Raw genomic sequence first — 55409 nt, forward strand, 5'->3', positions numbered from 1 at the left:
CGGGTCGCCGGGGGGGGGCCGCGGGGGGGGGGGGGGGGGGGGTGGGTGGGGGGGGGGGGGGGGGGGGGGGCGCGCCCGGGGGGCGGGGCAGGCGGAGCCTGCCCCTATCACCTGCCCAGGGGCCGCAGAGGCTCCAAAGTCAAGGGTCAATGCCACTTAGTTTAGGCTGCGAGGGAAATCTGTCCACATATCCACAGGCGGGCTTGTGGATGAGTTCGTCGTTATGGATTCCGATGGACGCGCGACAGTTGCGGATCTATGGTGCAGCCCATGGGTGAGGGTGCCGCTAGTGGGCCGGGTTCTTCTGCTGCGTTGGTGGAGCAGATCGGTATCGGGGTGTTGACGCGTCTGGTTTCGCGGGAACTGGTGGATGAGACGGTCGCTGCAGCGGGGCGCCGTGAACAGCGTGTGCGGCTGCTGCCCGCCAGGGTGGTCGTCTACTTCGTCATGGCGATGGCGTTGTTTCCCGGGGACGCCTATGAAGAGGTGATACGCAAACTCGTCCACGGCCTGCGGGGTCTGCGGATCTGGCGGAACGAGTGGACGGTGCCGACCTCGGGCGCGGTGACCCAGGCGCGCCGGCGGCTGGGCGCCCAGGTGATGCGGGATCTGTTTGTTCGGGTCGCGGTTCCGTGCGCCCGGCGCTCGACGCCGGGGGCGTGGCTGGGCCGGTGGCGGCTGATGGCCATCGACGGCTTCGAGGTCGAGATGCCCGACAGCCCGTCCAACGCCGAACGCTACGGATACTCCGGCAAGAAGAACAACGACAAAGGCGTCTTTCCCAAGATGCTGGTGACCGCGCTGGCCGAATGCGGAACCCACGCCGTCGTCGCCGCCGAACTCGGGGCCTGGCGCGACACCGAGAGGGCTCTGGCGACGCGGGTGCTGTCCTCGGGTGTGGTGGCCGCCGACATGCTGGTGATCGGTGACCGGGGCATGTACAGCAACCGGCATCTGCACCTGATCCAAGACGCCGGCGCCCAGGCGCTGTTGCGGGCGCCGGTCAACGTGCTGCTTCCGGTACTGCGCTGGTTCGATGACGGGTCGTACCTGTCGTATTCCACCGACCCGAACGTCCGCACTCCGGCGGCGTCGCGGCGGTTGGCCGCCGGGACCATGAAGGTGACCGAGCTGCCCGGGGTGTACATCCGGGTCATCGAATACGAGATACCGAACCGCGGCGACGATGAACTGTTCACTTTGGTCACCACGATCTGTGATCCCTTGGACGCGCCGGCCGTCGAACTCGCCGCGGCCTATCACCAGCGGTGGGAGATCGAAACGGCCATCGGTGAGTTGAAAACGCATCAAAAGGGCGCCGGTGTCCTGCTGCGGTCGAAGTCCCCGGAGATGGTGGAGCAGGAACTATGGGGCATGCTGCTGACCCACTACGCGATCCGGGAGTTGATGGCCGAGGCCGCCGATCAAGCCGACCTCGACCCGGACCGATTGTCGTTCATCCGCTCACTGCGCATCGTCCGCCGCCACGTAGGAGGGTCGGCGGATTTTTCCCCCTGACCACCTCGACCAGGCGGTCGCCGACTCCATCACCGAAATCCTCGAACGACCCAACCCGCCGCGCCGCTTGAGAAGCTACCCGCGCGTCATCAAACGACAGCGATACACCTCCTATCGCATCAAACGCAACACAGACTCCCTCACCCGCCATACCGAAGAACCCGCCATCCAGATCATCTACCCAGCAGCCTAACTAAGTGGCATTGAGTCAAGGGTGGACGAAGTCCATCGCGAAGCGACGCCGAAGGCGCCCTTGACTTTGGAGGGGCGGCCCCGTACGCAAGCGCCACCCCACCACACGAACACCCCTCTTGCCAATCAAGCAACACCCTCTTGAAGGGCACCCTGACACTTGTGAGTGGCTAGGAAATTCGTATGAGTCCTCAGCGGACTGCCCTTTGCAACAGGGCTGCGCCGCTCCATGCGGCAGTCGAGCCGAGCTACTTATGCATGCCTCCATGTACACCCGTTATTACAGGAAAGACCGGTCGAGCGACGCCCGGTCGAGCGACGCCCGGAGCGGTCATGGCCGCCATGTGGTGGGGCGGCGTGCTGCTGCGTGCACTTCGGCGACTTGTTCGGGGCTCAGGACCTTTCCGCAGTGGCGCAGCCAGCGGCGGAACGCCCGTACGTCCCGGAGGACGGCGACGTCGCGCGGGCCGCCGTTGCGGACGGTGAAGCCCTTCGCGCCGACGAAGACGACGGCCGCCTGCACGGGAACATGGCGTCCGCAGGCGTCGGCGAGGAGTCTGCGGGCGCGCTGGGCCTCGTGCCGGGAGTTGCGCAGGTAGTCGACCTTCGTGCCGCCGACCATCAGGCCGTTGTCGGCCACCCAGACCTTGCCGCGCGTGCTCTTGGTGTTGACGGTGACGACGCCGAACGGGCCGATCAGGACATGGTCGATGTCGGCGCCGCGGCGTCCGACGGGGACGGCGTGCAGGACGTGCCAGCCGTGCTTGCGCGCCCATTTGTCGAGCTTGCCGCCGATGACGCGTTCGGCCTTCGCGCCCACCGCGAAGTCGCGGGCCTGGGTGCGGGCGCCGAAGAAGGCGGCGAGCCGGGTGCGCCAGTCGCGGAGTTCGTCGGCGCGGGCCTGTGCGGCGGCGCCGGGGCGGTTGAGGGCGAGGTCGATGTCCCGTTCGGCTGCGGCCGGCGCGAGTTCACCGTCTGCCGTCGAGGGCCGTCCTGCGTCTGTCGCCGGCGGGTGGCCGTTGCGCGCGGGCGGCCGGCGTCGGACGGGCGTGGCCGGTGGTCGCGGGGCGGCCTCGGCGGCAGTGCGGTCGTTCGGGGTGGTCGGCCGGTCGCTGCGGGGAGGGCGGGCGGCCGGTCGTGTGCGGGGCTCGGGTTCGCCTAGGGTGCGGCATTCGGCGCGGACGGTGTCCCAGAACGGGACCGCCAGGTCGGGGACGGTGAGCTCGTGGCGGCCCGTCCGGACGTCGTACCAGCCGATCCCGTCGTCGCCGCGCGAGACATAGATGCGCAAGTGGCCGTAGCGGCGCCAGACCTTCGCTTCTAGACCGTCCACAACCGACCCTTACGCGATCGTTGACCGACCCTGGCACCTTATGTCACGGCGGTGTCGCGGTGAAGGGGCGTTGTGTCAGCGGCGGGCGGTGATGCGGGTGGGGAGGGAGGCGAAGCCGCGGTCGTTGGAGGAGTGGACGCGCTCCGCGCCCGTCTCGTCGATCTCGTAGTCGGCGACGACGGCGGTGACCTCCTCCAGCGCGATGCGCGCCTCGAGGCGGCCGAGGTTCGCGCCGAGGCAGTGGTGGCGGCCGTTGCCGAAGGCGAGGGACGCGCCGGTGTCGCGGTCGAGGTCGAAGCGGTTCGGGTCCGGGAAGACGGACGGGTCGCGGTTCGCGGCGCCGGTCAGGAGGAGCACCTTCGACTCGGCGGGGATGGTGACGCCGTGCAGGGTGATGTCCTCGGTGGCGGTGCGGGCGAGGACCTGGGACGTCGGCTCCCAGCGGAGCGTCTCCTCGATCCAGTCGTCGATGCGGCCGCCGAGGGCGCGGGCCCGCTCGGCGGGGTGCAGCCAGGCGGCGTGCCAGGCGTTGCCGAGGGTCAGCATCGTGGTCTCGATGCCGGCGCCGACGAGCAGGATCAGCACGCCGACGATCTCCTCGGGGGTGAGGCGGTCGTCGCCGTCGGCGGCGTCCAGCAGCCCGGACAGCAGGTCGCCGCGGCGCTCCTTGGACCGCTCGATCGTCAGGTCGGTGTAGTAGCCGACGAGGGCGCCGATGGCCTGCAGCGCCTCGGGCGGCAGGTCGTCGCCCTCCTCGCCGCGGTACATGATCGCCATGCCGAGGTCGCGGACCAGGCCGCGGTCGGCCTCCGGGACGCCGACGAGCTCGGAGATGACGTCGGTGGGGAAGCGGCCGGCGAAGTCGGCCATCAGGTCGAAGGTGTCGCCGTCGAGGTGCGGCCGGACGCAGTCGCGGGCGATCTCGCGGATGCGGGGCTCCAGTTCCTGGACGCGGCGCTGGGTGAAGGCGCGCGACACCAGGCCGCGCATGCGGGTGTGCTTGGGCGGGTCCATGGCGACGAACGAAAAGAACTTCTCCGCTTCGGGGCCCCAGAAGGCGGGTTCTATGCGCAGGCCGTTGCGGCTGGAGAAACGCGCGGAGTCGCGGAGCGCGGACAGAACGTCGGCGTGCCGGGACAGCGCCCAGAAGTCGTCCGTTTCATTGCGGTAGACCGGTGACTTTTCGCGCAGTTCCGCGTACACCGGGTAGGGGTTCTCCTGAATCGCGAAGTCGAACGGGCTGTAGAAGGGGTCCACCGTGTGCCTTCCCGGGTAGCCGATGCGCTGGACCGATCCTGCCACGCATAATGGTGTCCTGCCATTTCACTTCCGTCGCGGTTTCGCGGCGGGCGACGAAGCGAGGGCGCCGTGGACGCTGAGCGGGTTCCGCCGGGGATCGACCCGACGAAGGCGCATCCTTCCCGCCGGTACAACTACTGGCTGGGCGGCAAGGACAATTTCGCGGTCGACCGGGAATCGGCGGAGATGGTGGCGTCGGCGTTTCCCACGGTAGGCCTCGCGGCCCGGGAGAACCGCGCGTTCATGCGCCGGGTGGTCGGATACCTGGCGGGCGAGGCGGGGATCGGGCAGTTCCTCGACATCGGCACCGGGCTGCCGTCGGCCGGGAACGTGCACGAGATCGCGCAGGGCATCGACCCGTCGGCGCGGATCGTCTATGTCGACAACGACCCGATCGTGCTGGTGCACGCCCGCGCGCTGCTGACGAGCGAGCCCCGGGGGCGGACCGCCTACATCGAGGCGGACCTGCGCGATCCGGAGAAGATCCTCGCCGACGCGGACCTGCGGCGGACGCTTGACCTGTCCCGGCCGGTGGCGCTGATGCTGGTCGCGACGATGCACTTCGTCACCGACGACCACGACCCGTACGGGATCGTCCGGACGCTGCTCGGCGCGCTGCCGTCCGGCAGCCATCTGGTGATGACGCATGCGACCGGCGACTACCTGACGCCGGAGGAGTACGCGGTGAGCGTGGAGGCGAACGAGCGGAGCGGGGTGCCGTTCCGGCTGCGCGGCCGTGAGGAGTTCGCGCGGTTCTTCGACGGGCTGGAGGTGCTGCCGCCGGGTGTCGGGTCGGTGGTGGAGTGGCGTCCGGAGGAGCCGGCGGAGGACCGTCCAGCGGTCGAGGACGTGTCGATGCTGTGCGCGGTCGCCCGCGTCCCCTGATCAGGCCTCGAGGACGGACCGGATCGTGTACCGCGCGTTGGCGGAGATGATCGGGTTCGTGGAGCGGTAGTACGGCAGCTGGATGACGGCCATGGACAGGGCTCGGCCGCGTCCGCGCAGCCAGGTCGCGGCGTCGGCGTCGAGCGCGTCGCGGAACGCGGACCGGGCGCCGGGCGGCAGGAGGTTCCAGGCGGGGATCAGGTCGCAGGCGGGGTCGCCGATGCCGCAGGTGGCGAAGTCGAGGACGCCGGTGAGGCGGCCGGCGGCGTCGACCAGCAGGTTGCTCGGCATGAGGTCGGCGTGCAGCCGGCATGGCGGGCCGATCCAGGCGGGGGCGCGGAGCGACTCGTCCCAGGACGCCAGGATCGCGTCGGCGTCGAAGGGCTCGTCGGTGCGGCGCAGTTCGTCGACCGCCGCCCGTGTGGCCGCGTCGAGGGTGGCCAGTGGGCCGCCGCGGTAGGCGGGCGGGCCGCCGGGCGCGCCGGTCTTGCGGAGGGCCAGGACGAAGCCGGCGAGGTCGCGGGCGAGGCCGGCGCCGGCCTCGCCTTCGGTCGGCGGCGACCCGTCGAGCCACCGGTGCACGGCCCACGGCCACGGGAAGCCTTCGGCGGGCTCGCCCGTCCCGGCGACGGACGGGATCGCGACGGGCAGGCCCGGTGCGAGTTCCGGCAGCCACCGCGTCTCGTGCTCCAGCGCGCGCACTCCGCCCGCCGTCAGCGGCAGCCGGACGGACAGCGCGGAGCCGAGCCGGTAGACGGCGTTGACGGTCCCGCCGGACGCGACCCGTTCGACGGGCAGCCCCGCCCATTGCGGGAACTGCCCGCGCACGAGCCGGCGGACGAGGTCCGCGTCCGTGTCGGCCTCGCCGGCGTGCATCTTCGGCATCTCGCCAAGCAGACCCGATGCCCGACTGGAAGGTCAATCGGATTACGTCAGGGGCAGGACGCGGCGGGCCTCGGCGTGGGCGTGGTCGTGGATCTCCAGGGCGGCGGCGAGCGCGCCGTCCAGCTCTTCGAGGGTGCGTTCGACGAGGTCGAGGGCGTCGCGGGCGCGCTGCAGGCCGGACGACTTGACGAGGGAGCCGCGGGCGAGGCCGTCGAGCAGGGCGCGGTCGGCGTCGCGGTAGCGGGTGAGCGCGGGCATGAGCCGTTCGGCGTCGGCCTGGAGGCCGGTGAAGCCGTCGGCGAGGGCGGCGAGCTCGGCGGTGCGGGACTCGACGGCGGCGCGCTCGTCGGCGAGCCGGCGCCGCGCCGCGGCGAGTTCCTCGACCGCGCCGGCCGCGCTCTCGACGGCCTCCCTGACCTGCTCGTTCAGCCGGTCGAGTTGCGCGGTGGTGAGGCGGAGCAGCGCGGTGGCGGACGCGTCGAGGCCGTCCTCGGCGTCGCGGGCGGCGTTCAGCTCCGGCATGCGGGCCTCGAACGCGTCGCGCTGGGCGCGCAGCGCGTCGAGGTCGGTGCGCAGGGCGTCGAGGCGGCGGAGTTCGGCGAGCTCGGCGCGGACGGCGGCGTGCTCGGCGGCGGTCTCCTTCATCGCGTCCAGCGCGGGGCGCAGCCCGTCGAGGCGGCGGCGGTCGGCGGCGAGGTCGGCGCGCATCCGGTTGAGCTCGGCGGTGGTCTCCTCGAAGTGCGCGACGAGGTCGCGCCCGAGGTCGCCGCCGCGGGCGAGGGCGGGCAGCGTCTCCAGCAGCGCCGGCAGGTCGTGCAGCGCCTCGTCCAGCCCGGACACGAACCGGAACGCGGCGAGGTCGTCGCCCGGCGGGACGGCGCGGGCCTCGGCGAGCGCGGCGGCGAGCGCGGCCTGCAGGGCGGCGAAGGCGCCGGCGGGCGCGTCGGTCATCGGGCGGGCCTCTCCAGGGGGACGGGCACCGGGTCGGCGTCCGGCGCGACGGGGAACAGGGCGACGACGGGGCCGCGGGTCGCGGCGCGCAGCCCGAGCCGGTACGCGCCGGGCGGCAGCCCGGCGGCGCGGCAGGGCGCGGGCCGGCCGTCGACCTCGACCGGCAGCGTGCCGGCGTCGTCGAGCAGCAGCGACGGGGCGCCGAGCGGCGGCTCGCGGCGGTGGCACAGCAGCAGGTCGCGGCCGGTGAGGGCGGCGAACCGGCCGGGCCGCCCGGGGACGTCGATCTCGGCCTCGACGGGCAGCCCGTGGCGGATCCGGTGAATCGGCAGCCGGACGTCGGGCAGCGGCGCCTCCCGGAACACCTCGCCGGCGAACAGGGCGGCGCCCTCGACGGCGGCGTGCGGGCCGAGCGGCGCGGCGTCCGGCAGCACCTCGGCGACCAGCGGGAACGCGGCGAATCCGCCGGTCAGCACCGTTCGCGCGGACGCGCCGGACCAGCGGCCGGCGAGGGCGGCGAGCCGCGCGCCGAACGGCTCGAACGCCTCCAGCAGCACGCCCGCGGTGATCTCCAGGTCGCCGGCGCGGACCGCGAGCGCGTTGCGGAACAGCGCCTTCTCCCGGGCGGTCGCGAGGACGGTGGCGAGCCGCTCGGCGTTCTGCGCGGCGGAGGCCGCGAACTCCCGGCCGTGCCCGGGCGCGACGGCCTCGGCGAACGCGTCGCCGCCCGCGCCCGCGTCGAAGACGGCGTCGACGAGCCGGACCGACTCGCCGGACACCTCGCACAGCCCGAACCCGGTGCCGGACGCGCCCGCGTCGCAGACCAGGTAGCGGCCGGGGCCGGTCCGGGAGGCGGCGTGCGCGGCGACGGCGGCGAACCGGCCGATGAGCGTCGCGGGCCCGACCGGCAGGACGGTCGCATGCAGCAGTTCCTGCCGGGCGAGCCCCGGGCCGTGGTCGCGCCAGTGGTCGGGCACCACACAGGTGACGGGGCGGTCCGTCCCGGCGGCGCGGGTGAGGACCGCGGCGATCGCGCCGGGCGGCGGCGTCGCGAGGACGGTGAGGCCCGCGGCGGTCCGGATCCGGGTGGTGGCCGTCCCGATGTCGACGGCCATCACGACCGGCCGCCGCCCCGTCCCCACCGGGCGGGCTTGGACGCCTTGGCCAGGGACTGCGCCCGGTCCGCGGCGCGCTTCAGCCCGTCGCGGGTCTCCTCGGAGATCAGCAGCTCGCCGTTCTGGTCGGCGGCGGTGATCTCGAGGACCCGGTGCCAGAAGTCGATCTCGACGAGCGCGACCGCCGCGGCCTGGGTGCGCAGCCCCGATCCGACGCCCGGGTACCGGGCGATCGCCCGGGCCAGGTCGAGGGCGCGGTTCGCGGCCTCGGGGTCTTCCAGCTCGGCGAGCGCGAACCGGACCTCGCCGATCAGCTCCACGACGGTGCCGGCGGTGATGTTCGGCAGCCCGTTCAGCAGCGTGTCGGCGATCTGCGCGGCCGGCACGCCCCGGGTCATCTCCTGCGCGCACAGGGTCGCGATGTGCCCGGCGCTCGCGTTCTGCGGAAGGTTCGTCAGCACGGTCATGAAGGGGTCCTTCGCCAGTTCGGGGAAGAGCTGCTCGGCCTCGTGCCGGCAGACCTGGTATTCCGCGACGGTGCCGAGCGCCGGGACGTTCGCGCGGGCGGCGAGCATCGCCTTGGCGACGGGCCGCGCCTCCTCGTGCGGCCCGTTGATCAGTTCGCGGGCGAGCAGCAGGACGGGCCCGGCGCCGCCGCCCGCGGCCCAGCCGCCCGCCCGCAGCCAGGAGGTCAGCGTCTCGCGCCGCCGGTCCGCGCGGCCCTGCGGCATGGGCCGCGTCCACACCGACCGGAACCCGTCGTAGTAGGCGTGGTGGTCGGCGGTGGCGGTGCCGGTGACGTGGTGCGGGGGAGCGGCGAGCCACAGCAGCAGCCCGTCGAGCATGCCGAGGGACGCCGGGTCGGGCGCGGAGGCCCGCGCCAGCCGCCCCTTCAGCACCAGCGCGTCGCCCGCCGGGATCCGGTCCAGTGAGGTCAGCCAGTCCGCCAGCCCGTCGAGGACGAGGTGGAGCCGGCGCGCCTCGGCGGCGAGGGCGAGGACGTCGCCGACGCAGGCGGGGTCGTGCCCGGCGAGCGCGGCGAGCTGGTCGCCGCCGACCGGCGTCAGCGGCGAGAACATCAGGTTGCGGAACAGGCCGAGCAGCGACACCGGCAGGTGGTGGGTGAGGCACTCGTACCAGGCCTGGAGCGGCGCCGGCTCGCCGCCGCGCCCGACCGCGGTCATCAGCGCGCACACCACCCGCGGGGACCGGGCCAGCTCGCCGAGCGTCAGCGGCCACCGCGGGCCGGTCGGGACGACCGCCGCGGGGCCGATCGCCTCCAGGACGACGCGCGCGGCGGCCTCCGCGCCGACCTCGTCCACGTCGCGTTTCGGCGCGGTCACCACGGCGGCGAGCAGATCGTCGGCGCGGCCGAGGTCGTGGGCGAGCTGGAAGTACGGCAGCGCGTGCGCCGCGCGCGCGCCGGACGGAACGTCCTCGCCGTGCCAGACCAGCCCGCGGACCGCCCCGCACAGCTCCCGGAACGGCGTCACGGTCGTGCCCGCGATCTCCGTCCAGCGCTCGCGCAGCAGCGGCACGTCCTCGGGGGCCTGCTCCCGGATCAGCGCGTACAGCAGCTTCCGGGCGCCGGCGTCGCCGAGTTCGCGGTGCCGCCCGGCGGCGAGCAGGTCCCGGACGTCGGCGGGGTCGTACGTCCCGCGCTCCACTGCCTGCAGCACGGTGGAGGGCCAGTCCAGGCCGGCGAGGACGCGCACGACCGCGCCGGGCTCGGCGTCGGCGAGCGGCGCGGTGGCCTGCGTGAGGTGCGCGACGACCTCGGCGGTCGTCCGCCCCCGCTCCCCGAACAGGTCGGCGAGCGTCTCCGCGTACGCGCGGCCCGGGGTGTCGCGCTCCGGCAGCCGCGGCGCCCGCCAGTCCAGCTCGGCGGTCCGCTCGCGGGCCTGCCGCGCGAACGCCAGCGACACGTTCCGGTTGCCGCTCTGGTCCCACGTCGCCGCGCTGAACCGGGTCCGCCACCCGTACGGCAGCAGCGCGGCGACGGCGTCGAGGAACGCCAGCCGTTCCTGCACGGGGAGGTCCGGCGCGCCGGTCACGGTGACGGGCCCGTCGAGCAGCAGCGACGCCGCCGCGCCGACCCGCTGCACCCCGAACCGCTCGAGCGCCTCCGCGGTGGCCGCCGGGTCCAGCGCCGGGACCCGCAGGTCGAGGCCGTCGGACGGGAACGGCGGCGTCAGCGCGGACAGCGCCTCGTACAGGCCCGCGTACGACACCGGCACCGCGCGCAGCGCCTCGTACGGCACGCACAGGTAGCGGGTCTCGGCGATGGGACGGCCCGCGCCGTCGGTCTCGCCCGTCCAGTCCTCCAGCGCGACGCCGATGCGGGTGCCGTCGTCGCCGCCGCGCACCTCGCTGATCGTGATCCACGGCAGCGCGGCGGGCCCGGACCGGCCCGGCGACGGGGTGCCGAGCGCGAAGTGCCGCAGGATGTGCGCGTAGTCGGCGGAGCTGAAGTCGGGACCGCCGCAGCCGGTGACGCGGTACTCGTCGTAGCTGCCCGGCGGCTTGCCGCGGATCGCCCACCCGGCCCGCAGCGCCGCCGCCCCTCGCACGGGCGCCTGTTCCATCACGCTCCCACGTTCCCGGCCAGCCACATGACCGGCTCCAGCACGTTGATCGGCGCGACGTCGCCGCGGATCCGGAACCGGTCCTCGCCGGCGAGGCCGTCGCCGCCGTCGGACTGCTCGGCGATGTTCAGGTAGTCCTCCGGCTGGAAGCGGTTCTCGACCGGGTCGCGGTAGAAGCCGATCGCGGACGTCACGAAGTAGCGGGTGCGGGCCTCGCCGAAGTGCGAGCGGATGCCGCGCAGCAGCGAGTTGACCGGGTCGTGCGCGTGCGTCCCCCGGTACAGGTCCTCGAAGAACTCCAGCGCGCGCGTCTCGTCGACCCGCGGCATCCCGAAGATGCTCGCGGGCGGCGTCACGTACCCGAGCCGCACGGCCCGCTCGTACACCTCCGGATGGTCGAACTTGGTGATGCACACGGCGAGGTGATGGGGGAGCTTGTGGTCGACGCCGCTGGTCCCGGCCAGCTCGGAGATCTGCAGGACGGTCCGCTGGAAGAACGCGTACGCGTCGTTCATCTCCCGCTCGCGGGTCGGGTCGAACAGGAACAGCAGCCCGTCGCAGCCCGCGAGGTGCCGGACGAGCCGCTCCTCGGCGTCGCCTCCGCCGCCGTCGCCGGACTCGCCGTCGCCGGCGGAGCTGCTGAACCGCAGCCCGGACGACGGCTCGCGCGCGGCCCGGTCCTCCGGGCGGCTGCTGAACATGCCGCCGGGGGCGTCCATCATGTCCAGCGTCACCGTGTACGGGACGGGCCGGCGCCGCTTGAAGCGGAGCCTGCCGGTCTCCGGGCGGACCTTCTTGATCTGGGTGCCGTGCAGCTGCCAGGCGAGGTTGGGCGGCAGCTCCCGGGTCGCCGGGACGAACCGGCGCTCGATCTTCAGCTGGCGGGTGGTGTCGGCGAGGAACTCGGTGGACGCGCGGTTGCAGCCGACGAGCCGGACGTCGTGCCCGCCCTCCTCGGCGGCGATCCGCAGCGCCGCGAGGAACGTGGTCTTCCCGCAGGTCGGCGCGCCCCACAGCCCGATGCGGCGGGGCTGCGGCGGCGGGGGCTGCGGCGGCCCGGCGGCGGGCTCGCCGGTCCGGGCCTCCTCGGTCGGGGACGGTTCGGTCATGCCGGGCCTTTCACGGGGTCGTGCCTATCACGGGGTCGGGCCTTTCGGGAGGCGGGTCTGCGGGTCGGGTCTACGGGACGAGGGGGAACGGCAGCGGCGGGGCGTCGCCGTCGGGCAGGACGCCGAGGACCTTGGCGAGCCCGGCGGCGTCGGCGGAGCCGAGGTCGGTGCGGTGGGCGGCGCCGAGCACCGCCCACTCGGGGGCGTCGCGGCGGCGCGCGTCCTGCTGCGGGACGGCCTGCCCCGGGACGTCCTTCGGGGCGGGCTCGTCGGTCACCGCGACGAGCCGCACCCCGGCCGCCTCCAGCTGCGCGACGGACTGCCGCCAGTTCAGCCGGTGCGGGCACGGCTCGACGGGCCGGATCACGTCGCCGTGGCCGCTGCCGGGATGCGGCGGGCGGCCTGCGACGGTGAGCAGGATCCGGGCGCGGCCGTCGCGGGGGCCGTTCAGCAGCGCGGCGGCCCGGTCGAGGGAGTCCTCCAGCGGCGCCGCGCGCGCGCCGAACGGCCCGGACGGCGGGGACGGCAGGTCCGCGAGCGTCCGGGCGGCGTCGTCGGGCGGCTGCAGCGGCCCGCCGGACACCACGTCCCGGTTCTTGTACTTCGGGTGGATCGGGTGGTCCAGATGGCCGACGACGGCGACGCGGGCGGTGCCGCCCAGCTCGTCGCCGAGCAGTTCGAGCAGGTCCGCGACGAGGTCGCGGCGGCGGCGGGCGGTCTCGGCGCGGCCGCCGAGCTCCACCACGCAGACCAGCTCGGTCGCGAACGCGGTCGCGGGCAGCCGACGGGGGACGCGGCGCAGCAGGTCGGGCCAGGCGGGGGCGTCGTCGGTCACGGTGTCCGGTTCGAGGAACCGGAGCCGGCCGGGGCCGTCCAGCGCCACCCGGACGAGCCCGGCCGCGCCGCGCGGCATCCGCGCCGACACGATCCGGACCGGCTCCGGCGGGTCGTCCCAGGTGACGACGGCGAGCGCGGTCTGCTCGCCGGGGCCGGGCGGGCGGCGCACCCGCACCTGCGCCTCGTCGCCGGCCCGCGACCCGGCCGGGAACAGCGGCAGCCGCACCACCTCGGCGGTGCCGTCGCCGGGCCGCGACCGCAGCGCCGCCAGCCCGTAGGACAGGGCGATCGGCCGCTCGGCGACGATCCGCTCCAGCAGCGCCGCCGCGTCCGGCGCGCCCGCCGCGATCCGCACGTCCGGCAGCAGGTCGGTGAACGCCCGCACGACCGCGTCCGGGAACGGCATGCCGGGCATCGCCGACATCACCGCCGTGTCGACGGACGTGCAGTACCGCCGCACGAGGTCGCCGGCCGCGCCGCCGATCGTCGCGTCCGCCCACGCCGGGTCGATGCCGGACGGCCCGCCCGCGAGCTGGAACCGGCGATGCGCGGCGTCCTCCGGCAGGCCCGGCAGCAGCGCCGGCCACGGCACCGCCGCCAGCTCCCGGAACCCGAGCGGGCCCGCCGCCGGGACGCCGCCCGTCACGAACAGCCGCACCCCGGCGTCCTCCACCGCGACGACCACGAGCGCGCGGCCCGGGCCGAGCGCGTCCAGCACCGCGCCCAGCGGCGGCCGGGCCGCCTCCCGCCGCGCGGCGGCCTCCCGCCGCGCCTCCTGCCACTGCGCCTCCGTCGGCCTGCCGCGCAGGTGGGCGGCGTAGGGGAGCCAGTCGTCGCCGGCGCGCGCCGCGGCCCGCAGGTCGAACTCCAGCCGCGCCGCCGACAGCGCCGCCTCCGCCGCGGCCCGCTCGGCGCGGCCCGGACGCCACGGCCCGGCGAGCGTCCACCCGCACGCCGCGCACCGCACGTCCTGCCGCATCGCCGCCGCCTCCACCGCGGCCCAGCCGCCCGCGGGGTCGAGCGGCACCTCGCACAGCGGGCAGCGGTCAGCCGAGTTCATCGGGCACATCCTCCGGGAGCAGCAGGTTCAGCATCCGCGCGTCGGCGTCCGGGCGGTCCACCACCCGCTCGGCGAGCCGCGCCTCCATCCGCTCCAGCAGCCGGCGGACGGTCCGGCCGTTGCCGAACCCGGGCCGCCGCGCCGCGCCCGCGAGCCACGCCCGCGCCGCCGGGAGCGTCGCCGCGTCCAGCTCGTAGGCCTGCCGCTCCGCCATCGTCCGCAGGATCTCCAGCAGGTCGTCGACCTCGTAGGCGGGGAACTCGATCGTCTCGCCGAACCGGGAGCCGAGGCCGTCGTTGGCCGCGAGGAACCGGCGCATCGGCTCCGGGTAGCCCGCCGCGATCACCGCGAGCCGGCCGCGGTGCCGCTCCATCTCCTCGACGAGCGTGTCGATCGCCTCCCGCCCGAAGTCGTTGTCGCCGCCGGAGGTGAGCGCGTACGCCTCGTCGATGAACAGCACCCCGCCGAGCGCGCGCTCCACCGCCCGCCGGGTCAGCGGCGCGGTCTGCCCGACATAGCCCGCGACCAGCCGCGACCGGCCCGTCTCCACGACGTGCCCGCGCTCCAGCAGCCCCATCTCCCTGAAGATCCGGCCGAAGTGCCGCGCCACCGTCGTCTTCCCGGTGCCGGGCGGGCCGATGAACAGCAGGTTCGGCGCGACGACCTCGCCCTGCCCGCGCAGCCGCCGCAGCCGCAGCCGCTTCACCAGCACGTCCGCGCTCCGCTTCACCGGCGCCAGCCCCACCATCGCGTTCAGCTCGCCGAGCAGCTCCGCGGTGTCGCGCGGCGCCGGACGCGCGTCGCGCCGCAGCCGCTCCGGCAGGTCGCGCGGCTCCAGCGGCAGGCCCCGGTCGTCCTTCACGCGCCGCGCCCACCGCGCCGCCGTCTCCTGCGTCACGTCCCGGACGGCGCGGGCGTTGCCGAACCCCCGGTCGCGCGTGCGGTGCAGCTCCGCGACCACCTCGCCGAGCGCCGTCTCGAACCCCTCGCCCCACGCCATGCCCATCGGCCGCAGCTGCCGCGCCGCGATCTCCGCCAGCTCCGCCGGCCCGTAGTCGGGGAACGCGATGACGTTCTCGTGCGGGAACCGGCTGCGCAGCCCCGGGTTGCTGTCGAGGAACTCCTGCATCTCGTCCGGGTAGCCGGCGACGATCACCACCAGCTCGGCGCGGTCGTCCTCCATCCGGGCGAGCAGCTCGGTGATCGCCTCGCGGCCGAACCCGTCCGCCTGGTCGCTCAGCTCGTACGCCTCGTCGATGAACAGCACCCCGCCGAGCGCCCCGTCGACCACCTCGCGGGTCTTCGTCGCGGTCTGCCCGACGAACCCGGCGACGAGGTCGCTCGCCCGCACCGACCGGACCCGGCCGTGCCGCAGGATCCCGAGCTCCCGGTACAGGTCGCCGACGATCCGCGCGACCGTCGTCTTGCCGGTGCCGGGGTTGCCGGTGAAGACCAGGTGGTGCGACACCGGTTCCGCGCCCGCCGGCGGCCGGTACCGCAGGCCCTCCAGGTGCCGCTTCACCGGCTCCAGCCCGACCAGCTCGTCCAGCCGCCGCATCACGTCGCCGTCGGCGACCGTCGCGGCGATCCAGCCGTACCGGTGCAGCTGCTCCTGCCCGAGCGGGGTGCCCTCCGCCGCCATCCGCCGGCCGAGCCGCCGCTCCCACGTCTCCAGCGGGACGTCCTGCGCCGCCATCGCCCGGACCGTTCCGGCGAGCCGCGTCCAGTCCGCGATCCGCAGGTTCCGCTGGATCCGCAGCCGGTGGACGAGGCGGGTCAGTTCCGCCTCGCCGGGCGGCCGCACCAGCCCGGGCCTTGCCGGGCGCCGCTCCTCCGCCTGCACCACCTGCACCAGTCCCGGCAGGTCGCGGCTGCCCTCCGCGAACGCGCGGACCTCCGCCAGCGACGCCCCGCCGAACACCAGCACGCAGATGTTCCGGCTGCCCGGCCGGAACTCCAGCCACCGCTCCAGCGCCGCCGCGAACGGCGCCCGCGCCTCCTGCCAGCGCTCCAGCACCTCCAGCTGCTCGACGACGACCGCCGTCGGCGTCGACTCGTCCAGCATCAGGCTGCGCAGCATCCGCACCGCGAACGCCCCGGACATCGTGCGGCTCTCCGCCCGCGCCGGCGCCGGGGGCGCGGGCCGCAGCCGGCGGCGGCCGAGCGGCCCGCTGAACCCCGGCCGCATCACGGACGCGTCGCCCTCCGCCCGCTCGCCCGCCTCCGGATCGGCGGGCAGCCGCCGCGACGCCGCGTCCCGGACGGTCAGCGTCGCGTCCAGCGAGAAGAACACGATCCGCTCGTAGCCGGCGTCGTGCAGCGCCTCCCACACCGCGCTGCCGAGATCGTGCTGCCGGTACAGGCCGTCGACGAACGCGTCCTTGACGCCCGGCCCGTACAGCGGCAGCACGGACTCGCCCTCGCGCGCCGCGTCCCGCAGCGCCAGCAGACGCTCGGGCACCGCGCCGGCGGTGTCGAGCCGGACCGGTTCAGCGCTCATCGGCTCCCCGGCCGCGCACCCCGCCCCGGCCCCTGTCCTTCGGCCCGCTTCACCAGCGGGATCCCGGCCGCGGCCTCCCGGGGCGCCGGACGGGCCAGCCGGTCGAAGTCGCGCAGCGCCGGGTCGGGCTCGGCGGCGTCCTCCGCCGGGTCGCCGGCGTCCAGGCCCTCCGCGCGCAGTGCCCGGCTCACCGCCATCGACCGCTCCCGCCGCGCCGCCTCGTCCGGATCGTCCTCGTACGACAGGATCCGCAGCGTGAAACCGGGGCCGTCGCCGTCCGGCGCCACCTCCACCACGACCTCGCCGCCGTCCGCGCGGTGCCGCAGCCGGCTGAAGAACTCGCGCCGCTCGTCGCCCGCCGCGTAGGTGTTGCCGGACCAGGCGAACCCCTGCCCCTCCAGCACCGCCACCACCTGCTCGGCGACGTTCACCCGCAGCTGCGACGCGACGATCCGCTCCGCGGCCCGCTCGACCAGCCCGTCCAGCCGCCCCTCGTACTGCGGCGCCGCCTCGCTGATCAGCGCGCGCAGCTCCGCGGCGTCCAGCGGGCAGTCCGGGTCGGCGACCGCGTCCACCTGCCGGGCCACCTCGTCGCGCAGCGCGGCCAGGCCGCCGTCGGTCCAGTGGTCGACGTCCAGGACGACGCCCGGATCGGCCTCGGCGATCGGGCGCTCCGCGTTGTCCTCGATCGTCGCCGCGACCGTCCGCAGCGCCGCCAGGGCCTGCGCCCGGAGCGCCTCCCACTCCAGCGCGAGCCGCTCCACGTCCGCGCGCAGCTCGCTCAGGTCGAGGTAGAGGTCCTGCACCTGGCTCAGCGAGTACCCGGCCGCGTGCGCCTCCAGGTTGCCCCGCGCGACGTCCAGCCGGGACGCGAGCCGCTCCAGCCGGCCCGGCGCGAACCGGTCGTGCGGCAGCGTGTCGCGGATCGCGTCGTGCATCGTCCGCGCGTCGCCGAACAGCCGCCGTGCCGCCTGCGCCGCCGCGTCGCTCTCGCCGCGCAGCTCGCCGACCCGCGCGTCCACCGCCGCGAGCCCGGCGCGCCGCTCCGCCCGCTCCCGGGCGATCTCCGCGGCGAGCCGCTCGCCCTGGTCCGCCAGCTCCCGGCGGCCCTCGGCGAGCCGCTCGCCGTGCTCGCGCAGCTTGCGGCCGGTCTCGTCCTCCAGCTTCCGCGCCTGCTCGCTCAGCCCGGCTAGCGCGCGGTCCGTGCCGTCCTGCCGGGCCGCCGCCTCCTGCCGCACCCGCTCCACGTCCTCGCGCGCGGCCCGCTCCACCTGCCGCAGCAGGCGCGGCATGTCCCGCCGCACCTTCGCCAGGTCGCGGGCGGACGCCTGCGCGTCCCGCCACGCCGCCGCGTCCACCGAGATCACCTTCGCGCCGCTCATCGGGGCTCCTCGCCGCTCGTGCCCTCGCCTACCGTGCCGGTGAAGCCTTCGCATCCAAGGGCAGTGCCTTCGCGTCCTTGGACCGTGCCTTCGCGCGCGCGGGCGAAGCCCTCGGACAGCGCGCGGGGCGGCACGCCGACCAGCAGCGCCTCCCCGCCGCGGACCCGCACCTCCGCGCGGCGCGGCCCGGCCGCCAGCTCCTCCGCCGCGCCCGCGAGCCGGTCCGTCAGGTGGTGGACGCGCTGGTTGGCGCTGCCGCGCAGGCCCCGGTCGTCGTTGCGGGACCGCACGTACCGGCCGTCGATCAGCACGTCCACCTCGGCGAGCAGCGCCTCGGCGTCCGGCCGGCCCGTCAGCTCGGACCGCCGGAACCCGGTGAAGCACAGGACCGACAGCTCGCGCCGCGCGCGCGCCGCGCGCACCAGGTCGGCCAGACCGGCCGCCTGCGCCATCGGCTCGCCGCCCGACAGCGTCAGGCCGGTGACGTCCGGGTCGGCCAGCAGCTCGTCCGCCAGGTCGTCCGGCGCGACCCGGCGGGCCTCGCGGAACGGGATCCAGTCCGGCGCGAGGCAGCCCCGGCACTGGAACGGGCAGCCCTGCACCCACACCACCGAGCGCAGCCCCGGACCGAGCGCCCGCGTCCCGACGCACGTCTCCGCCACGTTGATCACCGGCGCCGGTCCTGCCACCAGTTCGTCAGCGGTCCGAGGAACTGGTCACGGCGCGACCGGCGGGTGTCGTCCCGCACGTGCTCCTCGTAGCCGGACGGCCCGAACCTCGACGGCTGCGGCGCGTTTCCGGCCCGCCCGCCGCTGTACCCGAGCGGGCTTCCGCCGAAGGGTCCGGCGCCGCCGCCCGCCGCCGGAGCGCCTCCCTGCGGCTCGGCGCCGAACGGCTCGGCACCGAACGGCAGGGCACCGCCGAACGGCGCCGGGTCGCCCGTGCCGCCGCCGTACTGCGGTTCGCCGGGCCGGCCGTTCATCACCCGGACGTTCGACGACCCGCCGCCCGCGAAACCGCCACCGTGACCGCCGCTGTGACCGCCACCGGGAGCGCCGCCCGCGGACGGTGCCGGCCGTCCCGCCGGGTACCCGCCGTTGCCGGGCGCCACCGGCGGATCGAACGCGACCCCGCCCGGGTTCGCGGGCCGCACCGGCGGGTCGAAACCGCGGCCGCTCGGGCTCCCCGCCCCGAAACCGCCCGGCGCACCGGACCCGAAGCCGCTCGCGGAGCCCGGCGCCACCGGGGCGGCGTAGCCCGGCTCCGTCCGGACGTACCGGTCGAGGTCGGCGGGGATCCGCGCCATCTCGCGCCGCTTCCACTCCTCCAGCGCCGCCTCGCCGACCTCGGCCTCCGCCATCGCCGTCCGCTGCGCGAGGCCCTCCAGCATCGCGCGGCGCGCGTCGTACACCAGCCCCGCGTACTTGACGTCGTCGGCCGCGCGGACCCGCGCCACGTCCGCGTCGCGCCGGGCGAGGTGCGCGCCGGTCTCCCGGTTCTCCCGCTCGTGCGCCGCGACGAGGTCGTCGTACACGGTCGGCGGCCCGAACAGCTGCATCATCTTCACCAGCACCGGCAGCAGCTCGATCGCGATGAACATCAGCGTGACGAACAGGTGCGCGGTGCCGATCGTGCCGTTCTTCTGCGACAGCCGGTTGAGGGCCTCCAGCCGCAGCGCCATCCCGTCGGAGTCGCGGGTGTCGGCCGCGTGCTGGGCCTGCAGCGCGGACTGCTGCTTCTTCAGCCGGGTCAGCTCCGCGTTCACGCCCTCGGCGCCGCCCTGCCCGTTCAGCTCGTTCTGCGCGTCCTGCACGCCCTTGGTCTTCAGCTGCGCCAGGTAGTTCTTGAGCTGGGTGTCGGCGGTGTCGAAGTCGCGCTTGGTGTCGTTGTAGTCCTGGATGCGCTTGCGGGCCTCCGGGCCGAGGCCGGCGCGGCCCGTCCCGCACTTGCCGAGCTGCTCGCAGGTCAGCTTCTCGCGCCGCTGCTCGAGCTGCTTCTGCAGCTGGTCGCGCTTGTCCTGGAGCTGCTTGAGGGTGGGGTCGGCGTCCGGCGTCGCGGGCAGGCCGCCGGAGGTGATCTGCGCCTGCAGCTGCTGCTTGCGCTGCTCCAGCCAGGCGATGCGCTTGCCGACCTGGTCGTCGGCCGTCTGCGCCTGGTACTTCGACTCCGCCTCGGCGTGCAGGACGTTGACCTCCTGCGAGATCTCCGGCGCGAAGATCTGCAGGACGATCGGCATCGACAGCACGAACCCGAACAGCAGCGCGAGCGCCAGCCGGGGCAGCGCGAGGAACACCACGCCCCACTTGCTGGTGGTGCGGGTCATGGAGGCGACGAGCCAGCGGTCCAGCGACAGGATGCCGAGGAACCAGCCGGCCGTCAGCAGCACGATCACCGGCCACGGCGCCTTCAGCGCGATGTGCAGCGCCGCCGCCATCGACGCGCCGGCCAGCGCCGCCGTGAAGATCACGACGCTGCCGAGCCCCTGGAATCGGGTCTTGTCGGTGGGGGACTGCCGGAGGATGTCGCGGTTGGCGCCGGACGCCCACAGCAGCGGGGAGAACCGCGTCCCGCCGCGCGGGGCGGGCGGCGGGGGCGGCGTGCTCGCTTCGGTCATGTGCTCGGCCCTCACTGGACGTTCGGTCGGGGGGACGGGCCCGGTCGGGGGGAGGGGCCCGCTCGAAGGAACAGGGGGGATCCGGTCCGCGGTGGGAGCGGGGTTCGGGCGCAGCAGCGCGCGCAGGCGGCCGGGCGCGCGCCGGTGGAGTGCGGCCTCGCGCAGCGGCTCGGCGCGCTCGTCGACGTCCTCGACGGGACCGCCGGGCGCCCGGACGGCGGCGCGGGCGTGCGGCGGCGCGACGCGCGGGTGCGGCACGGCCGCTCGGACGTCCCGTTCGTTCGCCGGTTCCGGTCCCGGCACTCCCATATCGGGCACTCCCATATTGGGCACCCAGAGCGGCGGGACCCCTCCCGGCGGGCCGCTAGGCGGGCCTTCCGGGACGCCGCCCGGTGCGCCGCTCCCGTCCGGTGCGCGGTGGCCGCGCATGCCTCCGGACGGCGGGCGCGGGTGCCCGCCCGGCTCGTCCTCCCACGCCATTCGCACCTCCGCCGCGGCGTTGTCGGGCCACCGGTCCGCCGGTCGTCGGCCGGACGGCAGCGCGGGCCGCGATGCCACCGGCTATGAAGTTGTGACGCATTCCTTACCGAGAGGGTTCGTCAAATACTGGCAGTTATCTCGAGAAGCTTGTGAGTCCCCTGACACAGATGGGAGAAGTGGCCGCAATCGGCCGCGGATGGCCGGTTTTGGACCCTTGCGGCCGTTGCGTCCGGGCCGCCGCGGGGGACCGTTGCGGGCCGGGCGGGGCGGGCGTCGAATGGACGGCATGACGAGGTTCCTGCGGATCGAGGACGACGCCGCCCGGACGCGCGCCCGCTTGACATTGAGTGAGCACCCACTCAAGCTAGGATTGAGCGCACACTCAGTCAGGGAGGCTCCGATGTACCCCGAGCTCAACGGCAAGGTCGTCGTCATCACCGGCGGATCGCGCGGCATCGGCGCCGGCACCGCGCGCGCGTTCGCCGCGGAGGGCGCGCGGGTCGCGGTGCTCGGCCGCGACGGCGACGCCCTCGACCGGGTCGCCAAGGAGACCGGCGGCATCGGCGTCGTCGCCGACGTCACGAGCCTCGCCGCGATCGAGGACGCGCGCCGCCGCGTCGAGGCCGGCTTCGGCCCCGCCGACGTGCTGTGCGCCTTCGCCGGCGGCGGCATCGCCCGGCCCGGCCCGACCGCCGCCATGACCGAGGAGGAGTGGCGCTCGGTCGTCGACGGCAACCTCACCGCGACCTTCCTCACCCTGAAGAGCTTCCTGCCGGGCATGCAGGAGCGCGGCGCCGGCTCGATCGTCACGATGTCGTCGTCGGCGGGGCGGATGCCGTCGAACCTGCCGAGCGCCGGCGGCAGGGAGCTGGGCAACCCGTGGGGCGCCCCGGTCGCCTACGAGGCGGCCAAAGCCGGGGTCCAGGCGCTGACCAGGCACGTCGCCGCCGAGGTCGGCGGGCAGGGGATCCGCGTCAACTGCGTCGCGCCGGCCGCGATCCGCACCGAGCGCACCGAGCGGGTCATGCCGCGGGACGTGCAGGACAAGGTCGCCGCGATGTACCCGCTCGGCCGCATGGGCGAGCCGCACGACGTCGCGTCCGCCGCCCTCTTCCTCGCCTCGGCGCAGTCGTCCTGGCTCACCGGCCTCGTCCTCGACATCGCCGGCGGCAGGATCATGCTGTGACCCGGCGAGGGCGCCGCGCGCGGAGCACGGCGCCCTCGCCCGGCCGCACGGCGGCTAGACGGCGAGGTTCAGCGCGAGGACGAACACCAGGCCGCAGACCGAGATCACCGTCTCCATCAGCGACCACGACTTGATCGTCTGCCCGACGCTCAGCCCGAAGTACTCCTTGACCAGCCAGAACCCGGCGTCGTTGACGTGCGAGAAGAACAGCGAGCCGCTGCCGACGGCGAGCACGAGCAGCGAGGTGTCGCCGGTGCTCAGCCCGGTGACGAGCGGGGCGAGGATGCCGGACGCGGTGACGGTCGCGACGGTCGCCGACCCGGTCGCGAGCCGGATCAGCACGGCGACGAGCCAGCCGAGGACGAGCACCGACACCCCGCTGCCGTCCACCCAGTCCGCGATGGTCTTGCCGATGCCGGTGTCGACGAGCGTCTGCTTGAAGCCGCCGCCCGCCGCGACGATCAGCAGCACGCCGGCGATCGGCGGCAGCGACCTCTCCAGCGTCGTGGTGATCGTCCGGCGGTCCATGCCGGCGCCGAGGCCGAGCGTGAACATCGCGACGACCACCGCGATGAGCAGCGCGATCAGCGGCGTGCCGAGGTTGTCGAGGACGGTGTAGGCGTCGGTGCCCTCGTCCAGCACGATGTCGGCGAACGCCTTGAGCAGCATCAGCACGACCGGCAGCAGCACGGTCGCCAGCGTGATCGCGAACGAGGGGCGGCGCCGGCCGCCGTCCGCGCCGTCCGTCTCGGCGTCCTTCTGGTCGGTGGTGAACAGCTCGGGCGGCCGGACGTCCACCCAGCGCGCGGCGAACCGGGCCAGCAGCGGCCCGGCGATCGCGACGGTCGGGACGGCGACGAGCACGCCGAGGCCGAGGGTCACGCCGAGGTCGGCGTGCAGCGCGTCGATCGCGACGAGCGGCCCGGGGTGCGGCGGGACGAGCCCGTGCATCGCCGACAGCCCGGCCAGCGCCGGGATGCCGACCGCGATGATCGACTGCCCGGAGCGCCGCGCCACCAGGTAGATCACCGGCATCAGCAGCACGAGCCCGATCTCGAAGAACATCGGCAGCCCGATCAGCGCGCCGACCAGCGCCATCGCCCAGGGCAGCGCGCGCCGCCCGGACCGTCCGACGATGGTGTCGACGATCTGGTCGGCGCCGCCGGAGTCGGCGAGCAGCTTGCCGAACATCGCGCCGAGCGCGATCAGCGCGCCGACGCCGGACGCGGTGTCGCCGAAGCCCTTGCCGAAGCTCTTCACGGTGTCGGCCATCGGCAGCCCCGCGATGGCCCCGACCAGCAGCGAGCCGAGGGTGAGGCTGAGGAACGGGTGCACCTTCAGCCAGGTGATCAGTACGACGATCAGCGCGATGCCGGCGAGCGCGGCGGGCACCAGCCGGCCGCTGGACGCGTGCGGCGCCGCGGCCAGCACGATCGAGTGCATCTGCGGTCATCCTCCTCGGTGGCGGGCTGGGGAACCCCGGGGCGGGGCGCGCCACCCCGCCGAGTGCACCTCATTAACCAGCCGTTAACAAGAGGTCGAGTGGAAAAAACATATCTTTGACATCCGGGTGCGCTTACATCGACGCAATCATGTGATGATTGACGCCATGGTGCGAGACAGCCAAGCCGGGTCGCCCGGGAGCGCCGGGTCGCCCGAAAGCGCCGGGTCGCCCGGGAGCGCCGGGTTGCACGGCAGCGTCGTCGATCGGCTCGGCGTGCAGATCACCTCGGGGGCCGTCCCGGCGGGCGAGGTGCTGCGGATCGAGCAGCTGGAGGCCCGGTTCGGCGTCTCCCGCTCGGTGGTCCGCGAGGCGATCCGGGTGCTGGAGTCGATGGGGATGGTGAGCAGCCGCCGCCGCGTCGGCATCACGGTCGCGCCCCGCGCCTGCTGGAACCTGTTCGACCCGCGGATCATCGCCTGGCGGCTCGACGGCCCCGGCCGCGACGAGCAGCTCCGCGAGCTCGGCGAGCTGCGGCGCGGCCTGGAACCGGTCGCGGCGCACCTCGCGGCGCTGCGCGCGACGCCCGCCCAGTGCGGCACGCTGACCGGCGCCGTGATGCAGATGGCGGTGCACGGCAAGTCCGGCGACCTGGAGGCCTACCTCGAGGCGGACGTGCTGTTCCACCGGACGCTGCTGGAGGCGTCCGGCAACGAGATGATGGGCGCGCTCAGCGGCGTGGTCGCCGCCGTCCTCGCCGGCCGCACCCACCACCATCTGATGCCGGCGCGCCCGGAGCCCGCCGCGATCCGCTGGCACGCCGAGGTCGCCCAGTCCGTCCAGGCGGGCGACGCCGCGGCCGCCGAGCGCGCGATGCGCGACATCGTCGACGAGGCGACCCGCGCCATGCTCGACCCCTCCTCCCCCTCGGACGCGGCGCCGCCGGCCCCGCCGTCGATACTGGGTCCATGACTCTTCCGCTGAGCCCGGACGAACTGCTGACCACCACCCGTACCGTGCGCAAGCGCCTCGACCTGGCCCGTCCCGTGCCGATGGACCTCGTCCGCGAGTGCCTGGAGATCGCCCTCCAGGCGCCGAGCGGCAGCAACCGGCAGGACTGGCAATGGATCGTCGTCACCGACACCGAGAAGCGGAAGGCGATCGGCGAGTACTACCGGCGCTCGTTCGCCGCGTACGCCGCGGCGGGCGGCCCGTCCGCCGGGCGGTACGCGGACGACCCGGACCGCGCGCAGGTGCAGCGGCGTGTCGGCGACAGCGCCGCCTACCTGGCCGAACGCATGGGCGACGTGCCGGTGCTGGTGATCCCGTGCCTGCGGCTGCAGGGCGGGAAGCTGCCGGACGGCAACCAGGCGGGGCTGTGGGGGTCGCTGCTCCCGGCCGTGTGGAACTACGCGCTCGCGGCGCGCGCGCGAGGCCTCGGCACCGCGTGGACGACGCTGCACCTGGTCTACGAGCAGGAGGTCGCGGACGTCCTCGGGCTGCCGGCCGACGTGCGGCAGGGCGCGCTCGTCCCGACCGCGTACTACACGGGCGACACGTTCCGCCCGGCGCCGCGCGTCCCGCTGGACGAGGTCCTGCACGTCGACGGCTGGTGATCCGGGCCCCCGCGCGGGGCGAGCACCGGCGATCCCCCTCGGCCCGCCGGGAGTCTCGCCCCGCGAGTCGCGGGTCGCGGGGCGCGGTGCGGCGCGTGGGCCCGCCGGTCCGCCGGGTCAGGCGGTCGGCGCGTTGGCAGGGCCGCGCCGGTCAGCGGCCGGTACGGGCCGCCGGGCCGGGATGGGCGCGGCCGCGCCTGCGGACGTCCGCGAAGATCGCCTCGGAGATCGCGGTGGCGGCCCGGTCGGGGTCGGCGGCCGGGCAGAACGGCTGGAACCAGCGGGCGAACGGGCGGCCCTTGCGGTCGCGGCGGGGGCGCTGCCAGTGCCAGTACAGGCCCTCCCCGGCGGCGGGCCCGCCGCCGGACGGGCCGCCGGGGGGCGGCAGCAGCCAGACGGTGCGCCCGACGTACGGCTCGACCTGCACGCACTGCGCCGAGACCGCCATCGGCGCCGCCGCGCTCTCCCAGGCGCCGCTCTCCCACGGGCCGGACGTGCGCAGGCCGAGGGCGTGCAGGCGGGACATGAGCCGGCGCGCGTACTCCTCGGCGTCCTCCGCGCCCTTGACGTCTTTCGCGTCTCTCGCCTCGCCGGGCATGGCGTTCGCGGACCCGCCGGGCTCTCCCGCGCGGCCGGTGGTGTCCGGGTGCGGGGGCTTGGCGAGTGCGGAGATCGTCATGCGGGCTCCCGGAACCGGTGGCGGTGTCTGACAGCCAGCTCGGGCGACGCTGACTCTCTGCGAAAGACGGTCCTACGCGTGCAGCAGTGTGTCAAGCGCTTCATGTCAATTTACATGGCGCGGATCACGGAATGATCGTTTGCGTCGGATGACGGCCCGGCGGCAGAAGCTGCATAATGCGGGTTGCATGGTGTGATGACCCCGGTGTAGACACGAAAGCATGACCCCCGGTGACGACGGGCCGGTGCTGTCGGGATGGCTCCTCGGCAATGCGCTCGCCAATGCCCGTAAGGCGTCCGGTGAGTCGGTGGCGTCCATCTCGCGCGAACTCGGCGTGCATCCGCAGACCGTGCGGCGATGGGAGAACGCCGAGGTCACGCCCAGTGTCCTGGTCCTGCGCGGGCTCTGCGCGCAGTACGGGGTCCCGCCCGACAAACAAGACGAGCTGGAAGAATTGCGGGAACGGGCGAGCCGGCCGGGCTGGTGGAACGGCAGCGGCGACTGGCCCGACGCCACCGCCGAACTGCTCGGCATGGAGATGGCGGCCGTCCGGATTCGTGCTTGGGATCTGACCGCGATTCCGGGGCTGCTGCAGACGCCCGCCTATGCCCGGCACGTCATCAAGGCCGTGGACCCCAGCATCCCGCCGCCCCGCGTCGACTCCGGCGTCGAGTTGCGGATGGGACGGCAGAACGAGGTGTTCGGCGGCGCGGTCCGCGAGGCCGTCTTCATGATCGACGAGGCCGCCCTCGCCCGGATGCCCGGCGGCCCCGCGCTGCGCCGTGCGCAGATCGCGCGGCTGCTGGTCCCGCCGCCCGCCGTGACCGTCCAGGTCATGCCGTTCAGCGCCGGCCCGCACCCGGCGCTCGGCTCCTTCATGGCGTTCGACTTCGATTCGGAGGTCATCAGCGCGGGCGTCTTCGTCGAGGGATCGGTGACCGGGCGCAGCCGGGTCGAGATCGGCAAGGCCGTCGCGCGCTACGAGCAGGTCTGGGCCTGGCTCCAGGCGAAGGCACTGACCGCGAAACAGACGACGGAACACCTCGAGAAGATGATGGAAAGGATAGATCCGAATGAGGAACCGTGATCTCATTGACCCCGGCAGCTGGCGCAAGTCGTCGCGCTCGAACGCCGCGCAGGACGCCTGCGTGGAAGTCGGCGCCGGCGACCGGGTCATCGCGGTCCGCGACACCAAGGACCGCGACGGCGGAACGCTGGTGTTCGCCGGCGAGAGCTGGCGCTCCTTCGCCGCGAAAGTGAAGGCGGGCCAATTCGACCTGTGAGTTCCCGAAGGGAAGCGAAGGGCACCCGAGGACCCGCCGGGCGCCCTTCTCCCGTCCCTCGACCTTCTCTCCCCCAGGATGTGCGATGGCCATTCATCCCGACTCCGAAGGCGCACTGCGACGCGGCGACGGAGCCCCCTCACCGGGACGGATCTACGACTTTCTCCTGAACGGCCGGCATCACACACCGGCGGATGAGACGGCCGCCCGCAAGCTCCTGGAGAAGATCCCGCAACTGCATTACATGACGCAGGCGAACCGCATATTCCTGCAGCGCGCGGCGGGCGCCATGGCACGGGCCGGCATCGACCAGTACATCGACCTCGGCTCCGGGATCCCGACCGCCTGGAACACCCATGAGGTCGTCCAGGTCGTCCACCCGGACGCGAAGGTCGTCTACGTCGACAACGACCCCGTCGTCCTGGACATGTCGCGGGACATCCTCCGCCGCCGCGGAGAGACCGGCGTCGTCTACATCGACGCCGACATCGCCGACCCCGGGGCCGTCCTCGACGACCCCGAAGTGAAGCGGCTCATCGACTTCTCCCGGCCCGTCGGCTACATGCACGTCGCCATCTGGCACTTCGTGGGCGGCCCCGAGCAGGACGCCGTGGCGCTGCTGCGCGAGTACCTCGACCGCGCCGTCTCCGGCAGCTACCTCGCGCTGTCCCACATCACGGCCGACGGCCAGCGCGCCGACCAGGTCGAGCGCATCAAGGAGATCTACAACGACGCCACCGCCAAGGTGCACTTCCGGACGTTCGGGGAGGTCGGCCGCTTCTTCGACGGCTGGGAGTACCTCTCGCCCCACGAGGGCGCCGAGCCCGGCCTGTCCTACGCCGAGCTCTGGGGCAGCAAGAACCCCGCCGAGGTCGACCCGTCCTACTCCTGGGTGCCCGCCGGCGTCGCGCGCAAGCCCTGACCCGACGTTCCCGCCGGTATCCGAGCACGTCAGGGCCGGGTTGACTTAAGGTGAACGCGTGTCGGAGTCATCGCCGCGCCGGCTGCCCAGGGGGCGCTCGGCGCTTTCACCCGAGGAAGTGGAACGCATCCAGCGGTCGCGGCTGTGCGCCGCGATGGCGGAGGTGATGGCCGAGAAGGGGTACGTCGCCACCTCGGTCGCGGACGTGCTGCAGCGGTCCGGGGTGTCGCGGCAGAGCTTCTACCAGGTGTTCGACAGCAAGCTCGACTGCTTCATGGCCGCCTTCGACGTCGCGCGGGACCTGCTCGTCCAGCACCTGCTGGAGATGATCGGCGCCGGTGCGGACGGCCGTCCCGCGGCGATGGGGACGGGCGACGCGATGGACCGTTTCGAGCAGGGCTTCACCGCCTACCTCGAGGCGCTCGCCATCGAGCTGCCCTACACCCGGCTGTTCCTGATCGAGGTGTACGCGGCCGGGCCGGAGGCGATCCGGCGGCGCGCCGACCTGCAGAACATGATCACCGATACGCTGGCCGACATGCTCGGCGCGCGCGACGACGCGGGCCGCTTCACCTGCCGGATGATCGTCGCGGCGACCAGCACGCTGGTGACGAACGCGGTCGCCGACAACGACCTGGACGCGCTGCGCGCGATCGGCCCGCCGCTCGTCCGCAACGTCCGCACGCTCTGGGCGGCCGGTGCGTTCGGGCGCCGGCCCGTCTCGGACGCCGGCGCCTGACCGGGCCGCGCCCCGCGACGACGGCGGACCGGTCAGGACGGCGCCGCGTAGCGGGCGGCGATCGCTTCGGCACGGTCGCGCAGGCGGTCGCGCAACCACTGCGGAGCCAGCGCCTCCGCGCCCGCGCCGAGCTGCCACAGCGCCCATACGGCGTGCCTGCGGTCCTGGAAGGCGACCTCCAGCCGCAGCCGCCCGTCCGCGCCGGCGTCCACGTCGGCGTCCTCGGCGCGGACGGCCAGCGCGGTGCCCACCAGCTCCTCCCGCCGCGCCGGATCCACCAGGACCAGCACGGTGACCTGGTCGCCGCCCGTCCGGAACCGCGTGCTGCGCTCCCGCCAGGCCCGGTCCAGGTCGACGCGGTCGGGCCGCCGCGCGGGTTCGGCGAGTTCCTCGGCGGCCAGCACGCGGGACAGCCGGTAGGTGCGGTCCGCGCCGGACCGCGTGGCCAGCAGGTAGCCCTGGTCGCGCACGGTGACCAGGCCGATCGGGTCCACCGTGCGCCACTTCGGGTCCTGGCCCACGGCCGCGTAGCGGATGCGGAGCCGGTGCCCGGCGAACACCGCGCGCCGGATCTCGGCCACGACCGCCTCGGGCACCTCCTCGGCGACCGCCCGGCGGGACAGGAGATCGGTCTCCGGATCGATGAGCAGCCGCTCGACCGCGCCGGCCGCGGTGTCCCGATGGCCTTCGGGCAGCGCGTCGACCACCTTGAGCATGGCCGAGGCGAGCGCCGAGCCGAGACCGAACGCCTGCGCGCCGCGCCGCGACCCGGCGACCAGCAGCGCGAGGGCCTCGTCGTGGTTCAGCCCGGTCAGCTCCGTCCGGAAACCGGGCAGCAGCGCGAAACCGCCGTGCCGGCCGCGCTCGGCGTAGACCGGGACGCCCGCCGCCGACAGCGCCTCGATGTCCCGCAGCACCGTCCGGGTGGACACCTCCAGCTCGCGCGCCAGCGTCGCCGCGGACATCCGGCCGTGCCGGCGCAGCAGCAGCACCAGCGAGACCAGCCGGTCGGCGCGCACCTTGCGAACGTATCGAATACACGACAAAAGGTGTCGTGTTTTGTTGCCAGGCTCATCACCACGGCGCCGAGCCGATCGGCGCACGGACCGAAGGAGCCGAAGAGCCATGGAACGTACCGCGATCAACCCGTGGGCGTGGTCGGGGGAGCTGGGCTACGACCAGGGGACGCTCGTCTCCGGCCACACCCGCACCCTGTACTGCGCCGGGCAGACCGCGATGAGCGGCGACGGCGAGCCCCTCCACCCCGGTGACATGGCCGCGCAGCTCGCGCTGAGCCTCGACAACGTGGAGGCCGTGCTCGGCGAGGCCGGCATGTCCCTCGCGGACGTCGTCCGGCTCAACGTCTACACCGTCGACGTCGACCTGGTGTTCCAGCACTACGGCGTGCTCGCGGCGCGCTTGGGCGCCGCCGGGGCGACACCGTCCACCACCATGCTCGGGGTGACGAGGCTGGCCCTTCCCGACCTGATGGTCGAACTCGAGGCGACCGCGACCGCGTGACCGCCCGAGAACCACCCTGGGGTGGCGTGCCGGCCCAGGAGGGCCGACACGCCACGCCGGCTATCGGGGACATGGTGGGAGGTTTACGACAATAACGGCAAAAGGTATATGGGGTAATTTAGTGGCCATAAGGGTTATGTAACCGGAATGGATTGATCGGCGACGGTGCGTGTGCCACTCTTTCCCGGTGCCCCTCCCCGGCAGGGGACCGTCGGCCGGCGTCCCGAGCGCCCGCGGCCCGCTGCCGTGTCGCACGGTGCCGAGGCTTAGGTGAAGAAGGCTGCTTTGAGGAAACGCCGGATGACCTGCGACGCGCACCCGCCGGCAGCGGACGCCGGAGCGCGCCGGTGAAGTGGCCGTGGCGCACCCGGCGGGCCGTCCCCCCGCAGCGGCCCGTTCCGCAGCCGCAGGCCTTCCCGCAGGCGCAGCCGCAGAGCGCTCCGCAGGCGCAGGGGGTTCCGCAGCCGCACCCGCAGATGCGGCCGCCCGCGCAAGTGCCCGCGCAGCCGCAGATGGGGATGCCGGTGGCCGCGCAGCCCCAGGTGCAGACGCGGGCTCCGGCACGCATCACCACCGATCCGGACGTGTGGCCGGACCTGTGTGAACGTTTCTGTCTGCAATTCCTCGTCCTGGCGGAGAAGATGCGTCCCGCGATGGACCTGCTGGAAGAGCAGGAGGAGGACCCGGACCGGCTCGAGGCCCTGTATGAGATCGACCACGGCGTGACGCGCATGCGGCGCGCCGCGCGCGACCTGCGCGTCCTCGCCGGCCGGGACGCCGAGGAGGCGTCCGGGGCCGACACCTCGCTGCTCGACGTGGTGCGGATGGCGGAGTCGTCCATCGAGCAGTACCAGCACGTGTCGATCCTGCGCGTGGTGGAGCTCGCGGTGCCCGCGTACGCGGCGGAGGACCTCGCGTCCCTGGTCGCGGCGCTGCTGGACAACGCGACCCGGTACTCGCCGTCGCGGGTGACGGTGAGCGCGCACCTGCTCGCCGACGGCGCCGTGATGCTGCGCATCGAGGACTCCGGCATCGGCATGTCGCCCTCGCAGCTGGACGGCCTGAACAAGGCGCTCGCCGGGCCGGTGCCGCCGATGACGGACGAGACGTCCCGGCAGACGGGCTTCCCCGTGGTGCACCGGCTGGCCCGCCGGCACGGCATCGGCGTGCGGCTCGCCGGGCGGACGGGCGGGACGGTCGCGATGGTGACGATCCCCCCGTCGCTGCTCTGCGAGATCCCCGCGGACGAGCCGCACACCAACGGGACCGGCGAGATGCCGCCGGGGATGGCGCACCTGGCGATGGCGCGCCGGGTGGAGCGCCCGGGCGGAGCGGCGCCGGAACGCCCGGTGCCGGAATTCGCTGGGCCGGAGCGCGCGGTGCCCGCGGAGCGTCCGGCGGTGCCCGCCGCGGTGCGGCGCCCGGCCGTCCGGGAGGCGGGCCGCGAGCCCGACCTCGGCGGCCTGCCGCGCCGGGAGCGGGCGAGCCTGCGCCCCGTCGCGCCGCCCGCACCGGACACGCCGCCGGCGCCGTCGGCGCCGCCGGCCTCGGATGCGGCGGACGCCGGGAGCGGGTCGTCCTTCGCCGCGGACCTGGACGCCTTCACCGCGGGAGCCAGCCTCCCCGGCCCTGGGACGGCCGGGACCGACGAGCCCTCGAAGGCTCCGGAAGCCGCGCACGACCTGGAGGAAGGACGGCAGTGAGCATCGCCTCCACGGGCCCCAGCGGCCCCCAGGACTTCGGGTGGCTGCTGCGGCAGTTCGCCTCGTCCACGCCCGGCGTGACGTTCGCGCTGATCGTGTCGTCGGACGGGCTGGCGCTCGTCGAGTCGGGCCCGATGCCGTCGGAGTTCGTCGACCCGATGGCCGCGCTGACCAGCGGGATGATCAGCCTGGGCAACAACATCGCCAAGCACGTCGGGGCCGGCGGCTGCGACCAGGTGATGCTGAAGTTCGCGTCCGGGCACCTGCTGTTCATGGGGATCGGGCAGCTCGCCGGGCTGGTGGTGCTGGTCGGCGAGGGCGCGAACCTCGGCGCGGTCGCGCACGAGATGGCGAAGTTCGTGCACGGCGCCGGGCACGTCCTGACCCCGCAGATGCGCGACGACCTGCGCCGCATGACCGAACAGGCGATGCCGTGACCGGCGCCGCGGGCACCGCGCCCGCCCCGGCCCGCGCGCTCCGCCGGGCCGGCACGTCCGGCACGCCCTGTCCGGCGCGCACGCCCGGCCCGGCCCGTCCGGGCCTGCGGGGAGGAGGGACATGACGGCCAATCCGTGGGTGCGGCCGTACGTGCTGACCGGCGGCCGGACCCGGGGCAGGCGGCACCTGCTCGTGCACACCGTGGTGTCCGGCGCGGGGTACGACGCGGCGTTCGCCGAGCGGCTGCTGCCCGAGGCCAGGGCGCTGTACGAGCGGGCGCACGCCGCCGCCGAGTCGGTCGCCGAACTGTCCGCGCACTGCGGGGTGTCGCTCGGGGTCACCCGCGTCCTGCTCGCCGACATGGCCGCGGGCGACCGGGTCGTGATCGCCGCGGAGGGCGCCTCGCCGTACGACCCGCACGTCCTGGAGAGAGTGATCGATGGTCTACGCCAGCTCGCCTGACCCGGGGCGGGGACAGGGGCCGGACGCCGCGCGCCGGGCGCCGGGCGCGCGGCCGGCGGCGCCCCGCACCTCGGTCAAGATCGTCGTCGCGGGCGGGTTCGGGGTCGGCAAGACCACGCTGGTGGAGGCGATCTCGGAGATCCCGGCGGTGAACACCGAGGCGTGGATGACGCAGGCGGCCCGGACCGTCGACCCGCTCGCCGACGCCGGCGGCAAGACGACCACGACGGTCGCGATGGACTTCGGCCGCGTCACCCTGGCCTCCGACCTGGTGCTGTACCTGTTCGGCACGCCGGGCCAGCCGCGGTTCTGGCCGATGTGGGACGACCTGTGCCGCGGCGCGAGCGGCGCCCTGGTCCTGGTGGACACCCGGCGGCTGGACGTGTCGTTCGCGGCCGTCAACTACTTCGAGAACGACTCCGACGTGCCGTTCATCGTGGCGGTGAACCTGTTCGACGGACGGCAGACGCACACGCTGGAGCAGGTGGCGCAGGCGCTCCGGCTGGACGCGGGCGTCCCCGTCGTCGCCTGCGACGCGCGGGACCGCGGCTCGGTCGTCGCGACGCTGACCGCGACGCTCGGCCACACCCTCGACCGGACCGCGGGCCGCGGCACCGTCGCGTCCCGCTGACCCCTGCGCGACCGGGCCGGGCCGCCCGTCCCGGCGTCCATGACCGCCCCGCACAAGGAGGAAGCGTTGCGAAGGATCCTGATCGTCGGAGCGGGGCAGGCCGGCCTGCAGCTGGCCCTGTGCCTGCAGTCGGCGGGCTACGAGGTCACCGTCATGTCGGCGCGGACGCCGGAGGAGATCCGGCACGGCCGGATCATGTCGACGCAGTGCGTGTTCTGGCCGCAGCTGCAGATCGAGCGCGACCACGGCCTGAACCTGTGGGAGGACCGGGCGCCCAAGATCGTCGCGCAGCGGGTGACGGTGGCGGGGCCGCCCGGCAACCGCGCGTTCCAGACCCTCGGCCGCTGGGACCACTACGCCCAGTCGGTGGACCAGCGGGTCAAGATGTCGGGCTGGCTGGAGCTGTTCGAGGAGCGCGGCGGCAACGTCGTCTACCACAGCGTGATGACGTCCGACCTGGAAGGGCTCGCCGCCCTGTACGACCTGACGCTGATCGCGGCGGGCAAGGGCGAGCTGGTGGACCTGTTCGACCGGGACGCGAGCCGGTCCCCGTATGACCGTCCGCAGCGCAAGCTGTCGTGCATCTACCTGCACGGCATGACGCCGTGGCCGGACCACCCGGAGCCGCACGTCCGGATCACCGCGACGCCCGGGATCGGCGAGCTGTTCTTCATGCCGGGCTACACCAACACGGGGCCCTGCGACATCCTGCTGTGGGAGGCCGTCCCCGGCGGTCCGTTCGACGTGTGGGACGACCGGCCGGACCCCGCCGGTCACCTCGCCCGCACGCTCGACATGATGCGGCAGTACGCGCCGTGGGAGTACGAGCGGACCGTCGACGCCCAGCCCACCGACGCCCGCTGCACCCTGTACGGCGGGTACGCGCCGGTCGTGCGCCGCCCGGTGGGGCGGCTGTCGGAGTCCGCGCTCGTCCTCGGGATGGGCGACGTGGTGGTCGCGAACGACCCGGTGACGGGCCAGGGCGCCAACAACGCCGCGCGCTGCGCCGAGATCTACTTCCAGGAGATCCTGCGCCGCGGCGACCGCCCGTTCGACGCGGAGTGGATGCAGCGGACGTTCGACGCCTACTGGGAGTACGCGAAGCACCCGACGGCGTACACGAACATGATGCTGGGGCCGCTGCCCGAGCACGTCCAGAAGGTGCTGGCGATCGCGGCGGAGAACGAGGCGGTCGCGTACCGGTTCGCCTACGGGTACGCCAACCCGCCGGACTTCTCGAACTGGCTGCTCGACCCGGTGAAGACCGAGCAGTACCTGGCCACCGTCACCGGCTGACCCCGAACCCGAGGCCGTCCGCCCCGCCGGGGGCGGGCGGCCCTTTCATCGTCGTGCGCTGGATCACCATCCGCCGTGTTGCATGGTCATGCATTGGCGTGCATACTTCTACTCATGTCCAAGGTGCTCACCTCTCTGCCTGTCGGCCAGCGCGTCGGGATCGCCTTCTCCGGCGGCCTCGACACCTCGGTAGCGGTCGCGTGGATGCGCGAGAAGGGCGCCGTGCCCTGCACCTACACCGCCGACATCGGCCAGTACGACGAGCCCGACATCGCCTCGGTGCCGGGCCGCGCCACCGCCTACGGCGCGGAGGTCGCCCGGCTGGTCGACTGCCGGGAGGCCCTGGTGGAGGAGGGGCTCGCGGCGCTGGCGTGCGGAGCGTTCCACATCCGCTCGGCCGGCCGCGCCTACTTCAACACCACCCCCCTCGGCCGCGCCGTCACCGGCACCCTGCTGGTCCGCGCGATGCTCGAGGACGACGTGCAGATCTGGGGCGACGGCTCCACCTACAAGGGCAACGACATCGAGCGGTTCTACCGCTACGGCCTGCTCGCCAACCCGTCCCTGCGGATCTACAAGCCGTGGCTGGACGCCGACTTCGTCGGCGAGCTCGGCGGCCGGACGGAGATGTCGCAGTGGCTGGCCGAGCGCGGCCTGCCGTACCGCGACAGCACCGAGAAGGCCTACTCCACCGACGCCAACATCTGGGGCGCGACCCACGAGGCCAAGGCCCTGGAGCACCTGGACGCGGGCATCGAGCTCGTCGACCCGATCATGGGCGTCCGGTTCTGGGACCCCGAGGTGGAGATCCTCACCGAGGACGTCACCGTCGGCTTCCAGCAGGGCCGCCCCGTGACGATCAACGGCAAGGAGTTCGCCACCGCCGTGGACCTGGTGCTGGAGGCCAACGCGATCGGCGGACGGCACGGCATGGGCATGTCCGACCAGATCGAGAACCGGGTCATCGAGGCCAAGAGCCGCGGCATCTACGAGGCGCCCGGCATGGCGCTGCTGCACGCCGCCTACGAGCGGCTCGTCAACGCCATCCACAACGAGGACACCCTCGCCACCTACCACAGCGAGGGCCGCCGCCTCGGCCGGCTGATGTACGAGGGCCGCTGGCTCGACCCGCAGGCGCTGATGCTCCGCGAGTCGCTGCAGCGCTGGGTCGGCACCGCCGTCACCGGCGAGGTGACGCTGCGGCTGCGGCGCGGCGAGGACTACTCGATCCTCGACACGTCCGGCCCGTCGTTCAGCTACCACCCGGACAAGCTGTCCATGGAGCGCACCGAGGACTCCGCGTTCGGGCCCGTCGACCGCATCGGCCAGCTGACCATGCGCAACCTCGACATCGCCGACTCCCGCGCCCGCCTGGAGCAGTACGCGGGCCTCGGCATGGTCGGCGACGCGCACCCGGCGCTGATCGGCGCCGCGCAGGCCGCCTCCACCGGCCTGATCGGCGCGATGGACGCCGGCGGCGCCCAGGCGATCGCCTCCCGCGGCGAGACGTCCACCGGCGAAGAACTCCTGGACGCCGCCGCCATGGAATCCGGCACCGACTGACCGTCGAGTTGTGGGGGGGGGGGGGGGGGGGGGGGGGGGGGGGAGGACCCCCCCCCCCCACCCCGCGCACGGCCCCGCGGTGGAGGCGGCCTGCGCGGCGCCGATCAGCGCCGGGTGCGCGTCGCCGACCATGCCGGATAACCACGACACGCCACAAGTGAACGTCAGGACCGCGCGTTGGCCTTCTCGATGGCCTTGACGAGCTGCTTCTTGCTCATCGTGGAGCGGCCCGAGACGTCCAGCCGCTTGGCGACGTCGTAGAGGTGCTGCTTCGACGCGTTCGCGTCGACGCCGCCCGCGGTCTTCCGGGAGGTCTTCACGCCGCCCGCCGCCTGCCGGTCGGACGGGCCCTTGGCGCCCTTGGCCTTGGGCTCCCAGTGGTCGCCGACCTTCTCGTGCGTGTGCTTGAGCGCGGAGTAGGCGACGCGGTGCGCCCGCTGCCCCTCCCCGTACTCCTTGACGGCCGAGTCGTGCGCCTTCGCGAACGTGCGCTGCGCCTTGGCGTCCGAGCGCTGGACGGGTCCGGGCAGCTCCTGTTTGTTGACCCGGCCCTTGCTGCTGGTCATCGGCATGGTGCTGCTCTCCTCCGTACGCGTATCGCGTCTCCCCCAACGCCGTACCCACCCGAACCGAACATCCACATCCCCGCCCTCCGGCTCAGAACTCGGCCCGATGCCGTCCCCGGTACCGGGGACGGCGCCCTATCGCGAGCACGGCGGTCGAAGCCGCCAGCATCGCCGCACTGCACGCCACGAGCCCGAGCATCGCCACCGTCATGCCCATGGCGGCACCCCCGGCACGCCGCTGAGCAGCCGCTTCACGGTCGCCACGGCGTCCTCGACGCGGTTCGCCTCCGCGACGGGATATCTCCACGACGTCCAGTACCAGAGCCTGCCCGCGTCCTCCTCCCGCGGCCCGACGATCAGGACGGCGCACGGGTAGACGGTGCAGCACCCGTCCGCGTATAGGGGTTCTCGGCATGGAGCCCGTCCGGCCCCATCCAGGCCTGAAGCCCGTGCGCTCGCAGAACGGTCCCCAGCGCTTCCAGGCGCGCTCTAGCATCGGGGGTCATGGGTCGCTCGCCTCCTATCGGCGGTCGGTCCAAGGTCCTGGTGCGACGTGCCCGCGTCGCATCAGGACCGTGTTTGATCCGACACTTACGGTACCCGAGCAGCACCGAGTAACACCGGGTAACTCAACATTGCACGGGGCGGCCCACCATGGATGGGTGGAGTTCGATCTCGACCAACCGCGCGCCGCCTACGAGGTGATCGCGGACACCATTGCGGCGGAGATCGGCGCGGGCCGCCTGCGCCCCGGCCAGCGGGTGCCGTCCGCACGCGAGATAGCCACGGACGCGGGCGTCGGCATGCGGACGGCCGAGGCCGCGCTGCGGCTCCTGCGCGAGCGCGGGCTGACCGTCGCCGTGGTCGGGAAGGCGACCTACGTCGCCGAGCCGAGCGCCGGCGCTTCACCCTCGGACGCCGACGGCGAGTAGCGGCGTGGACCTTGAGGGGCCGGAGCCGATGTACCGGCAGATTGCGGCTGAGCTGGAAAGGCGTATAGACGCGGGCCGCTACGCCCCGAACCGGCCCATCCCGTCGGAGACCGCCCTCTGTGAAGAGTTCGGGGTGGGCCGGAACACGGCGCGCGCCGCCGTGCGCCTGCTCGCTGAGAAGGGCCGCATCGTCACCGTGAAGGGCAAGGGCTCCTACGTCCGCGCGGACGGTGGCGCAGATCGCTGAGGCACCGGGCGTTTGACGGGCGCTCGCCGGCCGCCCCAGGTGGAATATGGGTTCTGGTGCGGAATGCCGGAGAATGGCCGGTAACTCGGCTGGAGAGGGATGCGCGATGGACGGTGCTGTGCAGGGCCCGCCGCCGCCCGGGGTGGACATGACGACGCCGAGCGTGGCGCGCATGTACGACTACTTCCTCGGGGGCAAGGACAACTACGAGTGCGACCGGCTCGCGGCGCAGGAGGTCGTCCGGGCGCTGCCGACGGTGGAGGGCGTCGCGCGGGCGAACCGGGCGTTCCTGCAGCGGGCGGTGCGGTTCGTCGCCGAGTCGGGCATCGACCAGTTCCTCGACCTCGGCACCGGGCTGCCGACGCAGGGCAACGTGCACGAGATCGCCCGCCGGGTGCGGCCCGGCGCGCGGGTCGTCTACGTCGACAACGACCCGCTGGTGGCGGCGCACGCGCGGGCGCTGGTCGACACCGACGAGCGGACCGCCGTCGTCGAGGCCGACCTGCGGGACCCCGCCACGGTGCTCGACGATTCCCAGGTCCGCGCGCTGATCGACTTCGGGCGGCCGCTGTGCGTGCTGTTCGTCGCGGTCCTGCACTTCGTGCCGGACGAGCGGGACCCGGCGGGCATCGTCCGGCGGTTCACCGAGGCGATCCCGCCCGGCAGCCACGTGATCCTGTCGCACGCGGCGGTGGAGGAGCGGCGCAACGTGAACGTCGGGGAGACCTACCGTTCGCAGTCGGCGAACGCGGCGCTGGTCGCGCGGACGCGGGAGCAGGTGGCGGGGCTGCTGGACGGCCTGACGATCCTGGAGCCCGGGGTCGTCCCGCTGCACGGGTGGCGGCCCGCGGGCAACGAGTACGTCACCGACGCCGGCTGGACGGCCGTCGCCCGCAAGGACGGCTGACCGGCCGAGTTCGGTGGCCCGGCGGGTGGCCGGTGGTGCTTTTCTCGGGCTCGCCTCGTAGCGTGACCTGGACACCCGCGTTCGAACCCGGCAGGAGACACATGAGCCCGCAGCCCGACGCCGCGCCCGTGCCGCCGCCCGGCGCGGGCGGGGCCGCGCCGGAACCGGAGCCCGGCGGGGGCCCGCCCGTGTCGCGGGCCGCCGTCGTGAAGCTGCTGGTCCTCGGCGCGGCGCTGCTCGGTGTGGGCGTGCTCGTGGCGATCGCCGGCGGCGCGGTGTGGGGGAGCGTCAGCGACTGGGTCGACTCGCTCGGCTGGTGGGGTCCGCTCGTGTTCGCGGTCTGCTACGCCGTGGCGGTGACGGCGCTGGTGCCCGGGTCGGTGCTGAACGCGTCCGCCGGGGCGCTGTTCGGCGTCGCCGTCGGCGTGGGGTCGGTCCTGGTCGGCGCCACCGCGGGCGCCGCGATCTCGTTCGCGCTGGCCAGGGCGCTCGGACGGCCCGCCGTGGCCCGGTACGCCGGGTCCGGGCGGCTCGCCCGCCTGGACGATCACCTGTCGCGCCGCGCGTTCGAGTCGGTGCTCGTGCTGCGGATGGTCGGGCTGTTCCCGTTCGGGGTGGTGAACTACGGCGCGGGCGTGGCGGGCGTCCGGTTCGGGCCCTACCTCGCGGGCACGTTCGCCGGGATCATCCCGGGGACGCTCGTCTACACCGGCCTCGGCAAGGCGCTGCGCGAACCCGGTTCCCCCATGGTGTGGATCGCGCCGGTCGGATTGGTGCTGCTCAGCGCGTTCAGCTGGTGGCTGTCGCGGTACGTCCGTTCTCGCGGTGAGCGCGTCGAGGCGGGCGCCGTGCCCGCCCTCGCCGAGGTCGACGACTAGCTCGTCCGGCCGGACCGGGTCGGCGAGCTGTCCGCGCGCGGGCAGCTGGACGCCTGGGCGGTCAACGTCGGCGGGGCGCTGACGGCCGCCGCCCGCGTCGCCCCGGACATGGCGCGGCGCGGGAGCGGCACGTTCCTCGTCACCGGCGGCATGCCGGAGCCGAAGCCGGAGTACGTCAGCCTCTCGCTCGGCAAGGCCGGCGTGCGGACGCTCGTCGCCCTGCTCGACCAGGAGTACGGGCCGTCCGGCGTCCACGCGGCGAGCGTCACCGTGGACGGACCCGTCGCCGCCGGGACCTTCTTCGACCCCGACCGGATCGCCGAGCACTACTGGCGGCTGCACGTCCAGCCGCGCGGCGAGTGGCAGCGGGAGATCGTCCACACTCCCGGCTAGGTCACCAGGGGAGGCGGCCTTCGGCGTCGAAGTAGCCGCCGGTCGGCCCGTCCGGCGCGACCCGCGCCATCCGGACGATGATCTCGGCGCCCTCCTCGACGGTCTGCGTGCCGGTGCGGCCGTTCAGATCCGTCGCGGTGAACCCGGGCTCGACCGCGTTGATCCGCATCTGCGGGAACGCCTTCGCGAACTGCACGGTGACCATGTTGACCGCGGCCTTGGACGCCGGGTACGCGACGCCCGGGTAGGCGTAGGCGGGCGTCGCCGGGTCGGTGATCTTCGCCAGCGAGGCGAGCCCGCTGGACACGTTCACGATGACCGGCGCCCGCGACCCGCGCAGCAGCGGCAGGAACGCGTGCGTGACCCGCACCACGCCGAACACGTTCGTCTCGAAGGCCTCTCGCATCATGTCGGCGGTGACCTCGGCGGCGCCGGGCACCGCGTTGTCGGGCAGCCGGGCCTCGATGCCGGCGTTGTTGACCAGGACGTCCAGGCCGCCGTCGGCCTCGATCGTCTTCGCGGCGGCCTCGACGGACGCGTCGTCGGTGACGTCCAGGACGACCAGCCGCGCCCCCAGCTCGGCGGCGGCGCGGCGGCCCCGCTCGGCGTCCCGGCTGCCGATGTAGACGGTGTGGCCCGCGGCGATGAGCCGCCGTGCGGTCTCGTAGCCCAGGCCCTTGTTCGCTCCGGTGATCAATGTCGTCGTCATGCCTCCATGCTGCGGCGCGGCGGGGCGGGCAGCCAGCCGTCCCGTCTTCCTGGGAACGGCGGTACCAGGAAGGCGCCCGGCGCGGCCGGGCAGACTGGGGGCATGGCACCGGGGAAGTTCGGCAGGACGCTGCACCGCTGGCGCGACCGGGTCCCGCCGGAGGCGGCGGGGCTGCCCGCGGGCGGGCGCCGGCGCACCGCCGGGCTGCGCCGCGAGGAGCTGGCCCAGCTCGCGGGGATCTCCGTCGACTACGTCACCCGGCTGGAGCAGGGCCGCGCGTCCAACCCGTCGCCGCAGGTCGTCGAGGCGCTGGCCCGCGCGCTGCGGCTCTCGGCGGACGAGCGCGAGCACCTGTTCCACCTCGCCGGGCTGGTGCCGCCCGGCCCGGACGCGGTGCCCGCCTACATCACGCCGAGCGTCCAGCGGCTGCTGGACCGGCTGTCCGGGACGCCCGTCGCGGTCTACGACGCGGCGTGGACGCTGCTGCTCGCGAACCCGATGTACACGGCGCTGATGGGCGATACGTCCGGCTGGCGGGGGTTCGAGCGGAACGGGGTGTGGCGCAACTTCCTCGGGCCGGAGGGCCGCGTCCGGCACACGCCGGAGGAGCGGCGCGCGTTCCTGGCCGCGCTCGCCGGGGACCTGCGCGATGCCGCCGGCCGCTACCACGCCGACCTGGGCCTCCAGCGGCTGATCGGGGAGCTGCACGCCGGGAGCGAGCTGTTCGCCGAGCTGTGGGACGCCGGGACGGTCGGCCGGCACGAGGCGTCCCGCAAGACCATCGACCATCCGCGGGTGGGCGCGCTCACGCTGGACTGCGACGTGCTGACGGTGCGGGGGCCGGACCTGCGCATCATGATCTACACGGCGGAGCCCGGCACCGAGGACGCCGACCGGCTCGCGCTCCTCGCGGTGCTCGGCACGCAGTCCCTTACGGGCTAGCCAGTTCGGGGCCCTTGTCGGAGTCGGCCCTGGTGATGCCGTTCGACGGCCGGTCCGGGCCGCCGCTCGCCGTGGCGGTGGCGGCCGGGGTGGGGGAGGGTTCCGTGTCGGTCACGTCGACGACGTCCGCCGGGGCGGGGACCGGGGCGGGGCGGTTCCGCTTGATCAGCTGGCCGGCCGCGTAGGTCGTCCCGTTGCCCGCCCAGACCAGACCGGTCCCGAAGAGGGCCGCCATGGACACCGCGACCCCGGCGATCACGTCCAGCACGTAGTGGTTGGCGGTGATCACCACGACGATCGCGGTGACGACCGGGTGCAGCACGGCGAGCCAGCGCACCCGGTGCCGCGGCAGCAGCGCCATGATCACCACGGCGACCCACACCGCCCAGCCCATGTGCAGGGACGGCATCGCGGCGAACTGGTCGGCCTCCACGCCGCCGGGGCTGTGCACGGTGCCGTAGCCGGCCAGGGCGACCGAGTCGACGAACCCCTCGTCCGGCAGCAGCCGCGGCGGCATCACCGGCAGGACGAAGAACACGACGAGCCCGGCCAGGTTGGTGAGCACGAGGGCGTTGCGCGCGGGCCGGTAGACGCCGGGCCCGGCGAGGTAGCACAGCAGCAGGATGCCCATCGTGAAGCCGGTGTGCATGTGCTGGTAGATCCAGACGGCCACCTCGGACAGATCGTGGTGCCGCGTCAACCAGTGGTTGGTCCGGAGTTCAACGTCCAGGCCCAGGTGCTTCTCTATGCTCAGGACGTCGTGGCCGTGGGCGAGCGCGGGCCCGTACCGGGTGTCGGCCAGCGACCGGATGTAGCCGTAGACCTGGAGCAGCACGAAGACGATCGCCAGCTCGCCGATCAGCCATGGCCGCTTGCGGCGCGGCCGGCGGACGTCGGTGTCGTGGCCGGTGCGGCGCCCCTCGGGGCGCAGGAGTAGCGCGCGGACGGCTCAGCCCTCTTTTCCCCACGACGGCCCGGCGGGACCCTGCGCGAGCCGCTCAACGGCCGACCGTACATCCCTTCCGGCCCCCGTGGCACACCGGGGTCCGATCATGTGCCCGGCTACGGCCTTCCCCCGGCCGGTCGCGTCGCGGTCGAGCGCGCGCCATCGCGCGTCCACCCGCAGGTCAAACAGGGTAAACCCGACTTCACGGGCGCGGGTCCGGCCGGTGCCGGTCATCCGCACCCCCGGACCTCGGGTCAAGATCGCATAACGATCGACCTTCCGGCTCGGGTGTCGCGGGCCACATATTTTTAGAACGTGTTCTTGTCTCGGGCCCGCGGACCGGTCAGGCTGTCTCGCATGGACCTGGAAGCCCTGGAAGAGATCCGCCGGCTCAAGTACCGCTACCTGCGCTGCGTCGACCTCAAGCAGTGGGACGAGTTCGCCGGGCTCTTCCTCCCCGGCGCCGTCGCCGAGTACGACACCCCTGTCCTCCGCAAGACCCTCCGCCTGGAGGGACGGGACGCGATCGTCGACTACATGCGCGCCAACCTGGGCGACGACAAGATCAGCGCGCACACCGCCGGCGCCCCCGAGATCGACATCGACGGGGACCGGGCGACCGGCGTCTGGTCGCTCGACGACACGATCATCATCCCCGAGCACCGGCTGCTCATCCGGGGCGCCGCGTTCTACCACGACGTCTACCGGCGCGGCGAGGACGGCCGGTGGCTGGTCGAGAAGACCGGGCACACGCGCACGTACGAGTACATGGTGTCGCTCGACGACGTCCCGAGCCTGAAGTTCACCACCCCGGTGCCCGGCTCCCGGTGATCGGGACCGTCCGTTGACCCGGACATAGAACGCGTTCTACCGTCCGGTCCCGATACGCGCGAGCAGCGCCCCGCGCACGCGCCGATCCCGCGTCCCCAGGAGAGCCCGGTGGCCACCGACGCAACAGACCGTTCCGACGCCGCGACGCGCCCGTTCGCCGACGCCGTCGTCGAGGCCGAGCAGATCATCCGCACCGCGCCGTTCGTCCGGACGGACCAGGACCTCGCCGAGGGCCTGGACTACCTCGCCGGCAGCATCAAGGCGTCGCTGCACATGGTCGGCGCCTACCAGCACGACCACCCGTACTTCGCCTCGTCCACCGGCCCCTACACCAAGCTGGGCCTGGACAACCCGGACACGCTCTACTTCCACGCCTACCTCAGGGACGACGCCGAGTACGTCGTCACCGGTCGCCGCGGCACCACCGCCGACCTCAGCTTCCAGATCATGAACGGCGACTACTCGCCGACGCAGTCGCCCGACAGCCTCACCGCGTTCGACGACCGGAGGCTGCGGATCGAGGCGGACGGGAGCTTCCGGCTGCGGTTCGGCCCGCCGAAGGACGGCGAGGGCGACGACTACGTCGCGCTCGCGCCCGGCTCGGCGATGCTGATCGTCCGCGAGGTGTTCTCCGACTGGGAGAACGACCGGCGCGGCGAGATCCGCATCCACCGCGCCGACACGCTCGGCACGTCCCCGGAGCCCGTCCCGTCGTCCCAGATGGCGCGGCGGTACGCGGTGGCCGGGAGGATGCTGGTGTCCCGGATCAAGACGTTCCTGGCGTTCCCGGAGTGGCACTACCTGAAGCTGCCGGTCAACACGCTGACCGAGCCGCGCTCGACGCCCGGCGGGCTGTCGACGCAGTTCTCGTCCGTCGGGCACTACGACCTCTCCGACGACGAGGTCATGGTCATCACCGTGCCCGCGACCGACCCGGCGGTGGCGCCGTACATGGGCTTCCAGCTCGGCAGCCTCTGGTACATCTCGCTCGACTACATCAACCACCAGACGAGCCTCACCCGCGACCAGGCCCGGGTCGACCCGGACGGCAGGATCCGCTACGTCGTCAGCGAGCGCGACCCCGGCCTCGCCAACTGGATCGAGCGGACCGGCCACAGCCGCGGCTTCCTGCAGTTCCGCTGGCAGCGCCTCACCCGCGACCTCGCCCCCGCCGACGGCCCGACCGCCGAGATCGTCAAGTTCGACGAGCTGCCGCGCGTGCTGCCGCACTACGCCGACCAGCGCGTCACGCCGGAGGAGTGGAAGGAACGGATCGCGGCCCGCCAGGTCGCCGTGGCGCGGAGGATGCTCGGCTGATGGCTCCGGAACTGCTCAAGGACAGGGTCGTCGTCGTCTCCGGAGTCGGCCCCGGCCTCGGCCGCGGCCTGGCGCTGCAGTGCGCCAAGGCCGGCGCCGACATCGTGCTCGCGGCGCGCAACGAGACACGGCTCGCCGAGGTCGCCAAGGAGGTCGAGGATCTCGGCCGCCGCGCCGTCACCGTCCCGACCGACATCAACGACCCGGCCGCCTGCGAACGGCTCCGCGAGGCGGCCCTCGCGTCGTTCGGACGCGTCGACGGCCTCATCAACAACGCGTTCGCGACGCCGCCGCTGCGCGACCTGATGAAGGTCGACATCGACGCCGTCCGCGCCGGGTTCGAGACGAACGTGCTCGCCGCACTGCACCTGACCAGGCTGTTCGTCCCGGCACTGGAGGAGCGCGGCGGCTCCGTCGTAATGATCAACTCGGCGGTGCTGCGGCACTCGCGGCGCACCTTCGGCGCGTACAAGATGGCGAAGGCCGCCCTGCTCGCCATGACCCAGAACCTCTCCACCGAACTGGGCCCGCGCGGCATCCGCGTCAACACGATCGCGCCCGGCTACATCTGGGCCGACAACCTCCAGTGGTACTTCAACCACCTCGCCGAGAAGCGCGGCGTCCCCATGCAGCAGGTCTACGACGAGAACGCCGCCACCACCGACCTGCGCAAACTCCCCGAACCCGACGAGGTCGCCGACGCCGTGGTGTTCATGCTGTCGCCGCTCGCGCGCGCGGTCACCGGGCAATGCCTGGACGTCAACTCCGGCGAATGGCACCACTAGGAGGGCACGGCGATGAGCGCAGGCCGCGACAGCGTCGGGACCGTCGAGGACCTCCACGCGTCCGCGCGCAAGGTCACCGGCTTGACCGACTTCGGTGACGACGACTACCTCGGCGGGCTCGAAGTCCTGCTGGACTCGCTGGCGAAGGACGCCGGGCTCACCCCGGCCGGCAACAAGGCGCAGCGCGCGATGCTGCGCGGCGCCCTCGCCGCCCGGCAGTTCTCCGAGGCCGCCTGGAAGAAGCACCCCGGCCACGCGGACGTGCCGATCGAGCGGCCCGTCTTCGTCACCGGGCTGCCCCGCACCGGCACGACGGCGCTGCACCGGCTGCTCACCGCCGACCCCGCCCACCAGGGCCTCGACCTGTGGCTCGCGGAGATCCCGCAGCCCCGCCCGCCCCGCGAGACCTGGGCGGACGACCCGCTCTACCAGGCGATCGACGCCGGATACCGGCGGCACCACGTCGAGAACCCCGAGTTCATGGGCGTCCACTACATCTCCGCGGACTCCGTCGAGGAGTGCTGGCAGCTGCTCCGGCAGAACATGCTGTCGATCTCGTTCGAGTGCCTCGCGCACCTGCCGACGTACTCGTCCTGGCTCGCGGAGCAGGACTGGACGCACGCGTACGCCCGGCACCGCCGCAACCTGCAGCTCATCGGCATGAACGACGCCGGCCGCCGCTGGGTGCTGAAGAACCCGAGCCACCTGTTCGCGCTCGACGCGCTCCTGGAGGTCTACCCGGACGCGCTGATCGTCCAGACGCACCGGACGCCCCGCACCGCGATGGCGTCCATGTGCAGCCTCGCCGCGCACGCCACCGCCGGCTGGTCGGACGTGTTCACCGGCGCGACGATCGGCCGCGACCAGCTCGACCTGTGGAGCCGCGGCCTGGACGCGTTCCGCGCGGAACGGGCCCGGCACGACCAGGCCCAGTTCGCGGACGTGTACTACGACGACTTCGTCCGCGACCCGATCGGCACCGTCGAGGCCGTCTACGCGCACTTCGGGCTGCCGTTCACCCCCGAGGCCCGGACGGCGATGACCGAGCTGCACGCCGAGAGCCGCGCCGGCTCCGCGAAGCCCGCGCACCGCTACTCCCTGGAGGACTTCGGCCTGACCCCGCAAGAGGTGGACGCCCGCTTCGCCGACTACACGAACAACCTGCGCTAGACCCGCGGCCCGGTCAGCGTGCGGCGGGTTCCCACCAGGTGAGGTTGGCGGCGGCCTGGGCGGTCGGCTCGATGATCTCCCACGCCTCCCTGATCAGGTCGCCCTCGACGCGCCAGATGTCGACGACCGCGATCTCCGGCCCGCCGTCCGGGAGCCGCCGCCGCGTGTGCAGCACGACGTGGTCGCCGTCCGCCAGCAGGTGCCGGATCTCGACCTGCATCCCGGCGAGCGGGACGAGCGCCGCCCGCACGGCGGCGAGCCACTCCTCCTTGGTGGACGAGGCCCCGTCCGGCCGGTGGTGGACGAAGTCGTCGCCGAGCAGCGGCGAGAGCCCGTCGGTGCTGCCCGTCGCGATCAGTTCCGAGAGCGCGTACTGAACGATGTCCTTGCTGGTCATGCGCCGCAGTGTTTCCGGGACTCCGCGCATTGTCGATGAAATGCCATTTCATGGCGTCCGGCGCCACAATCAGTACGCTCGGTTCCCGTGCACACGGTCGGGGAGCTCCTGCGGCAGTGGCGGCATCGCCGGCGGCTCAGCCAGCTCGACCTCGCGATCGCGGCCGACGTGTCCGCCCGGCACGTCAGCCTCGTCGAGACGGGCAAGTCCAACCCCAGCGCCGACATGGTCCTGCGGCTCGCCGACCAGCTCGACGTGCCGCTCCGCGACCGCAACACGCTGCTGCTCGCCGCCGGGTTCGCGCCCCGGTACGCCGAACGGCCGCTCGACGACACCGCACTGTCCGCCGCCCGGAACGCCGTCGAACGGGTCCTTCGCGCACACGAGCCCTACCCGGCCCTGGCGTTCGACCGCCGCTGGGACATCATCATGACCAACCGCGCCGTCGACCCGTTCCTCGCCGAGTGCGACCCCGAACTGCTCCGGCCGCCGGTCAACCTGCTGCGGCTCGGCCTCGACCCGCGCGGCCTCGCCCGCCTCGTCGTCAACCTCTCCGACGTCCGCGCGGTGTTCCGCGCCCGGGTCCGGCGCCAGCTCGCCGCCGCCCCCGACCCGTACCTCGCCGCCCTCTACGCGGACCTCCTCGCCCCCGGCCCCGAGGACGCCCCGCCCGACTCCGACGTCATGATCCACATGATCGTCCGGCACGCCGGCCGCGAGCTGCGGCTGTTCTCCACCATCACCACCTTCGGCACCCCGCAGGACATCACCCTCGACGAGGTCGCCATCGAGTCCTACTACCCCGCCGACGCGGAGACCGCCGCCCACCTCCACCGTTGACTTGTGGCGTGTCGTGGTTATCCGGCCGTCCATAACCACGACACGCCACAACTCAACGAGCGTTAGAACGAGGCGCGGTGCCTGCCGACGTACCTGGGGCGGCGGCCCACGGTGAGCGCGGTCGCCCAACTCGCCGACACGGCGGCGGCGAGTGCGATCGCCGCCGTCATGAGCGCGGTCACAGCGCCGTTCCCGGCGTCCCGTCGAGCAGACCTTTGAGTGCGAGTACGGCGTCGGCCACCCGGTCCGCCTCCGCGACCGGATGGCGCCAGCTCGTCCAGAACCACGGGCGGCCGGCGTCTTCGGCGCGCGGTTCGACGGTGACGACGGTGCACGGGTGGACGGTGCAGCAGCCGTCCACGTACGGGTTCTCGACATGAAGGCCGTCCGGCGTGAACCACGCGCTCAGCCCGTGCGCGCGCAGAACGGTTCCTAGCGCTTCGAGTCGCGCCCTAGCATCGGGTGTCATGGGTCGTTCGCCTCCCTGGGCGTCCGGTCCTAGCCCCGTCCGGACGGTCGCAACGTTCGGGCGGGGCGTTTCTGTGTCCAGCCGCAGTCTCCCAGAGTTACGCAGTCAATCGAATAGAATAGCATTGAATCGAACGATACCATCGAAATGGGCAGCGTAACGTAGTGCTATGGCCAGTCTGGACGGCATCGCGCCGCTGAGGGATCAGCTCGTCGAGGTGATCCGCGAGCGAATCGCAAGCGGGAAGTACCAGCCTGGTACGAAGCTGCCCACGACAAGCGAGCTTGCCGACGAATACGACATCTCGACGCGTACCGTCTCAGAAGCCTTCCGCATTCTTCGCGAGTCCGGCGAAGTGATCGGTGTCCGCGGCCGAGGCGTCTTCGTCCGGCCCTCTGAATGAAGGCGCCTGCGGTGATCGAGCTTGATGGCGAGGCGCCGCTGCGGGTGCAGTTGGCGGACCTGGTCGCCGCTCGCATAGCGGACGGGACGTACCCGCCTCGGACGGCCATCCCCTCCGGGGCCGAGTTGGCCGCGGAGTGCGACGTGTCGCCGCGGACGGCGACGGAGGCTGTGAAGATCCTCAAGGCGCGCGGTCTGGTGCGCGGCGTGCCGGGTAAGGCCGTCATCGTGAAGGCGGACGCGCTGGACGTCCTCAAGAGCGCTGCGCCGGAGAACGGGTAGCGGTCGGGCGGGGCGATGAGTTCTGGGGGCGCGGGCGGTCTGCCATCGTGGGGCGAACGGCCCCAGGACGACGAGAACCGCCAACGAGATGCTCGGGAGATTCCAGATGCGCACTCTGATCAGCTCTGCCTTCGTTTCGCTCGACGGTGTCGTGGAGGCGCCCGGCGGTGAGCCCGGGTACCGGAACTCCGGATGGACGTTCAAGGACGTCGAGTTCCTGCCGGAGGCCTACGAGATCAAGGGGCGGGAGCAGAAGGAGGCCGCCGCGATGCTGCTCGGCCGGGTCAGCTACGAGGCGTTCAGCGCGGTGTGGCCGGGCATGGCGGAGTTCGCCGACTACAAGGTGATGCCGAAGTACGTCGTGTCCACGACGATGGGCGAGGGCGACCTCGTCTCGGACTGGGGCGAGACCACGATCCTGCGCTCGCTGGACGAGGTCGCCGCGCTGAAGGAGACGGAAGGCGGCCCGATCATCATGGCCGGCAGCGCCACCCTGAACCGGGCGCTGTCCGACGCGGGCCTGATCGACCGGTACCACCTGCTCGTGTTCCCGCTGCTGCTCGGCGCGGGCAAGCGGCTGTTCAGCGACACCGACAAGGACGCGCAGAAGCTGAAGCTGGTCGAGCACGAGGCGTACGCGAACGGGATCCAGAAGAACGTGTTCGACGTCGTCCGCTGACGGCGGCGCCCGGCGCCCCCGCCGTCCGACCCGCCTCTACGGCAGTGGCCGCCTGGAGGGGGCTCAGCGTCCCCGCCACTCCGGAGGCCGTCCTTCGGCCATCGCCTGCCTCGCCTCCTTGAAGTCCTCCGAGGTGATGCATCCGGCCTGCTGCTCGACGGCGATCCGCAGGCTCGCCTCACCGTCGCGGCGCCGCACGGCGTCCATGGCGCGTCGTGCACCGCTCACCGCCAGCGGCGGCTGGGCCGCCAGCCGATCGGCGAGCCGCTGCGCCGCGGCGTGAAGTTCGTCCGCCGCCACCACCTGGTTGGCCAGACCGATCCGCTGGGCCTCGTGGTGGTCGATGATCTCGCCGAGCAATATCAGCTCACGCGCGCGAGCCTCCCCGACCAGGAGCGGGAGCCGGAACGTGGCCCCCATATCGGGGAGCAGACCGAACCGGGTCTCGGTGAGGCCGGCACGAGCCCCCTCGGCGAACACGCGGAAGTCGCAGGCCAGGGCCAACTGGAGACCGGCCCCGTAGGCGTGGCCCTGCACCGCGGCGATGCTCGGGCAATGCAGCCGGGGTATCCATTCGAAGCTCGTCGCGACCGCCATGCCGAGGGCGAGGAAACGGTCATGCTCGGGCGGCCGGTCGGCCCAGCCGCCGATCATCTCCGCCATTCCCTCCCGAAGGTCGAGGCCTGCGGAGAACGACGGCCCTTCCCCGGCGACCACCAGGCATCGCAGAGTCTCGTCCGCGCGCAGTTCCTCGCCGATCCGGACCAGTTCCCGCAGCATCCGCGGATTCTGCGCGTTGCGCTTTCCGGGCCGTGCCAGCGTCAGCGTTCCGACGTGGCCCCGGCGCTCGTAGCGGAGCGTCTCGTACGGCACATCGATCACCTTCCCAACGGACCGCCCGCGGTCCGTTTCCGTGGGGGCCGCGCACCGGCCGATGCCCGCGACCCGCGTCTAGGCGAGGTGGCCGACCATCTGGCGCACCCTGCCGGGCAGCTCCACGGCGCCGTCATCGGCGACCGCCACGTAGGTCGCGTATCCGATCGCGATGATGCCGTCCTCACCGCCCCGGCGCACCGTGAAGGACATCGACAGGGAGGAACGACCGGCATGCGTCGGCGCGATCTCCACCGCCAGCGTGTCGTCCAGGCGCGCGCTGCCGCGATAGTCGCACCCGTTCGCGCGGACGACCAGATCGACGCCGTCCGCGCGGATCTTCGCGTAGCCGCCGGCGAACCAGTCCAGCCATTCCAGGAAGCCGTCTTCGAAGAATTCGTAGTACCGGATCGCGTGCACCATGCCCTGCGTGTCGCAATGCCTGGGCTTGACCCGTATCCGGCACAAGGCGGCAGGCGGCGGCTGCGCCTGCATGGTCACCCCTTCCCGCTTGTACATCCGGCCCGCCGATCTCCCCGGACGCGGCCTGACCTGGTTCAGATGCGTTTTCATGTCTCTGGTCCTGTAGACGCGTCGGAGGCCGCGATTCGTGACACGAGCGGCGTACACGCCTGGTCAGAGCGCTCTTGCGACCTCCGTCCAGGCCCTGGGCCCGGGCGGGTCAGTCGAGGCAGAACTCGTTGCCTTCGGGGTCGGCCATCACGATGTGGCCGGCGCCGAGCGGGGGAGCGGGCTCGTACCGCTGGAGCCGGGTGGCGCCGCGGGCCACGAGCCGCTCCGCCTCCGCTTCGAGGGCGACCATCCGCGCGTCGCCGGTGAGGCCGGGCGCGGCCCGCACGTCGAGGTGGACGCGGTTCTTGGCCTGCTTGGGCTCCGGGACGCGCTGGAAGAACAGCCGGGGGCGGGTGCCGTCGGGGTCGACGATCGCCGAGGCGTCGTTGCGGCGTTCGGGCGGGACGCCCATCGCGTCGAGGGCCTCGTCCCAGGTGGCGAAGTTCCCGGGCGGGTCCTGGAGGCGGTAGCCGAGGGCCTCGGCCCAGAACGCCGCCTGGGCGGCGGGGTCGGCGCAATCGAAGGTGATCTGGGTTTCGCGGGCGGCCCGCTTCGAAGTCATGGTGCGAGTTTCGCGGAGGCCACGGACAGTTCCGCCGGTAGGTGACATCCGGCGAGCCGTTCCGCGCCGTACTGGAGGTGGGGACTTGCCGGGAATCGTGTGGTTGTTGTTATCTGCGGTGCTTCAGGAGGTCTCCAGGGGGTGATCCGCTGGAGGGACGGTGAGGCGCGTGGGCGAGGACGTGGACCTGCTGGTCCGGGCGGCGCAGGACGGCGACCGCGAGGCCAGGGAGCGGCTGGTCGCCGAGCACCTGCCGCTGCTCTACAACGTGGTCGGCTGGGCCCTCGACGGCCACGCCGACGTGGACGACGTCGTCCAGGACTCGGTGCTGCGCGCGCTCGGCGGGCTGCACGGCCTGCGCGAGCCGGGACGGTTCCGCTCGTGGCTGGTGTCGATCGCGATGAACCAGGTGCGCCGCCGCTGGACGTCGCTGCAGCGCGGGACGCCGATGGATCCCGATGCCCTCGCGCGGGTCGCCGCGTCCGAGGCCGACTTCGCCGAGGCCGCCGTGCTGCGGCTGGAGCTGTCCGGGCAGCGCCGCGAGATCGCCGAGGCGACCCGCTGGCTGGACGCGGGGGAGCGCGAGCTGCTCGGCCTGTGGTGGCTGGAGGCATCGGGGCACCTGACCCGGAGCGAGCTGGCCGACGCGCTGGGCGTGTCGGCGGCGCACGCGGCGGTCCGGGTGCAGCGGATGAAGAAGCAGCTCGCGACGTGCCGCGCCGTCGTCCGGGTGGTGGGGGCGGAGCGGCGCTGCGACGCGCTGGTGCCGGTGCTCGCGCGGTGGGACGGGCGGCCGTCCCCGCTGTGGCGCAAGCGCGTCGCCAAGCACGTCCGGGGCTGCCGGGCCTGCGGATCCCGGCAGCGGGACCTGCTGCCGCCGGAGGCGCTGCTCGCGGGCCTGGTCATGGTGCCGCTGCCCGCCGCGCACCCGCTGCACGCGCTCCCGGCGGCGCTGTCGGCTTCGTCCGCGCCGTCGGCCGCGTCCGGCGGCGCGGGCCTCGCGGGCGGGGCGGCCAAGTGGGTGGCGGGCGCCGCGGCCGTCAGCGTCGCGGGCGCCGCGGTGGTCTTCTGGAGCATGCGGGACGGTTCGCCGAGCGACCCTCCGCCCCGCGACGACCCGCCGGCCGCCGTGCACCGGACGCCGCCGCGCACCCCGGCGCCGAGTCCCGGCGCCACGTCCGTCAAGGAGCACATCGCCCCGCGTCCCGCCGAGAAGAAGGCGAAGCCGTCAACGGTCGAGCAGCAGGTCGTCGACCTCGTCAACCGGAACCGGGCGAAGGCCGGATGCCGCCCGCTGCGCGTCTCGCCCGCCCTGCACAAGGCCGCGCAGGCGCACACCGAGGACATGGCGTCCCGGCACGTCCTCGACCACGGCGACCCCGGCGCCCGGATCACCGCCGCCGGGTTCCGCTGGAGCGCGTGGGCGGAGAACATCGCGCAGGGGCAGGCGTCCCCGCCCTCCGTCGTGACGGCGTGGATGAACAGCCAGGGGCACCGGGCCAACATCCTGAACTGCAGGCTGACGATGATCGGGGTGGGCTTCGTGCGGGGGTCCGGCGGGCCCTGGTGGACCCAGGATTTCGGCACCCCCGCCTGAGGCCATCAGCGGCTCGTGCCGAAGTCCTGCGTCCAGTACGGGCCGCCGCTCAGCACCACGCCGACGCCGATCTCCTTGAACCCGCAGTTCAGGATGTTCGCGCGGTGGCCGGAGCTGTTCATCCACGCCTGCATCACGCTCGCCGGGGTCGCCTGGCCCTTGGCGATGTTCTCGCCGTAGGAGGACCAGCGGTAGCCGGCGGCGGTGATGCGGTCGCCCGGGTCCTTGCCGTCAGGGTTGGTGTGGTCGAAGAAGTTGCGGGCGTGCATGTCGGCCGACTGCCCCTGCGCGGCCCGCGCCAGCTTGCTGTTGACGGTCAGGGCGCGGCAGCCGTGCTTGGCGCGCTCGGTGTTGACCAGCGCGACGACCTGCGAGGCGTATCGTGCGGCGGTCCCGCCCACGGGCGCGGCCGGGGCCTTCGGCTTCGGGGTCGCCGTCGTGGCGGGACGGCGGTGCGTCGCGCGCGGCGTCGGCTTGTGCGACGGCTTGGCCTTCTTGTGCTGCTTCGGCTGCGGGGTCCGGCTCGGCGACGGCTCCGGCGCGTCGGCGACCGGGGTGGTCGGCGCGGCGCTGGGGGACAGCGACGAGCCGCTCGCCGTGGGGGTGCCGTCCGAACCGCCCCCGAACGCGCCGGCGGCCGTCCCTGCGACGCCGCCGATCACCAGCAGGCCCGCCGCGCCCACGGCCGTCCAGGCGGCGACGCGGCGGGACGCCCTACGCGGACGTCCGGGGCGCGGCCTCGCGGGACGCGGCCGTCCGGTGCCCGGGCCAGGGGGGTAGCTCATGCGATGCCACATCCTTCTCTCGTCGGTCGAACACGCAGCAGACCCCGTGCGGGACGGACGATAACCGAAAATCCATGACTTCTTCAGAAGCGTCCTAAGCGCGGCGCCCGGGACGGGCCAAGAAAGGGGCAAGACCGCATGTCGGGCGGCCCGTCCACGGGGGCCGGGGGCTCTGATTGATCACCGGAGGGCACAGCGCCCCTTCGGCCCGGGCATTCGAGGAGTCACGCCGTGAAGAGAAGCTGGAAGGCCGCCGTCGCCGCCGTCGGGGCGACCGCCATGACGACCGCCTCCGCGGCGTGGCCCTCGCCGAGCGAGAACGCGTCCGCCGCGTCCGGCAAGGGGCGCTGGGTCCTGGTCGACGCCGAGGACTTCGACCGGCCGCTGCGCGTCGACGGCGCGAAGTGGCGGCTGGACCCGCAGGGCAGGCACAGCCCGTGGCACGTCGACGCGTTCGACGACGACGGCGAGGCCTGGACGAAGATGAGCGGCCCGAACTTCAAGAAGCAGCTGGCGACGCTGAACGTGTTCCGCAAGCGCGTCGCGTTCGGCCGCAAGGGATGGCTGACAGCCGAGGTCGCCGCCGTCGACAAGGACCGCGACGGCCGCCCCGACTCCCGCCCCGGCCTGTCGACGATCAGGCTGCCCGGCGGGCAGAGGGCCGCGCGGCTGTCCGAGCCGAGCTGGGACGCGGGCGTGCTGATCCGGCCGACCCGCCCGCTGCCGCGGCACTACCGCGTCGAGATGACCCTGCGCGGCATCGACTTCGGCGGGAAGCGGCACGGCACGTTCGACTACAACGGCCGCCATAACGGCTACACCAAGGAGCCCTGCAAGACCCGCTACCCGTGGACGTTCACCGGCGCGCTTCCCGGCAAGTCGCGCTGCCAGTACCACGACGTGACGCGGGAGAACGGCTTCTACTACATGACGATCCTCGACTACGCCACGCCCGCCCCGCACGGCAACCCGGACATCCATTTCCGGCGCAAGGTCATCATGGACGGCTACTACAGCGACCTTCCCCGCTGGAAGCACGCCGCGACCTGCAACCCGAAGACCCGCAGGATGTACCGGACGTTCGACGGCACCTTCAACGGCG

At 73.5% G+C, this 55409-nt stretch carries 57 protein-coding genes (1 of these 57 only partly in view); 32 read left to right on the plus strand and 25 right to left on the minus strand.

Going from position 1 to position 55409, the window contains the following annotated elements:
- The first annotated feature begins 270 nt into the window (after positions 1–270).
- A complete protein-coding gene (locus F8568_RS20895) occupies positions 271–1518 on the plus strand; it encodes an IS4 family transposase (protein ID WP_151595337.1) in 1248 nt (415 codons plus the stop codon).
- Between the two features lie 523 nt (positions 1519–2041).
- Here the strand turns inward: F8568_RS20895 and F8568_RS20900 are convergent.
- Both F8568_RS20900 and F8568_RS20905 read right to left on the minus strand, forming a co-directional pair.
- On the minus strand, positions 2042–3043 hold the full coding sequence (locus F8568_RS20900) for a nuclease-related domain-containing protein (protein ID WP_151595339.1): 1002 nt from the start codon (positions 3041–3043) through the stop codon (positions 2042–2044).
- A 75-nt stretch (positions 3044–3118) separates the two neighbouring features.
- Positions 3119–4345, minus strand: coding sequence for a cytochrome P450 (locus F8568_RS20905; RefSeq protein ID WP_328600973.1), 1227 nt, complete (start codon positions 4343–4345; stop codon positions 3119–3121).
- 66 nt (positions 4346–4411) lie between these two features.
- Here F8568_RS20905 and F8568_RS20910 point away from each other — a divergent pair, with 66 nt between their 5' ends.
- Positions 4412–5227 (plus strand): SAM-dependent methyltransferase, encoded by an 816-nt coding sequence (locus tag F8568_RS20910; protein WP_151595341.1) that lies wholly within the window; start codon positions 4412–4414, stop codon positions 5225–5227.
- On the opposite strand, the gene F8568_RS20915 is transcribed toward F8568_RS20910, so the two are convergent.
- From F8568_RS20915 to F8568_RS49710, 10 genes are all read right to left on the minus strand, one after another.
- A complete protein-coding gene (locus F8568_RS20915; protein WP_151595342.1) occupies positions 5228–6112 on the minus strand; it encodes an aminoglycoside phosphotransferase family protein in 885 nt (294 codons plus the stop codon).
- A gap of 42 nt (positions 6113–6154) precedes the next feature.
- A complete protein-coding gene (locus F8568_RS20920; protein WP_151595344.1) occupies positions 6155–7063 on the minus strand; it encodes a coiled-coil domain-containing protein in 909 nt (302 codons plus the stop codon).
- Positions 7060–8205, minus strand: coding sequence for a hypothetical protein (locus F8568_RS20925; protein WP_151595346.1), 1146 nt, complete (start codon positions 8203–8205; stop codon positions 7060–7062). Before F8568_RS20925 ends, F8568_RS20920 begins: the two co-directional genes overlap by 4 nt.
- Positions 8178–10763 carry a hypothetical protein gene (locus F8568_RS20930; protein WP_151595348.1) on the minus strand — a complete coding sequence of 862 codons (2586 nt, stop codon included), beginning with the start codon at positions 10761–10763 and terminating at the stop codon, positions 8178–8180. Before F8568_RS20930 ends, F8568_RS20925 begins: the two co-directional genes overlap by 28 nt.
- Positions 10763–11872: a DnaA/Hda family protein gene (locus F8568_RS20935; RefSeq protein WP_151595350.1), complete on the minus strand. Its 1110-nt coding sequence runs from the start codon at positions 11870–11872 to the stop codon at positions 10763–10765. Before F8568_RS20935 ends, F8568_RS20930 begins: the two co-directional genes overlap by 1 nt.
- 70 nt (positions 11873–11942) lie before the next feature.
- Positions 11943–13769: a hypothetical protein gene (locus tag F8568_RS20940; protein ID WP_151595351.1), complete on the minus strand. Its 1827-nt coding sequence runs from the start codon at positions 13767–13769 to the stop codon at positions 11943–11945.
- On the minus strand, positions 13756–16269 hold the full coding sequence (locus F8568_RS20945; protein WP_151595353.1) for an AAA family ATPase: 2514 nt from the start codon (positions 16267–16269) through the stop codon (positions 13756–13758). Before F8568_RS20945 ends, F8568_RS20940 begins: the two co-directional genes overlap by 14 nt.
- On the minus strand, positions 16266–17651 hold the full coding sequence (locus tag F8568_RS20950) for a hypothetical protein (RefSeq protein WP_160573686.1): 1386 nt from the start codon (positions 17649–17651) through the stop codon (positions 16266–16268). Before F8568_RS20950 ends, F8568_RS20945 begins: the two co-directional genes overlap by 4 nt.
- Positions 17648–18322: a 4Fe-4S single cluster domain-containing protein gene (locus F8568_RS20955; protein WP_202125200.1), complete on the minus strand. Its 675-nt coding sequence runs from the start codon at positions 18320–18322 to the stop codon at positions 17648–17650. The genes F8568_RS20950 and F8568_RS20955 overlap by 4 nt, the downstream gene beginning before the upstream one ends.
- The gene (locus F8568_RS49710; protein WP_160573687.1) at positions 18319–20574 is read right to left on the minus strand and encodes a DUF4407 domain-containing protein; all 2256 of its coding nucleotides are present in this window, start codon (positions 20572–20574) and stop codon (positions 18319–18321) included. Before F8568_RS49710 ends, F8568_RS20955 begins: the two co-directional genes overlap by 4 nt.
- Positions 20575–21145: 571 nt before the next feature.
- Between F8568_RS49710 and F8568_RS20965 the strand changes: the two genes are divergently transcribed.
- Positions 21146–21931 (plus strand): SDR family NAD(P)-dependent oxidoreductase, encoded by a 786-nt coding sequence (locus tag F8568_RS20965; RefSeq protein ID WP_151595359.1) that lies wholly within the window; start codon positions 21146–21148, stop codon positions 21929–21931.
- Between the two features lie 54 nt (positions 21932–21985).
- On the opposite strand, the gene F8568_RS20970 is transcribed toward F8568_RS20965, so the two are convergent.
- Positions 21986–23374 carry a GntP family permease gene (locus F8568_RS20970; protein ID WP_151595361.1) on the minus strand — a complete coding sequence of 463 codons (1389 nt, stop codon included), beginning with the start codon at positions 23372–23374 and terminating at the stop codon, positions 21986–21988.
- A gap of 166 nt (positions 23375–23540) precedes the next feature.
- Here F8568_RS20970 and F8568_RS20975 point away from each other — a divergent pair, with 166 nt between their 5' ends.
- A complete protein-coding gene (locus F8568_RS20975) occupies positions 23541–24344 on the plus strand; it encodes a FadR/GntR family transcriptional regulator (protein ID WP_151595363.1) in 804 nt (267 codons plus the stop codon).
- Positions 24341–24988, plus strand: a complete 648-nt coding sequence (locus F8568_RS20980; RefSeq protein WP_151595364.1) for a nitroreductase family protein — start codon at positions 24341–24343, stop codon at positions 24986–24988. The genes F8568_RS20975 and F8568_RS20980 overlap by 4 nt, the downstream gene beginning before the upstream one ends.
- Before the next feature lie 151 nt (positions 24989–25139).
- Here F8568_RS20980 and F8568_RS20985 read toward each other — a convergent pair whose 3' ends face one another.
- Complete coding sequence (locus tag F8568_RS20985) at positions 25140–25667, minus strand: hypothetical protein (RefSeq protein WP_151595366.1); 528 nt, start codon at positions 25665–25667, stop codon at positions 25140–25142.
- Positions 25668–25887: 220 nt separating this feature from the next.
- Here F8568_RS20985 and F8568_RS20990 point away from each other — a divergent pair, with 220 nt between their 5' ends.
- The 4 genes from F8568_RS20990 (at position 25888) to F8568_RS21005 (ending at position 28611) form a co-directional block, all read left to right on the plus strand.
- Positions 25888–26754, plus strand: coding sequence for a helix-turn-helix domain-containing protein (locus F8568_RS20990; protein WP_151595367.1), 867 nt, complete (start codon positions 25888–25890; stop codon positions 26752–26754).
- Entirely contained in the window at positions 26741–26950 is a 210-nt protein-coding gene (locus F8568_RS20995) for a DUF397 domain-containing protein (protein ID WP_151595369.1), read from the plus strand. The genes F8568_RS20990 and F8568_RS20995 overlap by 14 nt, the downstream gene beginning before the upstream one ends.
- An 85-nt stretch (positions 26951–27035) precedes the next feature.
- Positions 27036–27872 (plus strand): SAM-dependent methyltransferase, encoded by an 837-nt coding sequence (locus F8568_RS21000; RefSeq protein WP_151595371.1) that lies wholly within the window; start codon positions 27036–27038, stop codon positions 27870–27872.
- A 118-nt stretch (positions 27873–27990) separates the two neighbouring features.
- Positions 27991–28611: a TetR/AcrR family transcriptional regulator gene (locus tag F8568_RS21005; RefSeq protein ID WP_328600974.1), complete on the plus strand. Its 621-nt coding sequence runs from the start codon at positions 27991–27993 to the stop codon at positions 28609–28611.
- A gap of 32 nt (positions 28612–28643) precedes the next feature.
- On the opposite strand, the gene F8568_RS21010 is transcribed toward F8568_RS21005, so the two are convergent.
- Entirely contained in the window at positions 28644–29630 is a 987-nt protein-coding gene (locus F8568_RS21010; RefSeq protein ID WP_151595375.1) for a helix-turn-helix transcriptional regulator, read from the minus strand.
- A 106-nt stretch (positions 29631–29736) separates the two neighbouring features.
- Here F8568_RS21010 and F8568_RS21015 point away from each other — a divergent pair, with 106 nt between their 5' ends.
- The 7 genes from F8568_RS21015 to argG all read left to right on the plus strand — a co-directional run bounded on the left by F8568_RS21015 (position 29737) and on the right by argG (position 36225).
- Complete coding sequence (locus F8568_RS21015; RefSeq protein ID WP_151595377.1) at positions 29737–30132, plus strand: RidA family protein; 396 nt, start codon at positions 29737–29739, stop codon at positions 30130–30132.
- Between the two features lie 347 nt (positions 30133–30479).
- On the plus strand, positions 30480–31835 hold the full coding sequence (locus tag F8568_RS50505) for a sensor histidine kinase (protein ID WP_160573688.1): 1356 nt from the start codon (positions 30480–30482) through the stop codon (positions 31833–31835).
- Positions 31832–32272, plus strand: a complete 441-nt coding sequence (locus F8568_RS21025) for a roadblock/LC7 domain-containing protein (protein ID WP_328600975.1) — start codon at positions 31832–31834, stop codon at positions 32270–32272. Before F8568_RS50505 ends, F8568_RS21025 begins: the two co-directional genes overlap by 4 nt.
- A gap of 121 nt (positions 32273–32393) precedes the next feature.
- Positions 32394–32735 (plus strand): DUF742 domain-containing protein, encoded by a 342-nt coding sequence (locus F8568_RS21030; protein ID WP_151595380.1) that lies wholly within the window; start codon positions 32394–32396, stop codon positions 32733–32735.
- Entirely contained in the window at positions 32713–33366 is a 654-nt protein-coding gene (locus F8568_RS21035) for a GTP-binding protein (RefSeq protein ID WP_151595382.1), read from the plus strand. Before F8568_RS21030 ends, F8568_RS21035 begins: the two co-directional genes overlap by 23 nt.
- A 66-nt stretch (positions 33367–33432) precedes the next feature.
- Positions 33433–34662 carry a styrene monooxygenase/indole monooxygenase family protein gene (locus F8568_RS21040; protein WP_151595384.1) on the plus strand — a complete coding sequence of 410 codons (1230 nt, stop codon included), beginning with the start codon at positions 33433–33435 and terminating at the stop codon, positions 34660–34662.
- A 114-nt stretch (positions 34663–34776) separates the two neighbouring features.
- Positions 34777–36225 (plus strand): argininosuccinate synthase, encoded by a 1449-nt coding sequence (gene argG, locus F8568_RS21045; protein WP_151595386.1) that lies wholly within the window; start codon positions 34777–34779, stop codon positions 36223–36225.
- A gap of 164 nt (positions 36226–36389) precedes the next feature.
- Here the strand turns inward: argG and F8568_RS21050 are convergent, their stop codons facing one another.
- A complete protein-coding gene (locus F8568_RS21050; protein WP_151595388.1) occupies positions 36390–36797 on the minus strand; it encodes a ChaB family protein in 408 nt (135 codons plus the stop codon).
- 85 nt (positions 36798–36882) lie between these two features.
- Entirely contained in the window at positions 36883–37008 is a 126-nt protein-coding gene (locus F8568_RS49715) for a hypothetical protein (protein WP_268896331.1), read from the minus strand.
- A gap of 445 nt (positions 37009–37453) precedes the next feature.
- On the opposite strand from F8568_RS49715, the gene F8568_RS50510 reads away from it, so the two are divergent.
- The 5 genes from F8568_RS50510 (at position 37454) to F8568_RS46910 (ending at position 40148) form a co-directional block, all read left to right on the plus strand.
- Positions 37454–37723, plus strand: a complete 270-nt coding sequence (locus F8568_RS50510) for a GntR family transcriptional regulator (RefSeq protein WP_160573689.1) — start codon at positions 37454–37456, stop codon at positions 37721–37723.
- A gap of 4 nt (positions 37724–37727) precedes the next feature.
- A complete protein-coding gene (locus F8568_RS21060) occupies positions 37728–37970 on the plus strand; it encodes a GntR family transcriptional regulator (protein ID WP_328600976.1) in 243 nt (80 codons plus the stop codon).
- A gap of 106 nt (positions 37971–38076) precedes the next feature.
- Positions 38077–38877 carry an SAM-dependent methyltransferase gene (locus F8568_RS21065; RefSeq protein ID WP_151595392.1) on the plus strand — a complete coding sequence of 267 codons (801 nt, stop codon included), beginning with the start codon at positions 38077–38079 and terminating at the stop codon, positions 38875–38877.
- Positions 38878–38978: 101 nt separating this feature from the next.
- A complete protein-coding gene (locus tag F8568_RS21070; protein ID WP_202125203.1) occupies positions 38979–39755 on the plus strand; it encodes a TVP38/TMEM64 family protein in 777 nt (258 codons plus the stop codon).
- A 108-nt stretch (positions 39756–39863) separates the two neighbouring features.
- Positions 39864–40148, plus strand: a complete 285-nt coding sequence (locus F8568_RS46910) for a Rossmann-fold NAD(P)-binding domain-containing protein (RefSeq protein WP_202125204.1) — start codon at positions 39864–39866, stop codon at positions 40146–40148.
- 1 nt (position 40149) lies between these two features.
- Here the strand turns inward: F8568_RS46910 and F8568_RS21075 are convergent, their stop codons facing one another.
- A complete protein-coding gene (locus F8568_RS21075) occupies positions 40150–40857 on the minus strand; it encodes an SDR family NAD(P)-dependent oxidoreductase (RefSeq protein ID WP_151595394.1) in 708 nt (235 codons plus the stop codon).
- A gap of 102 nt (positions 40858–40959) precedes the next feature.
- Between F8568_RS21075 and F8568_RS21080 the strand changes: the two genes are divergently transcribed.
- Positions 40960–41799 carry a helix-turn-helix transcriptional regulator gene (locus F8568_RS21080; protein WP_151595396.1) on the plus strand — a complete coding sequence of 280 codons (840 nt, stop codon included), beginning with the start codon at positions 40960–40962 and terminating at the stop codon, positions 41797–41799.
- Here the strand turns inward: F8568_RS21080 and F8568_RS21085 are convergent.
- Complete coding sequence (locus F8568_RS21085; protein ID WP_160573690.1) at positions 41789–42634, minus strand: phosphatase PAP2 family protein; 846 nt, start codon at positions 42632–42634, stop codon at positions 41789–41791. The two genes, F8568_RS21080 and F8568_RS21085, sit on opposite strands and share 11 nt — an antisense overlap.
- 468 nt (positions 42635–43102) lie before the next feature.
- Here F8568_RS21085 and F8568_RS21090 point away from each other — a divergent pair, with 468 nt between their 5' ends.
- The 4 genes from F8568_RS21090 to F8568_RS21105 all read left to right on the plus strand — a co-directional run bounded on the left by F8568_RS21090 (position 43103) and on the right by F8568_RS21105 (position 46848).
- Entirely contained in the window at positions 43103–43576 is a 474-nt protein-coding gene (locus F8568_RS21090; protein WP_151595400.1) for a nuclear transport factor 2 family protein, read from the plus strand.
- Between the two features lie 108 nt (positions 43577–43684).
- The gene (locus F8568_RS21095; protein WP_151595402.1) at positions 43685–44893 is read left to right on the plus strand and encodes a hypothetical protein; all 1209 of its coding nucleotides are present in this window, start codon (positions 43685–43687) and stop codon (positions 44891–44893) included.
- Complete coding sequence (locus F8568_RS21100) at positions 44893–45678, plus strand: SDR family oxidoreductase (protein ID WP_151595404.1); 786 nt, start codon at positions 44893–44895, stop codon at positions 45676–45678. The genes F8568_RS21095 and F8568_RS21100 overlap by 1 nt, the downstream gene beginning before the upstream one ends.
- Before the next feature lie 12 nt (positions 45679–45690).
- Positions 45691–46848: a sulfotransferase family protein gene (locus tag F8568_RS21105; RefSeq protein WP_151595406.1), complete on the plus strand. Its 1158-nt coding sequence runs from the start codon at positions 45691–45693 to the stop codon at positions 46846–46848.
- Between the two features lie 13 nt (positions 46849–46861).
- Here F8568_RS21105 and F8568_RS21110 read toward each other — a convergent pair whose 3' ends face one another.
- Complete coding sequence (locus tag F8568_RS21110) at positions 46862–47245, minus strand: nuclear transport factor 2 family protein (protein WP_151595408.1); 384 nt, start codon at positions 47243–47245, stop codon at positions 46862–46864.
- An 87-nt stretch (positions 47246–47332) separates the two neighbouring features.
- On the opposite strand from F8568_RS21110, the gene F8568_RS21115 reads away from it, so the two are divergent.
- Positions 47333–48085, plus strand: coding sequence for a helix-turn-helix domain-containing protein (locus F8568_RS21115; RefSeq protein ID WP_151595410.1), 753 nt, complete (start codon positions 47333–47335; stop codon positions 48083–48085).
- A gap of 178 nt (positions 48086–48263) precedes the next feature.
- On the opposite strand, the gene F8568_RS21120 is transcribed toward F8568_RS21115, so the two are convergent.
- Complete coding sequence (locus tag F8568_RS21120) at positions 48264–48554, minus strand: hypothetical protein (protein WP_151595412.1); 291 nt, start codon at positions 48552–48554, stop codon at positions 48264–48266.
- 169 nt (positions 48555–48723) lie between these two features.
- On the opposite strand from F8568_RS21120, the gene F8568_RS21125 reads away from it, so the two are divergent.
- From F8568_RS21125 to F8568_RS21135, 3 genes are all read left to right on the plus strand, one after another.
- Complete coding sequence (locus tag F8568_RS21125) at positions 48724–48957, plus strand: winged helix-turn-helix domain-containing protein (protein ID WP_151595414.1); 234 nt, start codon at positions 48724–48726, stop codon at positions 48955–48957.
- Between the two features lie 11 nt (positions 48958–48968).
- Entirely contained in the window at positions 48969–49238 is a 270-nt protein-coding gene (locus F8568_RS21130) for a winged helix-turn-helix domain-containing protein (RefSeq protein WP_328600977.1), read from the plus strand.
- Between the two features lie 106 nt (positions 49239–49344).
- Complete coding sequence (locus F8568_RS21135) at positions 49345–49917, plus strand: dihydrofolate reductase family protein (RefSeq protein ID WP_151595420.1); 573 nt, start codon at positions 49345–49347, stop codon at positions 49915–49917.
- 63 nt (positions 49918–49980) lie between these two features.
- Here F8568_RS21135 and F8568_RS21140 read toward each other — a convergent pair whose 3' ends face one another.
- The 3 genes from F8568_RS21140 to F8568_RS21150 all read right to left on the minus strand — a co-directional run bounded on the left by F8568_RS21140 (position 49981) and on the right by F8568_RS21150 (position 51925).
- The gene (locus F8568_RS21140) at positions 49981–50790 is read right to left on the minus strand and encodes an enoyl-CoA hydratase/isomerase family protein (RefSeq protein ID WP_160573691.1); all 810 of its coding nucleotides are present in this window, start codon (positions 50788–50790) and stop codon (positions 49981–49983) included.
- 78 nt (positions 50791–50868) lie between these two features.
- Positions 50869–51285, minus strand: a complete 417-nt coding sequence (locus F8568_RS21145; RefSeq protein ID WP_160573692.1) for an acyl-CoA thioesterase — start codon at positions 51283–51285, stop codon at positions 50869–50871.
- Positions 51286–51472: 187 nt separating this feature from the next.
- Positions 51473–51925 (minus strand): VOC family protein, encoded by a 453-nt coding sequence (locus F8568_RS21150; protein ID WP_151595426.1) that lies wholly within the window; start codon positions 51923–51925, stop codon positions 51473–51475.
- 169 nt (positions 51926–52094) lie between these two features.
- Here F8568_RS21150 and F8568_RS21155 point away from each other — a divergent pair, with 169 nt between their 5' ends.
- On the plus strand, positions 52095–53522 hold the full coding sequence (locus F8568_RS21155; RefSeq protein ID WP_151595428.1) for a sigma-70 family RNA polymerase sigma factor: 1428 nt from the start codon (positions 52095–52097) through the stop codon (positions 53520–53522).
- A gap of 5 nt (positions 53523–53527) precedes the next feature.
- On the opposite strand, the gene F8568_RS21160 is transcribed toward F8568_RS21155, so the two are convergent.
- On the minus strand, positions 53528–54307 hold the full coding sequence (locus tag F8568_RS21160) for a CAP domain-containing protein (RefSeq protein WP_202125205.1): 780 nt from the start codon (positions 54305–54307) through the stop codon (positions 53528–53530).
- A gap of 231 nt (positions 54308–54538) precedes the next feature.
- Between F8568_RS21160 and F8568_RS21165 the strand changes: the two genes are divergently transcribed.
- Positions 54539–55409 carry the 5' portion of a hypothetical protein gene (locus F8568_RS21165; protein WP_151595432.1) on the plus strand. 524 nt of this gene lie beyond the right edge of the window, so 871 of the gene's 1395 nt are visible here — the first part of the coding sequence; it begins with the start codon at positions 54539–54541; the stop codon falls past the right edge of the window.

The sequence above is a fragment of the Actinomadura physcomitrii genome (genome assembly GCF_008923205.2).
Taxonomy (GTDB): Bacteria; Actinomycetota; Actinomycetes; order Streptosporangiales; family Streptosporangiaceae; genus Spirillospora; species Spirillospora physcomitrii.

Coding starts and splice junctions, on each gene's coding strand:
- F8568_RS20895 (WP_151595337.1), top strand. CDS start 271: ATGGGTGAGGGTGCCGCTAGTGGGCCGGGTTCTTCTGCTGCGTTGGTG.
- F8568_RS20915 (WP_151595342.1), bottom strand. CDS start 6,112: ATGCCGAAGATGCACGCCGGCGAGGCCGACACGGACGCGGACCTCGTC.
- F8568_RS20920 (WP_151595344.1), bottom strand. CDS start 7,063: ATGACCGACGCGCCCGCCGGCGCCTTCGCCGCCCTGCAGGCCGCGCTC.
- F8568_RS20930 (WP_151595348.1), bottom strand. CDS start 10,763: ATGGAACAGGCGCCCGTGCGAGGGGCGGCGGCGCTGCGGGCCGGGTGG.
- F8568_RS20935 (WP_151595350.1), bottom strand. CDS start 11,872: ATGACCGAACCGTCCCCGACCGAGGAGGCCCGGACCGGCGAGCCCGCC.
- F8568_RS20940 (WP_151595351.1), bottom strand. CDS start 13,769: ATGAACTCGGCTGACCGCTGCCCGCTGTGCGAGGTGCCGCTCGACCCC.
- F8568_RS20945 (WP_151595353.1), bottom strand. CDS start 16,269: ATGAGCGCTGAACCGGTCCGGCTCGACACCGCCGGCGCGGTGCCCGAG.
- F8568_RS20950 (WP_160573686.1), bottom strand. CDS start 17,651: ATGAGCGGCGCGAAGGTGATCTCGGTGGACGCGGCGGCGTGGCGGGAC.
- F8568_RS49710 (WP_160573687.1), bottom strand. CDS start 20,574: ATGGGAGTGCCGGGACCGGAACCGGCGAACGAACGGGACGTCCGAGCG.
- F8568_RS20965 (WP_151595359.1), top strand. CDS start 21,146: ATGTACCCCGAGCTCAACGGCAAGGTCGTCGTCATCACCGGCGGATCG.
- F8568_RS20970 (WP_151595361.1), bottom strand. CDS start 23,374: ATGCACTCGATCGTGCTGGCCGCGGCGCCGCACGCGTCCAGCGGCCGG.
- F8568_RS20975 (WP_151595363.1), top strand. CDS start 23,541: ATGGTGCGAGACAGCCAAGCCGGGTCGCCCGGGAGCGCCGGGTCGCCC.
- F8568_RS20980 (WP_151595364.1), top strand. CDS start 24,341: ATGACTCTTCCGCTGAGCCCGGACGAACTGCTGACCACCACCCGTACC.
- F8568_RS20985 (WP_151595366.1), bottom strand. CDS start 25,667: ATGACGATCTCCGCACTCGCCAAGCCCCCGCACCCGGACACCACCGGC.
- F8568_RS20990 (WP_151595367.1), top strand. CDS start 25,888: ATGACCCCCGGTGACGACGGGCCGGTGCTGTCGGGATGGCTCCTCGGC.
- F8568_RS20995 (WP_151595369.1), top strand. CDS start 26,741: ATGAGGAACCGTGATCTCATTGACCCCGGCAGCTGGCGCAAGTCGTCG.
- F8568_RS21000 (WP_151595371.1), top strand. CDS start 27,036: ATGGCCATTCATCCCGACTCCGAAGGCGCACTGCGACGCGGCGACGGA.
- F8568_RS21015 (WP_151595377.1), top strand. CDS start 29,737: ATGGAACGTACCGCGATCAACCCGTGGGCGTGGTCGGGGGAGCTGGGC.
- F8568_RS21030 (WP_151595380.1), top strand. CDS start 32,394: ATGACGGCCAATCCGTGGGTGCGGCCGTACGTGCTGACCGGCGGCCGG.
- F8568_RS21035 (WP_151595382.1), top strand. CDS start 32,713: ATGGTCTACGCCAGCTCGCCTGACCCGGGGCGGGGACAGGGGCCGGAC.
- argG (WP_151595386.1), top strand. CDS start 34,777: ATGTCCAAGGTGCTCACCTCTCTGCCTGTCGGCCAGCGCGTCGGGATC.
- F8568_RS21050 (WP_151595388.1), bottom strand. CDS start 36,797: ATGCCGATGACCAGCAGCAAGGGCCGGGTCAACAAACAGGAGCTGCCC.
- F8568_RS49715 (WP_268896331.1), bottom strand. CDS start 37,008: ATGGGCATGACGGTGGCGATGCTCGGGCTCGTGGCGTGCAGTGCGGCG.
- F8568_RS21065 (WP_151595392.1), top strand. CDS start 38,077: ATGGACGGTGCTGTGCAGGGCCCGCCGCCGCCCGGGGTGGACATGACG.
- F8568_RS21070 (WP_202125203.1), top strand. CDS start 38,979: ATGAGCCCGCAGCCCGACGCCGCGCCCGTGCCGCCGCCCGGCGCGGGC.
- F8568_RS46910 (WP_202125204.1), top strand. CDS start 39,864: ATGGCGCGGCGCGGGAGCGGCACGTTCCTCGTCACCGGCGGCATGCCG.
- F8568_RS21075 (WP_151595394.1), bottom strand. CDS start 40,857: ATGACGACGACATTGATCACCGGAGCGAACAAGGGCCTGGGCTACGAG.
- F8568_RS21080 (WP_151595396.1), top strand. CDS start 40,960: ATGGCACCGGGGAAGTTCGGCAGGACGCTGCACCGCTGGCGCGACCGG.
- F8568_RS21090 (WP_151595400.1), top strand. CDS start 43,103: ATGGACCTGGAAGCCCTGGAAGAGATCCGCCGGCTCAAGTACCGCTAC.
- F8568_RS21100 (WP_151595404.1), top strand. CDS start 44,893: ATGGCTCCGGAACTGCTCAAGGACAGGGTCGTCGTCGTCTCCGGAGTC.
- F8568_RS21105 (WP_151595406.1), top strand. CDS start 45,691: ATGAGCGCAGGCCGCGACAGCGTCGGGACCGTCGAGGACCTCCACGCG.
- F8568_RS21110 (WP_151595408.1), bottom strand. CDS start 47,245: ATGACCAGCAAGGACATCGTTCAGTACGCGCTCTCGGAACTGATCGCG.
- F8568_RS21120 (WP_151595412.1), bottom strand. CDS start 48,554: ATGACACCCGATGCTAGGGCGCGACTCGAAGCGCTAGGAACCGTTCTG.
- F8568_RS21125 (WP_151595414.1), top strand. CDS start 48,724: ATGGCCAGTCTGGACGGCATCGCGCCGCTGAGGGATCAGCTCGTCGAG.
- F8568_RS21135 (WP_151595420.1), top strand. CDS start 49,345: ATGCGCACTCTGATCAGCTCTGCCTTCGTTTCGCTCGACGGTGTCGTG.
- F8568_RS21145 (WP_160573692.1), bottom strand. CDS start 51,285: ATGCAGGCGCAGCCGCCGCCTGCCGCCTTGTGCCGGATACGGGTCAAG.
- F8568_RS21150 (WP_151595426.1), bottom strand. CDS start 51,925: ATGACTTCGAAGCGGGCCGCCCGCGAAACCCAGATCACCTTCGATTGC.
- F8568_RS21160 (WP_202125205.1), bottom strand. CDS start 54,307: ATGAGCTACCCCCCTGGCCCGGGCACCGGACGGCCGCGTCCCGCGAGG.